Origin of the sequence: Oxalicibacterium flavum (genome assembly GCF_014635065.1) — a bacterium.
GTDB lineage: Bacteria > Pseudomonadota > Gammaproteobacteria > Burkholderiales > Burkholderiaceae_D > Oxalicibacterium > Oxalicibacterium flavum.
Map to the genome: position 1 here is coordinate 54,953 of NZ_BMCG01000001.1, position 57,671 is coordinate 112,623.

General features: G+C 62.4%; 47 protein-coding genes and 2 tRNA genes (2 of these 49 running past the window's edge). 14 read left to right on the plus strand and 35 right to left on the minus strand.

Annotated elements, in window-relative coordinates; all coding sequences use genetic code 11:
* The 3 genes in view from IEV38_RS00295 to IEV38_RS00305 are tightly spaced (at most 53 nt apart) and all read right to left on the minus strand, a layout consistent with a single transcriptional unit that may run on beyond the window.
* On the minus strand, positions 1–717 hold the 5' portion of the coding sequence (locus IEV38_RS00295; protein WP_188394760.1) for an ABC transporter ATP-binding protein. 150 nt of this gene lie to the left of the window's left edge; only the first 717 of its 867 coding nucleotides appear in the window; it begins with the start codon at positions 715–717; the stop codon falls past the left edge of the window.
* A 34-nt stretch (positions 718–751) separates the two neighbouring features.
* Positions 752–1,756: an ABC transporter substrate-binding protein gene (locus tag IEV38_RS00300; protein ID WP_188394184.1), complete on the minus strand. Its 1,005-nt coding sequence runs from the start codon at positions 1,754–1,756 to the stop codon at positions 752–754.
* A gap of 53 nt (positions 1,757–1,809) precedes the next feature.
* A complete protein-coding gene (locus tag IEV38_RS00305) occupies positions 1,810–2,727 on the minus strand; it encodes a TauD/TfdA dioxygenase family protein (protein ID WP_188394185.1) in 918 nt (305 codons plus the stop codon).
* Between the two features lie 266 nt (positions 2,728–2,993).
* Here IEV38_RS00305 and IEV38_RS00310 point away from each other — a divergent pair, with 266 nt between their 5' ends.
* Together IEV38_RS00310 and IEV38_RS00315 are read left to right on the plus strand one after the other, a co-directional pair.
* Positions 2,994–3,320, plus strand: coding sequence for an ElaB/YgaM/YqjD family protein (locus IEV38_RS00310; protein WP_188394186.1), 327 nt, complete (start codon positions 2,994–2,996; stop codon positions 3,318–3,320).
* A gap of 165 nt (positions 3,321–3,485) precedes the next feature.
* Complete coding sequence (locus IEV38_RS00315) at positions 3,486–3,629, plus strand: entericidin A/B family lipoprotein (protein WP_188394187.1); 144 nt, start codon at positions 3,486–3,488, stop codon at positions 3,627–3,629.
* Between the two features lie 81 nt (positions 3,630–3,710).
* On the opposite strand, the gene IEV38_RS00320 is transcribed toward IEV38_RS00315, so the two are convergent.
* The 3 genes from IEV38_RS00320 to dusA all read right to left on the minus strand — a co-directional run bounded on the left by IEV38_RS00320 (position 3,711) and on the right by dusA (position 6,070).
* Positions 3,711–4,283, minus strand: a complete 573-nt coding sequence (locus IEV38_RS00320) for a DUF421 domain-containing protein (RefSeq protein ID WP_229728478.1) — start codon at positions 4,281–4,283, stop codon at positions 3,711–3,713.
* A gap of 37 nt (positions 4,284–4,320) precedes the next feature.
* Positions 4,321–4,791: a BON domain-containing protein gene (locus IEV38_RS00325; RefSeq protein WP_188394188.1), complete on the minus strand. Its 471-nt coding sequence runs from the start codon at positions 4,789–4,791 to the stop codon at positions 4,321–4,323.
* A 238-nt stretch (positions 4,792–5,029) separates the two neighbouring features.
* Entirely contained in the window at positions 5,030–6,070 is a 1,041-nt protein-coding gene (gene dusA / locus IEV38_RS00330; protein ID WP_188394189.1) for a tRNA dihydrouridine(20/20a) synthase DusA, read from the minus strand.
* 152 nt (positions 6,071–6,222) lie between these two features.
* On the opposite strand from dusA, the gene aptA reads away from it, so the two are divergent.
* Positions 6,223–7,545: an omega-aminotransferase AptA gene (gene aptA / locus IEV38_RS00335; protein ID WP_188394190.1), complete on the plus strand. Its 1,323-nt coding sequence runs from the start codon at positions 6,223–6,225 to the stop codon at positions 7,543–7,545.
* Between the two features lie 85 nt (positions 7,546–7,630).
* Here aptA and typA read toward each other — a convergent pair whose 3' ends face one another.
* The 9 genes from typA to IEV38_RS00380 all read right to left on the minus strand — a co-directional run bounded on the left by typA (position 7,631) and on the right by IEV38_RS00380 (position 18,969).
* The gene (gene typA / locus IEV38_RS00340) at positions 7,631–9,469 is read right to left on the minus strand and encodes a translational GTPase TypA (RefSeq protein ID WP_188394191.1); all 1,839 of its coding nucleotides are present in this window, start codon (positions 9,467–9,469) and stop codon (positions 7,631–7,633) included.
* A 195-nt stretch (positions 9,470–9,664) separates the two neighbouring features.
* Positions 9,665–10,606, minus strand: coding sequence for a tRNA pseudouridine(55) synthase TruB (gene truB / locus IEV38_RS00345; protein WP_188394192.1), 942 nt, complete (start codon positions 10,604–10,606; stop codon positions 9,665–9,667).
* A 58-nt stretch (positions 10,607–10,664) separates the two neighbouring features.
* The gene (rbfA, locus tag IEV38_RS00350) at positions 10,665–11,051 is read right to left on the minus strand and encodes a 30S ribosome-binding factor RbfA (RefSeq protein WP_188394193.1); all 387 of its coding nucleotides are present in this window, start codon (positions 11,049–11,051) and stop codon (positions 10,665–10,667) included.
* Positions 11,052–11,171: 120 nt separating this feature from the next.
* A complete protein-coding gene (gene infB, locus IEV38_RS00355; RefSeq protein ID WP_188394194.1) occupies positions 11,172–13,964 on the minus strand; it encodes a translation initiation factor IF-2 in 2,793 nt (930 codons plus the stop codon).
* Between the two features lie 43 nt (positions 13,965–14,007).
* Positions 14,008–15,567, minus strand: coding sequence for a transcription termination factor NusA (gene nusA / locus IEV38_RS00360; protein ID WP_188394195.1), 1,560 nt, complete (start codon positions 15,565–15,567; stop codon positions 14,008–14,010).
* On the minus strand, positions 15,564–16,049 hold the full coding sequence (gene rimP / locus IEV38_RS00365) for a ribosome maturation factor RimP (protein WP_188394196.1): 486 nt from the start codon (positions 16,047–16,049) through the stop codon (positions 15,564–15,566). Before rimP ends, nusA begins: the two co-directional genes overlap by 4 nt.
* Before the next feature lie 270 nt (positions 16,050–16,319).
* Positions 16,320–17,897, minus strand: a complete 1,578-nt coding sequence (gene rluB / locus IEV38_RS00370) for a 23S rRNA pseudouridine(2605) synthase RluB (protein ID WP_188394762.1) — start codon at positions 17,895–17,897, stop codon at positions 16,320–16,322.
* A complete protein-coding gene (gene scpB, locus IEV38_RS00375) occupies positions 17,878–18,729 on the minus strand; it encodes an SMC-Scp complex subunit ScpB (protein WP_188394197.1) in 852 nt (283 codons plus the stop codon). Before scpB ends, rluB begins: the two co-directional genes overlap by 20 nt.
* Positions 18,730–18,892: 163 nt before the next feature.
* A tRNA-Met gene (locus IEV38_RS00380) sits at positions 18,893–18,969 on the minus strand.
* A gap of 181 nt (positions 18,970–19,150) precedes the next feature.
* Between IEV38_RS00380 and IEV38_RS00385 the strand changes: the two genes are divergently transcribed.
* The 4 genes from IEV38_RS00385 (at position 19,151) to IEV38_RS00400 (ending at position 22,515) form a co-directional block, all read left to right on the plus strand.
* Complete coding sequence (locus IEV38_RS00385) at positions 19,151–19,741, plus strand: NUDIX hydrolase (RefSeq protein ID WP_188394198.1); 591 nt, start codon at positions 19,151–19,153, stop codon at positions 19,739–19,741.
* Positions 19,742–19,867: 126 nt separating this feature from the next.
* Complete coding sequence (gene aat / locus IEV38_RS00390; protein WP_188394199.1) at positions 19,868–20,590, plus strand: leucyl/phenylalanyl-tRNA--protein transferase; 723 nt, start codon at positions 19,868–19,870, stop codon at positions 20,588–20,590.
* Between the two features lie 55 nt (positions 20,591–20,645).
* Positions 20,646–21,377, plus strand: a complete 732-nt coding sequence (locus IEV38_RS00395) for an arginyltransferase (protein ID WP_188394200.1) — start codon at positions 20,646–20,648, stop codon at positions 21,375–21,377.
* 97 nt (positions 21,378–21,474) lie between these two features.
* Positions 21,475–22,515, plus strand: coding sequence for a quinone-dependent dihydroorotate dehydrogenase (locus IEV38_RS00400; RefSeq protein WP_188394201.1), 1,041 nt, complete (start codon positions 21,475–21,477; stop codon positions 22,513–22,515).
* 87 nt (positions 22,516–22,602) lie between these two features.
* Here the strand turns inward: IEV38_RS00400 and clpA are convergent, their stop codons facing one another.
* Both clpA and clpS read right to left on the minus strand, forming a co-directional pair.
* Positions 22,603–24,906 carry an ATP-dependent Clp protease ATP-binding subunit ClpA gene (gene clpA / locus IEV38_RS00405; protein WP_188394202.1) on the minus strand — a complete coding sequence of 768 codons (2,304 nt, stop codon included), beginning with the start codon at positions 24,904–24,906 and terminating at the stop codon, positions 22,603–22,605.
* On the minus strand, positions 24,903–25,211 hold the full coding sequence (gene clpS, locus IEV38_RS00410) for an ATP-dependent Clp protease adapter ClpS (protein ID WP_188394203.1): 309 nt from the start codon (positions 25,209–25,211) through the stop codon (positions 24,903–24,905). Before clpS ends, clpA begins: the two co-directional genes overlap by 4 nt.
* Positions 25,212–25,552: 341 nt before the next feature.
* On the opposite strand from clpS, the gene cspE reads away from it, so the two are divergent.
* The 3 genes from cspE (at position 25,553) to IEV38_RS00425 (ending at position 26,990) form a co-directional block, all read left to right on the plus strand.
* Positions 25,553–25,756 carry a transcription antiterminator/RNA stability regulator CspE gene (cspE, locus tag IEV38_RS00415; protein ID WP_057292838.1) on the plus strand — a complete coding sequence of 68 codons (204 nt, stop codon included), beginning with the start codon at positions 25,553–25,555 and terminating at the stop codon, positions 25,754–25,756.
* Positions 25,757–25,897: 141 nt separating this feature from the next.
* Positions 25,898–26,464 carry a pseudouridine synthase gene (locus tag IEV38_RS00420; protein ID WP_188394204.1) on the plus strand — a complete coding sequence of 189 codons (567 nt, stop codon included), beginning with the start codon at positions 25,898–25,900 and terminating at the stop codon, positions 26,462–26,464.
* 79 nt (positions 26,465–26,543) lie between these two features.
* Positions 26,544–26,990 carry a DUF192 domain-containing protein gene (locus tag IEV38_RS00425; protein ID WP_188394205.1) on the plus strand — a complete coding sequence of 149 codons (447 nt, stop codon included), beginning with the start codon at positions 26,544–26,546 and terminating at the stop codon, positions 26,988–26,990.
* Between the two features lie 102 nt (positions 26,991–27,092).
* Here IEV38_RS00425 and rpsT read toward each other — a convergent pair whose 3' ends face one another.
* Positions 27,093–27,356, minus strand: coding sequence for a 30S ribosomal protein S20 (rpsT, locus tag IEV38_RS00430; protein ID WP_188394206.1), 264 nt, complete (start codon positions 27,354–27,356; stop codon positions 27,093–27,095).
* Between the two features lie 248 nt (positions 27,357–27,604).
* On the opposite strand from rpsT, the gene murJ reads away from it, so the two are divergent.
* Positions 27,605–29,155 (plus strand): murein biosynthesis integral membrane protein MurJ, encoded by a 1,551-nt coding sequence (gene murJ / locus IEV38_RS00435; RefSeq protein ID WP_188394207.1) that lies wholly within the window; start codon positions 27,605–27,607, stop codon positions 29,153–29,155.
* Positions 29,156–29,208: 53 nt separating this feature from the next.
* The gene (locus IEV38_RS00440; protein WP_188394208.1) at positions 29,209–30,048 is read left to right on the plus strand and encodes a SirB1 family protein; all 840 of its coding nucleotides are present in this window, start codon (positions 29,209–29,211) and stop codon (positions 30,046–30,048) included.
* A gap of 36 nt (positions 30,049–30,084) precedes the next feature.
* Here the strand turns inward: IEV38_RS00440 and IEV38_RS00445 are convergent, their stop codons facing one another.
* Positions 30,085–32,004 (minus strand): ATP-binding cassette domain-containing protein, encoded by a 1,920-nt coding sequence (locus IEV38_RS00445; RefSeq protein WP_188394209.1) that lies wholly within the window; start codon positions 32,002–32,004, stop codon positions 30,085–30,087.
* A 191-nt stretch (positions 32,005–32,195) separates the two neighbouring features.
* Here IEV38_RS00445 and IEV38_RS00450 point away from each other — a divergent pair.
* Together IEV38_RS00450 and IEV38_RS00455 are read left to right on the plus strand one after the other, a co-directional pair.
* A tRNA-Arg gene (locus tag IEV38_RS00450) sits at positions 32,196–32,270 on the plus strand.
* 624 nt (positions 32,271–32,894) lie between these two features.
* Complete coding sequence (locus IEV38_RS00455; protein ID WP_188394210.1) at positions 32,895–33,560, plus strand: hypothetical protein; 666 nt, start codon at positions 32,895–32,897, stop codon at positions 33,558–33,560.
* 20 nt (positions 33,561–33,580) lie between these two features.
* Here the strand turns inward: IEV38_RS00455 and IEV38_RS00460 are convergent, their stop codons facing one another.
* The 16 genes from IEV38_RS00460 to IEV38_RS00535 form a co-directional block, all read right to left on the minus strand.
* Entirely contained in the window at positions 33,581–34,906 is a 1,326-nt protein-coding gene (locus IEV38_RS00460; protein WP_188394211.1) for a trypsin-like peptidase domain-containing protein, read from the minus strand.
* Positions 34,907–35,021: 115 nt separating this feature from the next.
* Positions 35,022–35,513: a YbaB/EbfC family DNA-binding protein gene (locus IEV38_RS00465; protein WP_188394212.1), complete on the minus strand. Its 492-nt coding sequence runs from the start codon at positions 35,511–35,513 to the stop codon at positions 35,022–35,024.
* 56 nt (positions 35,514–35,569) lie between these two features.
* Entirely contained in the window at positions 35,570–36,310 is a 741-nt protein-coding gene (locus IEV38_RS00470; protein WP_188394213.1) for a S1 family peptidase, read from the minus strand.
* A gap of 181 nt (positions 36,311–36,491) precedes the next feature.
* Positions 36,492–47,681 carry a filamentous hemagglutinin family protein gene (locus IEV38_RS00475; protein WP_188394214.1) on the minus strand — a complete coding sequence of 3,730 codons (11,190 nt, stop codon included), beginning with the start codon at positions 47,679–47,681 and terminating at the stop codon, positions 36,492–36,494.
* 163 nt (positions 47,682–47,844) lie between these two features.
* Positions 47,845–48,816: a FecR family protein gene (locus tag IEV38_RS00480; protein WP_188394215.1), complete on the minus strand. Its 972-nt coding sequence runs from the start codon at positions 48,814–48,816 to the stop codon at positions 47,845–47,847.
* 139 nt (positions 48,817–48,955) lie between these two features.
* On the minus strand, positions 48,956–49,462 hold the full coding sequence (locus IEV38_RS00485; RefSeq protein ID WP_188394216.1) for an RNA polymerase sigma factor: 507 nt from the start codon (positions 49,460–49,462) through the stop codon (positions 48,956–48,958).
* 6 nt (positions 49,463–49,468) lie between these two features.
* On the minus strand, positions 49,469–50,062 hold the full coding sequence (locus tag IEV38_RS00490) for an STN domain-containing protein (protein ID WP_188394217.1): 594 nt from the start codon (positions 50,060–50,062) through the stop codon (positions 49,469–49,471).
* Positions 50,063–50,293: 231 nt separating this feature from the next.
* The gene (locus IEV38_RS00495; protein WP_188394218.1) at positions 50,294–50,593 is read right to left on the minus strand and encodes a PDDEXK family nuclease; all 300 of its coding nucleotides are present in this window, start codon (positions 50,591–50,593) and stop codon (positions 50,294–50,296) included.
* Positions 50,593–51,102, minus strand: a complete 510-nt coding sequence (locus tag IEV38_RS00500; RefSeq protein WP_188394219.1) for a YbjN domain-containing protein — start codon at positions 51,100–51,102, stop codon at positions 50,593–50,595. Before IEV38_RS00500 ends, IEV38_RS00495 begins: the two co-directional genes overlap by 1 nt.
* Before the next feature lie 48 nt (positions 51,103–51,150).
* Positions 51,151–52,068, minus strand: coding sequence for a peptidylprolyl isomerase (locus IEV38_RS00505; RefSeq protein ID WP_229728479.1), 918 nt, complete (start codon positions 52,066–52,068; stop codon positions 51,151–51,153).
* An 83-nt stretch (positions 52,069–52,151) separates the two neighbouring features.
* Entirely contained in the window at positions 52,152–52,853 is a 702-nt protein-coding gene (locus IEV38_RS00510) for a hypothetical protein (protein WP_188394220.1), read from the minus strand.
* A gap of 12 nt (positions 52,854–52,865) precedes the next feature.
* On the minus strand, positions 52,866–54,647 hold the full coding sequence (locus tag IEV38_RS00515) for a putative porin (protein ID WP_188394221.1): 1,782 nt from the start codon (positions 54,645–54,647) through the stop codon (positions 52,866–52,868).
* 41 nt (positions 54,648–54,688) lie between these two features.
* Positions 54,689–55,378, minus strand: a complete 690-nt coding sequence (locus IEV38_RS00520; protein ID WP_188394222.1) for an energy transducer TonB family protein — start codon at positions 55,376–55,378, stop codon at positions 54,689–54,691.
* Between the two features lie 10 nt (positions 55,379–55,388).
* On the minus strand, positions 55,389–55,799 hold the full coding sequence (locus IEV38_RS00525) for an ExbD/TolR family protein (protein ID WP_188394223.1): 411 nt from the start codon (positions 55,797–55,799) through the stop codon (positions 55,389–55,391).
* 13 nt (positions 55,800–55,812) lie between these two features.
* On the minus strand, positions 55,813–57,555 hold the full coding sequence (locus IEV38_RS00530; protein WP_308633493.1) for a DUF2341 domain-containing protein: 1,743 nt from the start codon (positions 57,553–57,555) through the stop codon (positions 55,813–55,815).
* A gap of 77 nt (positions 57,556–57,632) precedes the next feature.
* Positions 57,633–57,671: the end of a ShlB/FhaC/HecB family hemolysin secretion/activation protein gene (locus IEV38_RS00535; RefSeq protein ID WP_229728541.1), read on the minus strand. Its footprint extends 1,539 nt past the window's final position; 39 of the gene's 1,578 nt are visible here — the last part of the coding sequence; the start codon falls outside the window, past its right edge; its stop codon occupies positions 57,633–57,635.

Genomic DNA, 57,671 nt, shown 5'->3' on the forward strand with positions numbered 1-57,671 from the left:
GGCGATCCGGTTGCCGACCAGCAGCGCTTCCTCGATCGAATGCGTGACGAACAGCAGCGTGAAGCGCACCTCGTCCCACAGCTGCAGCAGTTCCTCCTGCATCTTGCGGCGCGTCAGCGCATCGAGCGCAGCAAACGGTTCGTCCATCAGCAGCACGCGCGGCTGCATCGCCAGTGCCCTGGCGATCGCGACGCGCTGCTTCATGCCGCCGGAAAGCTGATGCGGATGAACGTCGGCAAATTTCGCCAGGCCGACCTTGTCCAGATAATGCAGCGCGCGTTCGCTCGCCTCCCTGCGGCCCAGCGTGCGCGAGGCCAGCAAGGGAAACATGACGTTCTCGCGCACCGTCTTCCACGGTGGCAGCTGGTCGAATTCCTGGAACACGACGATGCGATCCGGTCCCGGTGCCGTGACGACACGGCCGTCCAGCCTGATCTGTCCTTCCGCCGGCTCGATGAAGCCACCGACCGCCTTCAGCAGTGTCGATTTGCCGCATCCCGACGGTCCCAGCAGAACGAAACGGTCCGCCTCGTGGACATCGAAGCTGACGCGATGCGTGGCACGCACCACGCGCTGATGGGTACGGTATTCGAGGCTGACATTGTCGACCTGAAGCAGCGGCACCGAAGAAACAGCGGGCAACGCGTCATGCCGCTCCCGCGGGCCACTGCGGTCCTGTGCCAGCCCGTTGCGCAACACCGCGCCGGATGCCGCCATCAGACGCGACGATGCAAAGATCGATGCCGCCATCTCAGCTGCCCGGCTGCGCATAGGCTTCCTCGAAGAAGTAATCCTTCCACGATGCCGCCTTGTTCTTCAGCACGCCCAGCTTGTGCAGTTCGTCCGCATAGACGAAGGTGCGATGTGGCGAGACGGTGAAATCGTTTTCCGGGTCCTCGACGATCTTGCGCACGAGTTCGGGCGACAGCTTGGATTTCTGCACGCGGATGAAGGTCTCGGCCGCCTTGTCCTTGTTGGCCTTGATGAACTGCGCGGCTTCCACCAGTGCCGCATAGAAGGCCTTGTAGGTCTTCGGGTTCTCGTCGTGGAATTTCTGCGTGGTGTAGAGGACGTTGAAGGTCGCCGGGCCGCCGAGGATGTCGTAGGAGCTGATCACCTTGTGCACGTCCTTGTTGCCGGCCAGTGCCTGGTAGTAGAACGGCGCGCTCGAAAAATGCGCGTTGATCTCCGAGCCGCCCGCGATCAGCGCAGTCGTCGCATCCGGATGCGGCAGGCTGACCGAGATCTTGTCGAAGCGCTTGAAGTCGTCCTTGCCGAACACGCGCGCGGTTTCGATCTGCAGCGTGCGCGACTGGAAGCCGACGCCGGCCGCCGGTACCGCGATGCGGTCCTTGTCGCTGAAATCCTTCAGCGTCTTGACGGCCGGATTGTTCGACAGCAGGTAGTTGGGCAGCGAACCGAGCGCCGCCACCGCCTTCACATTCTGCCTGCCGCGCGTGCGGTCCCACATGGTCAGCATCGGCGGCACGCCGGCCGACACCACGTCGAGCGCGCCGGCCAGCAGCGCCTCGTTCATCGCGGTAGCGCCCGAAATACTGGCCCAGTCAACCTTGATGTCCAGGCCCTGCTGCCTGCCGTGCTTCTCGATCAGTTCCTGATCGCGCACCACGTCGAGGATGAGATAGCCGATGCCGAACTGCTGGGCGATGCTGATGCGGCCTTCCGCCTGAGCCAGGCCGGTGAAAAGAAGCGAACCGACGGCAAGACCGGCAGCGAACAGTTTATGGATACGCATGATGTAAGGAGTCTCCTGATGTATTGCTGGAAAAATGAAATGAGGTTGGCGTCTCAGAACGGCAGGTCGCCCTCGATCGTGGTGCGATAGAGCTTGCGGCGCAGGTGATCGGGGCAGCCGGCCGCCAGGTGCATCAGCGAGCGGTTGTCCCAGAAGATCATGTCGTGCGGCTGCCAGCGATGGCGATAGACGTGTTCCGGCCGCACGCTGTGCGCGAACAGCTGCGCCAGCAGGTCGCGACTTTCGTCCTCGGGCAGGCCGTCGATACGCGTGGTGAAATGCTCGCTGACGAACAGCGCCTTGCGGCCGGTTTCCGGATGGGTGCGCACCACCGGCTGCAATACCGGTTTGACATGCGCGATCTGCTCGGCGCTCAGATTGGGACGCCACGGATTGCGGCGCTGCAGCTCGGCATACTGCGCGAGATAGCTGTGCTCGGCCTTCAGGTGCGCGACCGTCTTCTGCAGCTCCGGAGCAAGCGTCTCCCACGCCAGGTGCATGTTGGCGAAAAGCGTATCGCCGCCTTCTTCCGGCAGTTCCTGTGCGTGCAGCATGGAACCGAGGCTGGGCTTGTCAACGTAAGACAGATCGGAATGCCAGAAATGGCCGGCATCGCCGAGACCGATCGGCTTCCCGTCTTCGCGGATGTTGGAGATGATCAGGATTTCCGGATGGCCCGGCAGCTGGAACTGGTTCAGCACATGGATCTGCAAGGGACCGAAACGCCGGCTGAAGGCGATCTGCTGTTCCGGCGTGATGCGCTGGTCGCGGAACACCAGCAGATGGTGATCGAGATGGGCACGATGGATGCGTGCAAACTCGTCATCGGCCACCTCGCGCGACAGGTCGAGACCCGTGATCTCGGCGCCGAGCGGGGCGTCGAAGGCGCGAATCCCGATGACTGGCGCATGGCCGTTTGCAGGGCTCGAGCGCGTCGAGGAACGCGTGAATGAAGGCGATATTGCAGACATGGATGCAATCCGAAGGAAAGAAAGGCATCCAGTCTATAGGCGGCAAAAGCCGCTGCGAACGAAGAAAAACGCGTATTGATATGAGGAATTCCATATAGGCGCCACAGCGCCGCGGCATGCGGTGCCAAACGTCTTTTCGCACATTTCCCGCGATGAATTTTCGCGCCGGATCGTTGTCAGACCCTGACATCGCCGGCGCAAGATGGCGGCAATGTCCGACATCGCCCTACGGGCGAACAATCTTTCCAATATGCACAGGGGGCCCCATGTCTTCCAAATCGATAGCAGCGAAATACACTCCCAGCACGGCGACCTTGCGTGCCGATCTGCAGAATCTGAAGACCGATCTCGATTCTCTCGTCACCCATGCGGTCGATCTGACCGATGCCGAACTCAGCGACGCCTACGAGAAGCTGGCAGGCAAGCTGCACAATGCCAAGGACTCCGCGCGCGCACTGGCTGACAAGGCCAGCACGCAGCTTCACCACGGCGTCGAAGTCACGACCGAATATGTCAAGGAAAGGCCGCGCCAGTCGCTTGCCCTGGCAGTAGGCATCGGTGCGCTGATCGGCATTCTGCTGGCCCGCCGTTAAGTGCGGTGGCGCACACAGCGCGTTGCCTCGCGTGAACTTTCAGACAGGCATGTGTCCTAATGGACAGGTTGCCTGAATAATTAAAAAGGCAACAGGAACGTTCCTCCCTCGGGAGGAAAACAAGGAGGCGTTCGCACGCTCCATCAACTGAAAGGAAAATCAATCATGAAAAAAATCATTTCCCTCTTGTGCGTTGTTGCAATGACCGCCGGCCTGAGCGCCTGCAACACTTTCAAGGGCTTCGGCAAGGACGTGGAACGCGGTGGCGAAAAAGTGCAGGATGCAGCCACGGATGCGCAACGCAAGTAATATCGGCACAAGCAAGAAGCGGGACTTTCGAGTCCCGCTTTTTTTTTGCGCTCATGATCCATGGCCTCGCCAATGGGGCCGCTACGTTCTTGCATCCTTCCGCTTCAATACGCTGAAGCCGCCATCCGACTCCATCCGTACGGACTCGACCTGGTCGAGCGAATCAACGCCCTCCCGCCGCAAATGCTCCCAAAGCTCGTCTTCAGTGATGAATTCGCGCCGCATGTTGCGCCGCATCAGCTTGCCCTTGCTGACCAGACAAAGCGATGGCGGCGTGGAAAATCTGCGGAAGGCCGGCCAGAAATAGCTGAGCCTGTCAAAGAACATGTTCCATGCGACCAGCACGCCGACCAGCAGCGCGCCATCGGTAACGGACTTGTAGTCGCCGGACATCGCATTCTGCGCAGCATCGGCAATGATCACCAGGATCAGGATGTCGGCGATGCCGATCCCGCCCACATCGCGTGGAATGAGAAAACGGAAGATCAGGAACAGCAGCCAGTACATGACCGTGCCTCGAATCAGGATTTCGGCGAAAGGCACGGTCATTCCGAACATGCCATTCCAGTCGAGATCGCTCCATCCCGTCATCATGATCATCTCGTCGCAAGAACCGTCAGCGCATGACAAACACCCGCCCGACGTGCCGATCACGCCAGAGCGGGTACTCGACCGTCATACGAACCGACGGTTACTTCTTGATGGTCAGGTTGTTCAGGACGGATTTCACGCCCTCAACCTCACCAGCCAGCTTGGCGGCACGGTCGACCTGAGCCTGATTCTGCACTTCGCCGTTCAGCGAAACGACACCTTCCGAGGTATCGACATTGACTTGCAATCCCTTGATGTCGGAATCTGCCAGCAGTGCGGTCTTGACCTTGGTGGTGATGACGGTGTCGTCAACCATTGCGCCAGCCGAACGATGCTCTTCCGAAGGCGTTGCAGCGTTATCCGAAGGCGCAACCGGTGCTTCGGTCGCACCCGGCACCGGCGTGGTGGCCGGTTCGGACGGCGTCTGCGGCGCAGGCGTCACACCGGTGGTGGACGATTCGCTCGCCGGAGCGGCGGGTTCCTGGGCGCGGCGTTCGCACCCCGCGGCAAACAGAACGGCCAGCAATGCGGCACCGATGGCGACCTTGGAGGTATGTGGCAATGTCTTCATCTATTTTTCCTTTCAATGTACGGGCGCATCTTTTCCGATGGAAACATGTGCACCCTTGTGATTCGTGAAGAATCTCCCCTTGGCCAGGCGCACGATGCGCCAAACCGGACAGGTTATCTTCTTGACCACATTACCTTGACAAGGTTCTCCGGGAAAATATTGATCGGCACCACTATGTGCGGTGCCCAACTTTGAAAACATTGCTTAACGGCAGCGTTGCGCTGCCTTGTGCAGGAGTTTATGCAGCCTGCGGCTGCATGCGCGCCAGCGCGTCCAGCAGCAGCGCAGGATTGCCTTCCGCCAACCTGCTCGAATCCGACAGTGTCTGGCGGAACGCGCGCGCGCCCGGCAGGCCGGTCACCAGCCCGAGCATGTGCCGCGTCATGCTGTTCAACCGCAGGCCGCCGCCCTTGCCACCGCTGTGCAGGCGCAGTTGCTCCTGCATGTAGGGGATCATCGCCTGCAGCACTTCGGCGCGCGTCATGGCCGGCGTATCGTCGCCGTAATAGCGCGCGTCGAAGGCGGCCATCAGGTAGGGATTGTGATAGGCCTCGCGCCCGAGCATGACGCCATCGACGTGCTGCAGATGGCCGTCGATTTCTTCCAGCGTCCTGACGCCGCCGTTGAGGATGATTTCCATGTCCGGGAAATCCTGCTTGAGGCGATAGACGACTTCATAGCGCAGCGGTGGAATCTCGCGGTTCTCCTTCGGACTCAAGCCCTTGAGGATGGCATTGCGCGCATGTACGATGAAGGTCGTGCAGCCGGCATCGGCTACGGTACCGACGAAGTCGCGCACGAAGTCGTAGGAAGTCACGTCGTCGATGCCGATGCGGTGCTTTACCGTCACATCGATCTGCACCGCATCGCGCATGGCCTTGACGCAATCGGCCACCAGTTGCGCCTCGCCCATCAGGCAGGCGCCGAACGCGCCCTTCTGCACACGCTCGGATGGGCAGCCGCAGTTGAGGTTGATCTCGTCGTAGCCCCACTGCTCGCCAAGCCTGGCGCTGTGCGCGAGGTCGGCCGGTTCGCTGCCGCCGAGCTGCAGCGCGACCGGATGCTCGGCCTCGTTGAAATCGAGATGGCGCGGCACGTCGCCATGCAGCAGCGCGCCGGTCGTTACCATCTCGGTATAGAACCAGGTGTGACGCGTGATCTGCCGGTGGAACATGCGGCAGTGACGGTCGGTCCAGTCCATCATGGGCGCAACGCTGATGCGCCTGCCGTTGACGGGCAGCGCCGCGTTCGCCGTATTTTTCGTGGTCGTGATCGTCATTCCTGTTTCACCTCGCTACAAGCCGTCATTCTACACGCGGCACCTTGCCTGTCGCCGCTGCCCCGCCCTCTTCTTCGCCGCCAGCGGACGGCTTCCTCGCCCGCGCCAAAGCGACTACCATGAACGCTTCGCATCGCACAAGGATCGCCTCAATGAGCCAGTCACCCGACACCCGCCATCTCTGGATGCCGTTCACCGCCAACCGGCAGTTCAAGGCCGCACCGCGCATGCTGGTCTCAGCCGCGGGCATGTACTACACCAGCGACGACGACCGCCGCATCCTCGACGGCACTGCGGGACTGTGGTGCGTCAACGCCGGTCACGGCCATCCGCGCATCGTCGCCGCCATACAGCAGCAGGCCGCCGCGATGGGCTACGCGCCGCTGTTCCAGATGGGCCATCCCGTCGCGTTCGAAGCCGCCACCGCGCTCGCAGACATGGCGCCGGCCGGGCTCGATCGCGTGTTCTTCTGCGACGACGGCTCGTCGGCCGTCGATACCGCGCTCAAGATCGCGCTCGGCTATCACCGCGCGCGCGGCGACGCCGGGCGCATCCGCCTGATCGGCCGCGAGCGCGGCTATCACGGCGTCGGCTTCGGCGGCATCTCGGTCGGCGGTATCGCCGGCAATCGCCGCCAGTTCGGAACCGGCCTGCCGGCCACCGACCATCTGCGCCATCCGCTCGACATCGCACGCAACGCGTTTTCGCGCGGCCAGCCCGAACATGGCGCGGAACTGGCAGACGAGCTCGAACAGCGTCTGCTCGCGCTGCACGATCCATCGACCGTCGCCGCCGTCATCGTCGAACCCATGCAGGGTTCGGCCGGCGTCATCCTGCCGCCCAGGGGCTACCTGGAGAAGCTGCGCGCCATCTGCGACCGGCACGGCATCCTGCTGATCTTCGACGAAGTCATCACCGGCTTCGGCCGTCTCGGTGCCGCGTTCGGCGCAGATCATTTCGGTGTGCAGCCCGACATGATCGTCTGCGCCAAGGGCCTGACCAACGGCGCCGTGCCGATGGGCGCGGTGCTACTGCGCGCCGGCATCCACGATGCCTTCATGGATGCCGCGCCTGCCGACAGCATCGAGTTCGCGCACGGCTACACCTACTCGGGCCATCCGCTGGCGGCAGCCGCCGCGCTCGCCACGCTGCAGGTCTATCGCGAGGAAAAGCTGTTCGAACGCGCGCACGACCTGGCGCCTTACTTCGAAACCGCCGCCCACAGCCTGAAAGACCTGCCGCTGGTCAAGGACATCCGCAACCTCGGCCTCGTCTGCGGCATCGAACTCGAAAGCCGGCCGGGCAAGGTCGGCGCGCGTGCCTACGACGTGTTCCAACGCGCCTTCCACGAGAAAGGCCTGCTGCTGCGCGTCACCGGCGACATCATCGCGCTGTCGCCGCCGCTTGTCATCGAACGCGCGCAGATCGACGAGTTGTTCAACGGCATCAGCGAGCTGATCAAGGCACTGGACTAGTCCGCTCGTCGCGGCCTGCAAACAAAAACGCCGCTCGAATCGAGCGGCGTTTTGCATGGCTGGCGACGAATGCATCGCCAACGCCTTACGCGGATTCGCGGCTGGCCTTCTTGCGCTCGTGTTCCTTCAGGAAGCGCTTGCGCAGACGGATGCTCTTCGGCGTGACTTCAACCAGTTCGTCGTCGTCGATGAACTCGACCGCGTATTCGAGCGACAGCTCGATCGGCGGTACCAGGCGCACCGCTTCGTCGGTACCGGAAGCGCGCACGTTGGTCAGCTGCTTGCCCTTGATCGGGTTGACGACCAGATCGTTCTCGCGCGAGTGGATGCCGATGATCATGCCTTCATAGACCGGATCGTTGTGGTTGACGAACATGCGGCCGCGATCCTGCAGCTTCCAGATCGCGTAGGCAACGGCAGCACCATCGTCCTGCGAGATCAGCACGCCGTTGCGACGGCTGCCCAGGTCACCCTTGGAAGCGTCAACCGGTGCATAGTCGTCGAACACGTGACTCATCAGGCCGGTGCCACGCGTCAGCGTCATGAATTCGCCCTGGAAGCCGATCAGGCCGCGTGCCGGGATGTGGTATTCGAGACGCACGCGTCCCTTGCCGTCCGGTTCCATGTTCTGCAGATCGCCGCGACGGCGACCCAGCTCTTCCATGATGCCGCCCTGATGGCTTTCCTCGACATCGACCGTCAGGTTTTCGTAGGGTTCGTGACGTACGCCATCCACCATCTTGAACACCACCTGCGGACGCGAGACGGCCAGCTCGAAACCTTCGCGGCGCATGTTCTCGATCAGGATCGTCAGATGCAGCTCGCCGCGGCCCGACACTTCGTAGGTCGAATCGTCGTCTTCCGACTGCTTGACGCGCAGCGCCATGTTGGATTTCAGTTCGCGCTCGAGACGGTCGCGGATCTGGCGCGTCGTCACGAACTTGCCTTCGCGGCCGGCCAGCGGCGAGGTGTTGACCATGAAGTTCATCGACAGCGTCGGCTCATCGACCTTCAGCATCGGCAGGCCGTTCGGCGCATCGACCGCGCAAACGGTCGAACCGATGTCGAGGTCCTCGATGCCGTTGATCAGCACGATGTCGCCGGCCAGCGCCTCGTCAACCAGCACGCGCTCGAGGCCCTTGAACTTCAGCACCTGGTTGACGCGCGCCTTGGTCGGCTTGTCTTCCGGACCGTTCATCCAGACCACGTCCTGACCGCCCTTGATGCGGCCCGACAGGATGCGGCCGACGCCGATCTTGCCGACGTAGGACGAGTATTCGAGCGAGGTGATCTGCAGCTGCAGCGGTGCATCGGGATCGTCCTCGCGCGCGGGAACGTGCTCCAGGATCGCGTCGAACAGCGGTTCCATCGTGCCGCCGCGCGCTTCCACATCGAGACTTGCATAACCGTTCAGGCCGGATGCATAGATGACCGGGAAATCGAGTTGTTCTTCCGTCGCGCCCAGCTTGTCGAACAGTTCGAAGGTGGCGTTGATCGCCCATTCCGGACGCGCACCCGGACGGTCGATCTTGTTCAGCACCACGATCGGTTTCAGGCCCAGGCCGAGCGCCTTGCGCGTGACGAAACGCGTCTGCGGCATCGGACCTTCCTGCGCATCAACCAGCAGCAGCACGCTGTCGACCATCGACAGCACGCGCTCGACTTCGCCGCCGAAGTCGGCGTGGCCCGGCGTATCGACGATGTTGATGTGGGTGCCCTTGTACTCGACCGCGCAGTTCTTCGAGAGAATCGTGATGCCACGTTCCTTCTCGATGTCGTTCGAATCCATCACGCGCGTATCGACCTGCTGGTTTTCTCGGAAAGTACCGGATTGACGCAATAACTGGTCAACCAGCGTGGTTTTGCCATGATCGACGTGGGCGATGATGGCAATGTTGCGAATGGCGCGTTTTGAATTTGACATGGTGTGTGCGGTCGCTGAGGCGGATTTTGAAAAGCCTGCGATTATAGCACACCATGCCTGGCCGAAATCCGGAAAAGCTTGATGATTCAAGGGCTTGCCGTCCATTTTGGTGCACGGAAAACCACGTTTGCGCTTCCACCAACATGTCGGCCGCCGCGCTATTCCTGCGCGCAAACCCCGATCTGTTTGATTTCCTCAGGACGAGACCGGCGCCGCAGCGATCAGGCGCTCCGGCGCCAGAATGCCGTATTCCTGCAGCAAGCCGGTGCCGAGCAGCGCACCATCCGCGTCGCGATAGACGCGCACGCGACCTTGCTGCGGGGGAAACTCCACCGCTTCCTTGCCCAGCGCCAGACGCTGCCCGTGCAGGAAACGCGCCGCCAGTTCGGCCGTCAGCCGTACCTGCGGGAACGATTGCAGCAGTGCATCGACCGGTGCCAGCAAGGCGGGTCGCTGGCGGTCGTCGGTGGCCGCCAGTTGCTCGAGCGTCAAGGCGTCCTCCAGGCGCAGATCGCCGACGGCCGTGCGTCGCAGCAGCTTCAGATGCGCGCCGCAGCCGAGTGCCGCACCGATATCCTCGCCGAGCACGCGGATGTAGGTGCCCTTGCTGCAACACACGCGCAGCCGCAGGAAAGGCGCTTCGTAATCCAGCACTTCGAGCAGGTGGATGACGACCTGTCGCGCCTCGCGTTCCAGCGTGATGCCGGCGCGCGCATATTCGTACAGCGGCTTGCCGTCGCGCTTGAGTGCCGAATGCATGGGCGGCACCTGTTCGATCGCGCCGCGAAACCGCTGCAGCACTGCCTCGATCTGTTCGCGCGTCGCATCGACCGTATGCGTGCCGGTCACCTCTCCCTCGGTGTCGCCTGTACTGGTAGTCACGCCCAGATGCACGACGGTTTCATAGGTCTTGTCGGCGTCGAGCAGGTCCTGCGCGAACTTCGTCGCCTCGCCGAAGCACAGCGGCAACAGGCCGGTGGCGAAAGGATCGAGCGTGCCGGTATGCCCTGCCTTGGCCGCATTCAGCAGCCACTTGGCCTTGCCGAGCGCATCGTTGCTGGAAAGGCCTGCGGGCTTGTCGAGCAGCAGGACGCCGTGCACGGGCACGCGTTTTTTCTTGGGCGTATGGTTGGCCATGAAGGATGATGCAATCGATGCGGCGTGCGCATCGGGATGATGAAGATCGGCGTGAGGATCAGTCCTCGGCGTCGGCGGCGCGCGTGGCGTTCGCCTCGTCGATCAGCTTGGACATTTCCATGCCGCGCGCGGTCGAGTTGTCATGCACGAAGTGCAGTTCAGGCAGCGTATGGATGGTCACGCGGCGGCCGAGCTCGCGCCGGATGTAGCCGGCGGCGGCACGCAAACCTTCGGTCGTGTTGCGGATGTCGTCCGGCTTGTCGCTCAGCATGGTGAAGAACACCTTGGCGTGCGCGTAGTCGGGCGTCACCTGCACCTCGGTGATGGTGACCATGCCGACGCGCGGGTCCTTGAGTTCGAAGGCGATGATTTCCGCCAGATCGCGCTGGATCTGGTCGGCCACCCGGACGCCGCGGCCCGGGATGGATTTGCTGTGTCTTGCCATGATGTGCTCCCGCTCCGTGCATGGAGCAAAAGTGAATTCGCACCGGCGGGCGGACTGCCGGCCAGTGCGAACATGAATGCTGACCTGCCCGAAAAACAGGTCACCGGCACAAAGGCCTTGTTACAGGGTACGGGCGACTTCCTGAACTTCGAAGACTTCCAGCTGATCGCCTTCCTTGATGTCGTTGTAGTTCTTCAGCGTCAGACCGCATTCGAAGCCGGACTTGACTTCCTTGACGTCATCCTTGAAGCGCTTCAGCGAATCGAGCTCGCCGGTCCATACCACCACGTTGTTGCGCAGCAGGCGAACCGAAGCACCGCGACGCACCAGGCCTTCGAGCACGTAGCAGCCGGCGATCGCGCCGACCTTGCTGACCATGATGACCTGACGAATCTCGACCAGACCCAGTTCCTGCTCGCGCTTCTCCGGCGCCAGCATGCCCGACATTGCCGCCTTGATCTCATCGACCGCATCGTAAATGATGTTGTAGTAGCGGATATCGACACCGTTGGCTTCGGCCAGCTTGCGTGCCGACGCATCGGCGCGCGTGTTGAAGCCGATGATGACGGCCTTGGAAGCAACCGCAAGGTTGACGTCCGATTCGGAAATGCCGCCGACCGCCGCATGCACGACCTGCACGCGCACTTCGCTGGTCGAGAGCTTCTGCAGCGAACCGACCAGCGCTTCCTGCGAACCCTGCACGTCGGTCTTGATGATCATCGGCAGGTTTTTGACCTCGCCTTCGCCCATGTTCTCGAACATGTTTTCCAGCTTGGCCGCCTGCTGCTTGGCCAGCTTGACGTCGCGGAACTTGCCCTGACGGAACAGGCCGATCTCGCGCGCCTTGCGCTCGTCGGTCATGACGACCGCTTCTTCGCCGGCATTCGGCACTTCGGTCAGGCCCTGGATCTCGACCGGAATCGATGGACCCGCTTCGCTGATCGGCTTGCCGTTCTCGTCGAACATGGCACGCACGCGGCCATACGACGAACCTGCCAGCACGACGTCGCCGCGCTTCAGGGTACCGGCCTGCACCAGGATCGTCGCGACCGGACCGCGGCCCTTGTCGAGCTTGGCTTCGACCACCAGACCGCGCGCCTGCGCATCAACCGGCGCTTTCAGTTCCAGCACTTCGGCCTGCAGCAGCACCTGCTCGAGCAGGTTGTCGATGCCCTGGCCGGTCTTGGCCGATACCGGCACGAACGGCGAATCGCCGCCGTATTCTTCCGGCACCACCTGTTCGGCGATCAGTTCCTGCGACACGCGATCCGGGTTGGCACCCTGCTTGTCGATCTTGTTGATCGCCACGACCAGCGGCACACCGGCGGCTTTCGCGTGAGCGATCGCTTCCTTGGTCTGCGGCATGACGCCGTCGTCGGCTGCCACCACCAGGATGACGATATCGGTCGCCTTGGCGCCGCGTGCACGCATCGCGGTAAACGCTTCGTGGCCCGGCGTATCGAGGAAGGTGATCATGCCGCGCGGCGTCTCGACGTGATAGGCGCCGATGTGCTGCGTGATGCCACCGGCCTCGCCCGACGCAACCTTGGCGCGACGGATGTAGTCGAGCAGCGAGGTCTTGCCGTGGTCAACGTGACCCATGACGGTGACCACCGGTGCACGCGGCAGTTGTTCCGCGTCGGCGTGGTCCGAACCCTCTTCGATGAAGGCTTCCGGATCGTCGAGCTTGGCTGCATGCGCGACGTGGCCCATTTCCTCCACCAGGATCATCGCGGTTTCCTGATCCAGCACCTGGTTGATGGTGACCATCTGGCCCAGCTTCATCAACTGCTTGATGACCTCGGATGCCTTGACCGCCATCTTGTGCGCCAGTTCGGCCACGGTGATGGTCTCGGGCACGTGGATGTCCTTGACGATGGCTTCGGTCGGCGCCTGGAAGTTGCTTTCGCGCTCTTCGTGATGCGACTGGCGGCGTCCTTTCGGACCCGCGCGCCAGCCGTCGCGACCACCGCCGGTGTTGCCGCGTGTCTTGATGCCTGCGCCGCGTTTCTTGGCGTCGTCCTGCCAGGTCGAGGAGACATTGGCCGACTTGATCGACTTCTTGTCGGCCGCGCCTTTCTTGTCGTCCTTCTTCTCGGCAGGTTTCTTGTCGGCCGGACGATGCAGCGTGCCTTCGGCTGCCTTGGCAGCGGGCGCCGGCGTCGGCTCGGGGGCCTTCATCACGCGGCGCGGTGCATTCATCATGGCCTTGATCTGTGCCACTTCATCGGCCACGGCACGGCGTGCGGCCTCGGCGGCAGCAGCACGCTCATTGGCTTCGCGCGCGGCGTCCTGCGCCAGCTGCGCGGCTTTCTTCTTGGCCTCGTCGGCGACGGCGCGTTGCTGCTCGTCTGCTTCGGACTCGTTCTTTTCCTCGGCTGCACTCTTCTCGGCTGCACGAGCAGCCTCGATCTCGGCCTGCTTCTGCGCTTCCGCCTGGGCTTCCTTCTCGGCTTCCAGTGCAGCCAGACGCTCCTGCTTCTCGCGCAATTCGGCTTCCTGGCGCGCAATCAGTTCGGCCTGACGGCGCGATTCTTCGGCACGGCGTTCCTGCTCCGCTTCGTCGATGACCGGCGCTGCGGACTTGGCCGGCGCTTCTTCAACCGGATCGTCACGCTTGACGAAGGTGCGCTTCTTGCGCACTTCGACCTGGATCGTGCGGGACTTGCCCGACGAATCGGCCTGTTTGATCTCGGTGGTTTCCTTGCGGGTCAGCGTGATCTTGCGCTTCTCGCCTTCGGGGGCGACACCATGCGCGCGGCGCAGATGTTCAAGGAGCTTGTCCTTGTCGGCCTTGGATAATTCATCGGACGCCGAGCTTTTCTGGACGCCTGCATCCCGCAGTTGTGTGAGCAGCACATCCGCTGGCATTTTGAGCTCGGTGGCAAATTGGGCTACGTTGTTACTCGCCATTCAGTCCTCTTTTCTATGTGACTCGTTGATGAAATCGCCGGGATTACTTCGCTTCCGCGAGGCTCCACACGCGCGCCTGCAGCGCCTTGGCGTGCTCATCGTATTTGGCATCGATGAGCTTCATTTCTTCATCGGTCACATCTTCAAATTCATTTTCAATCAGTTGCCGCGCGCGATCGGCAGACAGCGCCAGGATCGCGCCGAACTCGTCGTACGCCAGTCCGCCGAAGGCCGCCAGCGTCTTGATGCCGGCCAGGCCGAGCTTGCCGGCGATCGTGCGATCCATGCCTTCCAGGTTGGCCAGCGCGTCTTCCATGCCTTCCATGCCTTCTTCCGAAGCGATTGCTTCGGTCAGCAGGGCATCGCGGGCGCGGCTGCGCAGTTCGTTGACGGTGTCCTCGTCGAACGCCTCGATCTCCAGCATCTCGCTGATCGGCACGTAGGCGATCTCTTCCAGCGTGGCGAAACCTTCTTCCACCAGGATGTCGGCCACTTCCTGATCGACGTCGAGCTTTTCCATGAACAGCGAACGGATCGCCGCTGTCTCGGCCTGCGACTTGTCGGCCGATTCCTCGGCCGTCATGATGTTGATCTGCCAGCCGGTCAGTTCCGACGCCAGGCGCACGTTCTGGCCGCCACGGCCGATCGCGATCGCGAGGTTTTCCTCGTCGACCACCACGTCCATCGCATGCTTTTCTTCGTCGACCACGATCGACGACACGTTGGCCGGCGCCAGCGCGCCGATCACGAACTGCGCCGGATCCTCCGACCACAGCACGATATCGACACGTTCGCCGCCGAGTTCGCCGGTCACGGCCTGCACGCGCGAACCGCGCATGCCGACACAGGTACCGATCGGATCGATGCGCTTGTCGCTGGTGAAGACGGCGATCTTGGCGCGCACGCCGGGATCGCGGGCAGCGGATTTGATCTCCAGCAGGCCCTGCTCGATCTCCGGCACTTCCAGCTCGAACAGTTTCATGATGAATTCGGGCGCGGTGCGCGACAGGATCACCTGCGGGCCGCGCGCATTGCGGTCGACACGCAGGATGTAGGCGCGGACGCGGTCGCCGATGCGCAGGTTTTCCTTCGGAATCGTCTGGTCGCGCGGCAGGCGTGCCTCAATGCGGCCGGATTCGACGATCGCATCGCCGCGCTCCATGCGCTTGATGGTGCCGGTCACGAGCGAGTCGCCGCGCTCCAGGAAGTCGGCCAGAATCTGTTCGCGCTCGGCGTCGCGGATGCGCTGCAGCACGACCTGCTTGGTGTCCTGCGCAAAGCGGCGGCCGAATTCGACGGACTCGATCGGTTCTTCGATGTAGTCGTCGACTTCAATGTCCGGAATCTGTTCGGTTGCCTCGAAATGCAGGATTTCCTGATCGGGCAGTTGCAGACCGGCCTCGTCGGGCACGACATGCCAGCGGCGGAAGGACTCGAACTCGCCGCTTTCGCGATCGATGGACACGCGGATATCGACGTCGCCCTCGTAGCGTTTCTTGGTCGCCTGCGCGAGTGCATGCTCGAGCGCCCCGAAAACGATATCCTTGTCGACGTTCTTCTCGCGCGCCAGCGCGTCCACCAGTAACAAAATTTCGCGACTCATGCTTTGCGACTCCTAAAATCCACTTGCGGCACCAGGTGTGCCTTGTCCACATCGGCGAGCGTGAAATCCAGCTTCGCCGGCCCCTCTTTTCCTTCAAATACCAATGCCAGATTCTCTCCGTCCGGCTCCTGCAGAATCCCCTGGAACGATTTGCGATTGGCTGCGTTCGGCATCGGCATGCGCAGCTTGACGATCGCCTCGGCACCGGCAAAACGCACATAGTCCGACAGCTTCTTCAAGGGACGATCGAGACCCGGCGACGACACCTCGAGTCGCTCGTAATTGACGTTTTCCACCGTCAGCACGTGCAGCAGTTGATGCGTGACCTTTTCGCAATCTTCCACCGTGATCGCGCCGCGCTCCGCCTGTTCCGGCACAAAGTCGATATAGACGCGCAACAGCCCGCGTGCAGCCTGTTCGAACTGGACCACTTCATAGCCCATGCCCACCACGGTTTTTTCAATCAGCGCAGACAACTGCAAGACATGTTCTCCGAGAGATTCCCGACGAAAACAACGGGAAAGGCCTGTATAAATTGCTTAACAAAAAAAAAAATGGGCATGTGCCCATCTTTTTTATCATTCCGACCATCGAATTCAATGCCAAAGATGCAATATCCCGGCACGATGATCCTAGTTAACTGGCGGTATTATAAAGGAAAGCCGCAGCTGCCGCAAGGTTGACGCGCCCGCCAAGCGAGCGCACCGAAACACCACAGAACTGCCTTGCTGCCCAGAGCGGCGCAGCAGTCATCAAATCTTGGAGCGACGACGCGGCCCGTTGCCACGCGGCTGTCCGGGATTGACGCGATTACCGCCACCACCGGCGCGGCGCGGCTGCCCCATGCCAGGAAAACCCAAGGCGGTCTGCAGTGGATCCGGCTGCCGGCTGCGCGCCTGTCCTTGCCCGCCGCGTCCCGCACCCGCCTTGTTGCCGCCAGCACCCGGCGACCTGCCCTGGCCGATATGCTGCCATTGGCTGGGACTCGGGCCGCGCCCGGAATTACCTTCTTCGAAGCGCGGCTGGCGATTGCCATTGCTGCCCCGGCCCGCATTTCCACCTTTGCCCTTGCCTTGAGGAGCTTCACCATTGCCGGTTTTGAGACCGCTCAGCGCCAACAGGCTGCGCACCGCATGCTCGTCCATTTCTTCCCAGCGACCTCGCTTGAGCCCGTGCGGCAGCGTCAGGGAACCATAGCGCGTGCGAATCAGGCGAGAAACGGTCAGTCCCACCGCCTCGAACATGCGGCGCACCTCACGGTTACGGCCTTCGCCGATGGTCACGCGATACCATTTGTTGACACCCTCACCGCCGCCATCGGCAATTTTCGAAAATTGCGCCGGGCCGTCGTCGAGTTCGACTCCGGCCAGCAGTTTCTGGCGCATGCCTTCCTCGAGCTCACCCAGGGTACGCACCGCGTACTCGCGGTCGATGCCATAACGCGGATGCATGAGACGGTTGGCCAGGTCGCCGGAGGTCGTAAACAGCAACAGACCCTCGGTATTGAAATCCAGACGGCCCACGGCCAGCCATTTGGCTGCCTTCATGGTCGGCAACCGGTCGAAAACCGAGGGGCGACCTTCCGGGTCATTCGTGCTGACGATCTCGCCGGCCGGTTTATGGTAAATCAACACGCGTGGCGGCTTCTTGCTGACCTTGCGCTGGATGAGCTTGCCGTTGATGCGAACCTGATCGGTCGGCAGAATGCGCTGGCCGATATGGGCCGGCTCGCCGTTGACGGATACGCGACCGGCGATGATGAGTTCTTCCATGTCGCGGCGCGAACCCAGCCCGGCTTCCGCCAGCACCTTGTGCAATTTGGGCGCATCGTCCTCGGCGGTCAGATCGCGCCGCACGCTTTTCTGCGGCTGACGACGCTTGCCATCGGCCTGCTCATCCGCACCGGCCCAGGCATCGAACGCATCGGAAGTGACAAAGGAAAACACATCGTCCGCGTCGTTGCCCCGGCCTTGCGGCTTCGGCTTGGCTCCCTTGGCGGAACGTGGCCTGGCCGCGCCTTTTTCGCCCGGCTTCTGCTGCTGACGACCGTCGCGCACGGGACGCTTCGCCGCGCCTTCGCTATCCTTTGCAGGACGGGCCGACTCACCGCTCACATCACCCTGCGCCGCATCATCGCTGCGCGCCTGACCGGCACGCAAGGCACGTGCACGACGCATGTTGCGTGGACCGCGCAAGCCGCGCTTTGCCGGCTTGCCCGCGCCCTCCCCGTCGTCAGACGGCGATGACGCATCGCCTGCACGCGTACCATCTGCCGAAGACACGGCGTCTATCGGCGCAAGGGCCGGATCATCATTCTTTGGGTGATTCATCATTCACTTCTGTGTTGGGCTGCGCGGAGATGTCCGCGGTCGTATCGTTTGACTGCCGGGCGGCGATCTCCGCCACGGCATCTTCTTCCTGCGGCGCACCATCTGCAGACTGCACATCCTGCGACGGCATGTCCTGCTCATCGGAAAGCGCAGCGACGATTTCCTCGTCCACCTGCGTTTCTGTCGTTATGCTCGTCGCCTCCGATGCGTCGGCTTGCGCGTCATCAATGTCGAGGCGATCCTGCAATTGGGCTTCGAGGCCCTGGATTTCAAGAAGAGCATCGCCCTGCATGTCGCCGCGCTCCACATCCTGCAACGGCGGCAACTGGTCGAGCGAGGTCAGGCCAAGGTCGTCGAGAAACTGCTTGGTCGTCGCAAACAGCGAAGGACGGCCCGGCACGTCGCGATGACCGATGCTTTCGATCCAGCCACGGTCTTCCAGCATCTTGATCGTCTGCGAATTGACCGTCACGCCGCGAATCTCCTCGATGTCGCCGCGGGTGACCGGCTGGCGATAGGCAATGATGGCCAGCGTTTCCAGCGTGGCGCGCGAGTATTTGGGCGGCTTCTCCGGGTTCAGACGCTCCAAATAGATTTTCATCTCGGGACGACTCTGGAACCGCCAGCCGGTCGACAGGCTGACGACTTCGATCCCCTTGTCCGCCCAGTCTTCCTTGAGTTCATCGAGCATCTGCCGGATTGCCTCGGCACCGATCACTTCTTCCTCTTCGCCGGTTTCGACGTAGAGCTTCTTGATGTCATTGATGGATAGCGGTTCGTGTGCGCACAACAGCGCCGTCTCGAGGACTTTCTTGGCCTCAGCAGTATTCATTGACTGTTTGTTTAAGACTGTATGGTTGCAATCTACGCAGAGCTTTATTCAACGACATCCATCTCGGGATGGTGTCTGGCTAAAGAACCTGTTGATACTGCTTTTCCGGCGCCCGCTGGAGGAAGAAGATTTGCGGGCGGGGATGACAAAGACTTGTGAGACTTGGTTGCGGGGGCAGGATTTGAACCTACGACCTTCGGGTTATGAGCCCGACGAGCTGCCAGACTGCTCCACCCCGCGTCTGAAGATATGAAGTATATCCGAGTTCGTGGATCAGTGCAATGCCAATCTCGATTTCTTTGCCCGGTGATACACTCCACTCGCATGCAATGAAATGCTACGCGCATCGCGACCCGCTCTTTTCGCGATCCGCGCCGTCCCGTTCAACCGACCGATCAACGACTTACCGATTCTGCACTTCATGAATTTCTGTTCCGAATGCGCGCACCCCGTCTCGCTGGCGATCCCGACCGGCGACAACCGCCCTCGCTACGTCTGCAATCATTGCGGCACGATTCACTATCAGAATCCGAAGATGGTGCTGGGCACGATCCCGGTATGGGACGAGGACGGCGACATGCGCATCATGCTGTGCAAGCGTGCCATCGAACCGCGCCACGGACTGTGGACGTTGCCGGCCGGGTTCATGGAGAACAACGAGACGACCGCAGAAGCGGCGATGCGCGAGACCGTGGAAGAAGCCGGCGCCAACATCGAGGTGCATGAACTGTTCTCGCTGCTGAACGTGCCGCACGTGCACCAAGTCCACATGTTCTACCGTGCCACGCTGCTCGACCTCGACTATGCGGCCGGCATCGAGACGCTGGAAGTGGAGATGTTCGCCGCCGACGAGATCCCCTGGGAACAGATCGCCTTCCAGACCGTAAGTCACACGCTGCGGTTCTTTCTCGAGGATCACGCCGCGCGCAGCAATGGCAATGGTGGCTACGGCTTTCATACGATGGATATTCTCAAACCCCGGCCGGCACTCGTTGCCGCCGATGCGGGTTGAGCAAAGAGCCCATTTCGTATCCGGCATTCATCCGACGCTCTTCCGTCCCATGGTCATCGACAGCATCGCATTCGACAAACCTGCAGCCGCGTCGCCCCACCATTCCGCATCGCACGGAGCCTGCGCATGATCCCCTGGCTCGAAGCAGGCGATCCGTTTCCCGATGTCTCGACCGCGCTGACCGAAGCGGATGGCGCGGGCGGGCTGCTGGCAGCCGGCGCCGACCTGTCGCCGGCGCGCCTGCTGATGGCGTACCGGCAAGGCATCTTTCCGTGGTTTTCGGACGGCCAGCCCATCCTGTGGTGGAGCACCGATCCGCGCATGGTGCTGTTCCCCGAGCATTTCCACATGTCGGCCAGCCTGCGCAAGACACTGAAAAAGGTCGAACGCAGCCGGATCGAAGGCGGCGCCTGGAATATCCGCTTCGACAGCGCCTTCGAGGACGTCATGCGTGCCTGCGCCGCACCGCGCAAGGGGGAAGCCGGCACCTGGATTTCGGATGAGATCATTGCCGGCTACACCGGCCTGCATCGCGACGGACACGCGCACTCGGCCGAAGTCTGGCATGACGGCCGGCTCGTCGGCGGCGCCTACGGCGTCTGCATCGGCCGCATGTTCTACGGCGAATCGATGTTCTCGCGCGTCAGCGACGCGTCCAAGATCGCACTGGCCTATCTGGTGGCGTTTCTCAAGACGCGGGGTGTTTCGATGATAGACTGCCAGCAGCAGACCGGACATCTGGCCTCGCTGGGCGCCATTCCGATGCCGCGGCAGGAATTCATCTCGCGGTTGCGGTTGGCGATCGATGCACCGCAGATTGCGGACTGGCAACCGGTTCCGCCCGTCTGAACATCGGCCACCTCGCTGGCCGTCCTCGTCGTCACATTTGTCCCGCAGAGCAACCATGACGCATCCAAAGGAATTACCGTTCTCGACGCTGCAGTTCTATGCCACGGCACCCTATCCATGCAGCTATCTGGAAGACCGCCAGGCGCGTTCGCAAGTTGCCACGCCCTCGCACCTGATTAATGCGGCCGTCTATGCGGAACTGGTCAAGAATGGCTTCCGCCGCAGCGGCATCTTCACCTATCGACCATACTGCGACGGCTGCCATGCCTGCACGCCGGTCAGGGTCAAGGTCAATGAATTCCATCCCAATCGCAGTCAGCGCCGGGCTGCCGCACGGCATGCCGAATTGCGGACCTCGGTCACCAAACTCAGCTACCTGTCCGAACATTACGACCTGTATCTGCGTTATCAGGCCCGACGTCATGCAGGTGGCGGCATGGACCAGGACAGCCGCGACCAGTACGCGCAATTCCTGCTGCAGAGCAAGGTCAACACGCGCCTGGTCGAGTTTCGCGATCCCGACCAGACGCTGCGCATGGTCAGCATCATCGACGTGCTGGAAGACGGCCTGTCCTCCGTCTATACCTTCTACGATCCCGATCAGCCGAATGCCTCCTACGGCACCTACAACGTGCTGTGGCAGATCGAACAGGCGCGCCAGCTCGACATGCCGTTCGTCTATCTCGGCTACTGGATCAGGGAGAGCCCCAAGATGTCGTACAAGACCAATTTCCAGCCGCTGGAAGGACTGCTCAACGGCGAGTGGGCACTTCTCTCCGTGCCCTGACGAGCGGCTGTCACTGGTCATTCCAGCGCGTTAAAATAGCGCTTCTCTCCTGTCGCGGCGGCAGTCCGTGCCGACCGTCGCTCAACCAGATTTCATCGTGTCCGAAAAACTTCTCTACAGCCTTGCGCGCCCCTTCCTGTTCGCCATCGATCCCGAGGCGGCACACAACCTCACGCTGCCGGCCCTGCGTTGCGCCAGCAAATGGGGCCTGACCTCATCCTTCGTCAAGCCGGACGACGATCCGCGCAGCGTGATGGGCATCACCTTTCCCAATCCGGTCGGACTCGCGGCCGGGCTCGACAAGGATGGCGCCTACATCGATGGTTTGGCAACGCTCGGCTTCGGCTTCATCGAGGTCGGTACCGTCACGCCGCGCGCCCAGCCCGGCAATCCGATGCCGCGCATGTTCCGCCTGCCGCAGGCGCAAGCCATCATCAACCGCATGGGATTCAACAACCGCGGCGTCGATGCCTTCGTCGCCAATGTGCAGGCGTCGCGCTTCTACCAGAACAAGGAAGGCGTACTGGGTCTGAACATCGGCAAGAATGCCGACACGCCGATCGAACGTGCCGTTGATGATTATCTGATCTGCCTGAAGAAGGTCTATCCGTACGCCAGCTACGTCACCGTCAACATCTCGTCGCCCAACACCAAGAACCTGCGCCAGTTACAGGGCGCATCCGAACTCGACGCCCTGCTCTCGCAGTTGAAGGATGCGCAGCAACGGCTGGCGGACGAACACCAGCGCTACGTGCCGATCGCGCTCAAGATCGCGCCCGACATGGATAGCGAGCAGATCAGCGCGGTCGCCCAGGCGCTGCTGCGCCACCGCATCGACGGCGTGATCGCCACCAACACCACCATCAGCCGCGAGGCCGTGAAGAACCTCAAGCATGCCGAGGAAGCCGGCGGCCTGTCCGGTGCGCCGGTATTCGAGGCATCGAACGCGGTCATCCGCGCACTGAAGAACGAACTGGGCGATGCCATTCCCATCATCGGCGTCGGCGGCATCCTGTCGGCTGCCGATGCGCAGGCCAAGATCGATGCCGGCGCCTCGCTGGTGCAGCTCTACACCGGCCTGATCTACCAGGGGCCGGCGCTGGTGCGCGAGTGCGCCGCGGCGCTGCACCGGAAATAGCCACCTAGCCCCCAGCTCTTTTTCAAACGTCCAAACAAAAAGCCCAAACCGAAGTTTGGGCTTTTTTCATTGTGCCGACGGCACCGATCATTCGACCTCGATGGTCTCCGGCGTGGCAGCCGGCGGTGCGGTGTCGCCTTCCGAGAAGTCCAGCTTGATCTGGTCGTTGTCGTCCAGATCGACCGTGACCTTGCCGCCTGCGACCAGCCTGCCGAACAGCAGTTCGTCGGCCAGCGCCTTGCGGATCATGTCCTGGATCAGGCGCGACATCGGACGTGCTCCCATCAATGGATCGAAGCCCTTGCGGCCCAGGAACTTGCGCAGCTTGTCGCTGAACACGGCCTCGACCTTCTTCTCGTGCAGTTGCTCTTCGAGCTGCATCAAGAACTTGTCGACCACGCGCAGGATGATTTCCTCGTCAAGCGCGCGGAAACTGATGATCGCGTCCAGACGGTTGCGGAATTCCGGCGTGAAGGTGCGCTTGATGTCTTCCATCTCGTCGCCAGTTTCCTTCTTCTCGGTGAAACCGATGGTGCGCTTCTGCAGGCTTTCGGCACCCGCATTGGTGGTCATGATGATGATCACATTGCGGAAGTCCGCCTTACGGCCGTTGTTGTCGGTCAGCGTGCCATGGTCCATCACCTGCAACAGGATGTTGAAGATGTCCGGATGCGCCTTCTCGATCTCATCGAGCAGCAGCACGGCGTGCGGCTTCTTCGTGATCGCCTCGGTCAGCAGGCCGCCCTGGTCGAAGCCGACATAGCCCGGCGGCGCACCGATCAGGCGGCTCACCGCATGGCGCTCCATGTATTCCGACATGTCGAAACGGATCAGGTCGATACCGAGCAGGAAAGCGAGCTGCTTGGCCGCCTCGGTCTTGCCAACGCCGGTCGGACCGGAGAACAGGAAGGAACCGATCGGCTTGTCGCCCTTGCCGAGACCGGCACGCGCGACCTTGATTGCCGAGCCAAGCGCTTCCAGCGCCGGGTCCTGGCCGAACACGACAGCCTTCAGATCGCGGTCGATAGTCTGCAGCTTGCTGCGGTCGTCCTGGTTGACGGTCTGCGGCGGGATGCGCGCGATCTTGGAGATGATGTCCTCGATCTCGGTCTTGCCGATGGTCTTTTTCTGCTTGGACTTCGGCAGGATGCGCTGCGCAGCACCGGCTTCGTCGATCACATCGATCGCCTTGTCAGGCAGATGACGGTCGTTGATGAAGCGCGCGGACAGCTCGGCGGCCGAGGTCAGCGCCGATGCCGAATACTTGACGCCGTGGTGCTCCTCGAAGCGCGACTTCAGGCCGCGCAGGATCTGCACGGTCTGCTCGACGCTGGGTTCATTGACGTCGATCTTCTGGAAACGACGCGACAGCGCGTGGTCCTTCTCGAACACGCCGCGGAATTCCGTGAACGTGGTGGCGCCGATGCACTTGAGCTGACCGTTCGACAGCGCGGGCTTGAGCAGATTGGACGCATCCAGCGTGCCGCCCGATGCCGAGCCGGCACCGATGATCGTATGGATCTCGTCGATGAACAGGATGCCGTTCGGATTGTCCTTGAGCTGCTTGAGCACCGCCTTCAGACGCTGCTCGAAATCACCGCGGTACTTGGTACCAGCCAGCAGCGCACCCATGTCGAGCGAATAGACGACCGAATTCTGCAGCACGTCGGGCACGTCGCCCTGCGTGATGCGCCATGCAAGTCCTTCGGCGATCGCGGTCTTGCCGACACCGGCCTCGCCGACCAGCAGCGGGTTGTTCTTGCGGCGACGCACCAGCGTCTGGATCACGCGTTCGACTTCACCTTCGCGACCGATCAGCGGATCGATCTTGCCTTCGGCCGCCATCTTGTTCAGGTTCTGCGTGTATTGGTCAAGCGCGCTTTCCTTGGTCTGCGCGTCGTTTGCCGGCGCATCTTCCACACCCTCGGCGGATTTCTGCGCGTCGGCCTGCTGGTCCTTGCGCACGCCGTGCGAAATGAAGTTGACCACGTCCAGGCGCGTCACGCCCTGCTGGTGCAGGTAATAGACGGCATGCGAGTCCTTCTCGCCGAAGATCGCCACCAGCACGTTGGCGCCGGTCACTTCCTTCTTGCCGTTGGAAGCCGACTGCACGTGCATGATCGCGCGCTGGATCACGCGCTGGAAACCGAGCGTGGGCTGGGTGTCAACCTCGGCCGCGCCGGGCACGGTCGGCGTGTTGTCGGCGATGAAGTTGGACAGCGTCTTGCGCAGATCCTCGATGTTGACGGCGCAAGCACGCAGTACCTCGGCCGCGGACGGATTGTCCAGCAGCGCGAGCAGCAGATGCTCCACCGTGATGAACTCATGGCGCGCCTGTCTTGCCTCGACAAACGCCATGTGCAAACTGACTTCCAATTCCTGCGCAATCATACTTCCTCCATCACGCACTGCAGGGGATGCCCTGCTTTTCTGGCGTGGTTCAATACCAGTTCAACCTTCGTGGACGCTATATCCTTGGGATACACGCCACACACACCCTTGCCGTCGCGGTGAACCATGAGCATGATTTGCGTCGCATTCTCACGATCTTTACTGAAGTATTCCTGAAGAATCATCACGACGAATTCCATCGGCGTGTAGTCATCGTTCAGCAATAACACCTGATACATCGACGGCGGCTTGAGCTTCTGCTCTTGCCGCATAAGGACCGTACCATCGTCATGCTTAATTGCCATAGTTCTATTCTAAACCGTTCGTGGAGCGCACAACATGCCCGGTCGAACGGCTGAATCAAATGATCCCATCTTACGCGTTTTCTTACAGGGATGCAGATGACGCTGATCACCCCAAAATCAAGGGAGCGGACCCCGATTTTCGAAGGTCGCCAAACCTTGCAAAAAACGCCATCAAATTCCTTGACTTTTATTTTTTTTACGTAAAGAATGAATCTTATTGACATACGTAACTAAATCAATTTGTCAATATGGAGTGAGCAGTTTTTAGGAGGGGCAGCGTTAGGCGAGGCTTCTTTCTTTTGCGGCTCGTGTGATTAAGTCTAAATTAGAAAGACGCTTTTATGGCAACAGGTACCGTCAAGTGGTTCAACGACTCCAAGGGCTTCGGTTTCATCACCCCGGATGACGGCGGCGAGGATTTGTTCGCACACTTCTCCGCGATCCAGATGAACGGCTTCAAGACTCTCAAAGAAGGTCAAAAAGTCTCGTTCGAAGTCACGCAAGGTCCGAAAGGCAAGCAAGCTTCCAACATTCAGGCACCTTGATTCGTTGAAGGCTTTTCGAAAAACCCGCCCAGGCGGGTTTTTTTACGTCTGCCGCAATCTCTCGAGCGGCTTTTTATTCCATCTGCCGGCTCCCATCCCTTATCATCCACGCTGACTCATTCGCAGCATAACGCTCTCCCCATGCCGCTCATCCTGTTCAACAAACCGTTCCAGGTCATGTGCCAGTTTTCGGCCCATGCGACCCGACCGACCCTGGCCGATCATCTGGACATTCCCGGCATCTATCCTGCCGGACGGCTCGACGCCGACAGCGAAGGCCTGTTGCTGCTGACCGATGACGGTGCATTGCAGCATGCGATCAGCCATCCGGATCACAAGCAGCCCAAGACCTACCTGGTACAAGTGGAAGGCGTACCCGACACTGCCGCGCTGGAACGACTGCGCGCGCCGCTCGATCTTGGCGACTTCATCACGTCTCCTTGCGATGCCAAACGGGTACAGGAACCGGACTGGCTCTGGCCGCGCAATCCGCCGATCCGCGAACGTCAGCATGTGCCGACCAGTTGGCTGACGATTACCCTGACCGAAGGCAAGAATCGGCAGGTCAGGCGCATGACGGGCAAGGTTGGCTTTCCTACCCTGCGCCTGGTCCGCATCGCGATCGGTCCCGTTTCGCTGCAGACACATCCGCTGTGGCCAGGCGAATGGCGCGAACTGTCCATCGCCGATCTTGGCCTGGCAAAATAGCTGCGCCTTCCCGCAGGCAACCGTCCCTGCCCTTTTCCTTTACACTCGCTGCTTGTCTGTTTTCTTGCAAATCGAATCCATGAACAAGTTTCTGGCCACCTGCGCCGGCGCCATTGCCGCACTGTCTTCCTGCCTCGCATGGGCCGCCGAACCGGCGCGTCTGCCCGTCATTTCGCTGACGGCGGGGATGCATGTCATCAAGGCGGAAGTGGCCGCCACCGACGCGCAGCGCAATCAGGGCCTGATGTTCCGGGAAAGCCTGGGACCGAACGAAGGGATGGTGTTCCTGTTCCATGCGCCGGCCGGCGTCTGCATGTGGATGAAGAATACGCTGCTGCCGCTGTCGGTCGCCTTCATCGGCCGCGATGGGCGCATCGTCAATATCGAGGACATGAAGCCGCAAAGCCTGGATTCGCATTGCGCCAAGGAACCCGTGTATTACGCGCTGGAAATGGAAAAAGGCTGGTTCAAGCAGCGCAACATCAAACCGGGCACGCGCATCGGCGGCCTGCCTGAGTCGAAATAATGGCGGAATAACGGAAGCTTCCGCCGAAAACAAAAAAACCCGCATGAGAACATGCGGGTTTTTATTGTTCTGCGACCATGCCGGCCGCAGGAAATCCGAAGATCAGGCCAGCGCCTTAAGGGCGGCTGCCAGACGGCTCTTGTGACGAGCTGCCTTGTTCTTGTGGATGATTTTCTTGTCAGCGATGCTGTCGATCGTCGAAACCGAAGCCAGGAAGGTCTTGGCAGCAACATCCTTGTCGCCAGCTGCGATTGCCTTGCGAACAGCCTTGACTGCGGTACGGAAAGCCGAACGCTGTGCGGAGTTGTGAGCGTTTTGCTTGACTGCTTGACGAGCGCGCTTGCGTGCTTGTGCGGTATTTGCCATGAAAGTAATTTCCTAAGACTTGGTCAACGCGCATTCGCAAACGCGCAGTGGTGAGACAGAATTCTGTGAAGCATCGGATTATAGCCACATTTTGCCGTTCGGGCAAATCGATCCGTTCTTTTTCATCCCGGTTTGTTGCGGCCATGCAGAAAAAAGGATTTCCGCCCAAGAAAAAATGATCAATTGAATAATATTTTTTGGCACTCTCGCCTCCCGACCAACTGCTGCCACCGTTATAATGCCGCTCCATGAATCTGCATAAAACGCTGGCGGCGGTCTCCGGCATGACAATGGTTTCGCGTGTCACGGGACTGGTCCGCGAGATTCTGTTTGCACGCGCGTTCGGTGCGTCGGCCTATACCGATGCCTTCAACATCGCCTTTCGCATTCCCAATCTGCTGCGTCGCCTGTTTGCCGAGGGCGCCTTTTCCCAGGCCTTCGTGCCGATCCTGGCCGAATACAAGAGCCAGAAAGGCGAGGAAGCGACCAAGAGCCTGATCGACCATGCCGCCACGGTCCTGATGTGGACCATGCTGCTGACCTGCGTGCTCGGCATCATTGGCGCGCCGCTGATCATCTTCGGCATCGCCACCGGTCTCAAGGCCGATCCGACCGCCTTCGACGCCTCGGTCTGGATGACGCGACTGATGTTTCCGTACATCGGCTTCATGGCCTTCGTCGCGCTCAGCGGCGGCATTCTCAATACCTGGCGCGAGTTCAAGATTCCGGCCTTCACGCCTGTCCTGCTGAACCTGTCGTTCATCTTCGCCGCGCTGCTGGTCGCGCCGCAGCTCAAGCAACCCATCTATGCAATGGCGTTCGCCGTGCTGTTCGGCGGCCTGCTGCAGGCCGCGATCCAGATCCCGGCGCTGATGAAGATCGGCATGCTGCCACGGCTCGCGATGAATCCCTTTCGCGCCCTCGGTGACGCCGGCGTACGCAAGATATTGAGCAAGATGGGGCCGGCCGTATTCGCCGTGTCGGCCGCGCAGATCAGCCTGATGATCAATACCAACATCGCCTCGCGCCTGCAAAGCGGCAGCGTGTCGTGGCTGTCCTACGCCGACCGCCTGATGGAGTTTCCGACCGCCCTGCTGGGCGTGGCGCTCGGGACGATTCTTTTGCCAAGCCTGTCGAAGGCGAACTTCGACGGCGATACGGCCGAATATTCGGCGCTGCTCGACTGGGGCCTGCGCCTGACCTTCCTGCTGGCGCTGCCCTGCGCGGTCGGACTCGCCACGCTGTCGGAACCGCTGACGGCAACCCTTTTCCATTACGGCAAGTTCGACGCCGCCTCCGTTTCCATGACCGCCAAGGCGCTGGTGGCCTATGGCGTCGGCCTGATCGGACTGATCCTGGTCAAGATTCTGGCGCCCGGATTCTATGCACAGCAGAACATCAAGACGCCGGTCCGGATCGCGGTCGGCGTACTGATCGCCACACAGTTGATGAACCTGCTGTTCGTGCCGAAGTTCGCACATGCCGGGCTGGCACTGTCGATCGGACTCGGCGCCTGCATCAATGCCGCGCTGCTCTACTGGGGGCTGCGCCATCGCGGCATCTACACGGCGCTGCCGGGCTGGAGCATGTTCTTCGTCCGTCTGGCCGGCGCGCTGTGCCTGATGGGCGGGGTGGCGCTGTGGGTGGCAAGCCACTTCGACTGGGTGGCGCTCGGTGCCGCTCCGTTCCAGCGTGTGGTGGCACTGCTAGCGGTATTGGCTGCGTGCGGCGTTGCCTACTTCGGCGCGCTGCTGGCGATGGGATTCCGCTTCCGCGACTTCAAGCGCATTGCACGCTGATCCGCCGCACAATTCCACCTGCACGATGAAGCCATCCTCGTTATGATGGAGGCATGGCGAATCCCTCTCTCGATTATTTCGCGGCACTGGTACAGGAAGACGACATCATTCCCCTGTTCGAGGCCGCAGCAGCGATTGCCCAGGATGTGGAGCCGGAACTCGATCTGGTGGCAGTTCAACTGGAACTCGATGCCTTCGCCGCCCGCCTGAAGCAACGCCTGCCGGACGATGCCTCGCATCTGCAGAAGCTGCGGATGCTGAATCATTATTTCTACAACGATCTGGGATTCAGCGGCAACGTCAACGACTACTACAATCCGGACAACAGCTATCTGCATCGCGTCATGAGTTCGCGGCGCGGCATTCCGATCTCGCTGGCGGTGATCTACATGGAGCTGGCACAGCAGGTCGGACTGCACGTGCAGGGCATTTCCTTCCCCGGTCATTTCCTGATGAAGCTCACCATTCCCGCCGGCCAGGTCGTGCTCGACCCGTTCAACGGCACCAGCCTGTCGCGCGAGGAGCTCGAAGAGCGCGTGCAGCCCTACATCATGCAGCAGGATTTTCCGGACGACTTTCAGTTGAACGCCTATCTGGCAGCAGCCAGCTCGCGCGACATCCTGGTACGCATGCTGCGCAACCTCAAGGCACTGTTCATGCAAAAGGAAAGCTGGCAGCGACTGCTGCAGGTGCAGGAACGGCTGGTGGTCCTGCTGCCGCGCGACATCACCGAACGACGCGATCGCGGGCTGGCATTCGCGCATCTCGATTGTCCGCAGGCAGCGCTGCAGGACCTCGAGGCCTACATCGAACAACGGCCGTATGCGATGGACACCGCCGCACTGCGCGCCCGCCTGCCCGAACTGCGCGAAGCCGGCCGACGGCTGAACTGATTCACCGCAGCAGCGACCGATACGGCGGCGCCGGCATCAAGCGTTGGCACGCGCCTCGATCGCCTCCCACTTCTCGAGCGCTTCCAGCAGCAGGCCGTCGATTTCCTCGAAACGCCGGTTGAGTTTTTTTACTTCGTCCGGCTGCTGCGCATACAGAGTCGGATCGGCAAGCCTGTCGGTGATCGTCTTCTGTTCTTCTTCCAGTTGCGCAATCAATGCGGGCAGCGTTTCCAATTCGCGCTGCTCCTTGTAGCTGAGCTTTTTCTTCGGCACCGCCGGGGGCGCTGCCGGAGCCGGCACCTCTTTCGTCTCAGCCCTGGTATCTGCCTTGGCTGCGGGCTTCTGCGCCGTTGCCGTCGCGCTCGGACGGGTGCGCTCCCAGTCGCTGTAGCCGCCCACATACTCGCGCCACAGGCCGTCACCTTCGGCCGCGATGACCTGCGTCACGACATTGTCGAGGAAGGTGCGGTCGTGACTGACCAGGAAGACCGTGCCCGTGTAATCCTCGAGCAGTTCTTCCAACAGCTCCAGCGTATCGATGTCGAGATCGTTGGTCGGCTCGTCGAGCACCAGCACGTTGGCGGGCTTGGCGAACAGCCGCGCCAGCAACAAGCGGTTGCGTTCGCCACCCGACAGCGACTTGACCGGCGAACGCGCGCGTTCCGGCGCGAACAGGAAATCGCCGAGGTAGGACATCACATGCTTGCGCTGGCCGTTGACCTCGACCCAGTCGCTGCCGGGCGCGATGGTATCGGCCAAGCTCGCCTCCTCGTTCAGTTGCGCGCGCATCTGGTCAAAGTAGGCGATCTGCAGCTTGGTACCCTGCTTGACGGTGCCGCTGTCCGGCGTCTCCTCGCCGAGGATCATTTTCAGCAAGGTGGTCTTGCCGGCACCGTTGGGCCCGATCAGGCCGATCTTGTCGCCGCGCAGAATGGTCGCAGTGAATCTGTCCACGATGCGCTTGTCGCCATACGACTTGCTGACGTTTTCCAGATCGGCGACGATCTTGCCCGAACGTTCGCCCGCGCCGACCTCCAGCTTGACCTGGCCTTGCTGCTCGCGACGCGCGCTGCGCTCGAGCCGCAATGCCTCCAGACGGCGCACCCGGCCTTCGTCGCGCGTGCGGCGCGCCTGCACGCCCTTGCGGATCCATACTTCTTCCTGCGCGAGAAACTTGTCGAACTTGGCGTTCTCGACTTCCTCGTTTTCCAGCAGTTCGGCCTTGCGCGTCTGGTAGGTGCTGAAATTGCCGGGAAAGGACAGCAGGCGGCCGCGGTCGAGTTCGATGATGCGCGTGGCCACGTTGTCGAGAAAGCGGCGGTCGTGGGTGATGAACAGCACGCTGCCCTTGAAGTCGCGCAGCAGACCTTCCAGCCAGAGAATCGAGGAAAAATCCAGATGGTTGGTCGGTTCGTCGAGCAGCAGCACATCCGGCGCGCTGACCAGCCCGCATGCCAGCGCCACGCGCTTCTGCATGCCGCCCGACAGTTGCTTCATTAGGGCGTCACCCGTCAGGTTCAGCCGGTCGAGCGTGGCTTCCACCTTGTTCTTGAGATTCCACGCATCGGCCGCATCGAGCCGCGTCTGGATTTCGTGCATGCGCTCCATGAGCGCTTCGTCATCGTCGCCGCCGAACTGGCCGGTCAATGCATCGTATTCGTTCAGCAGCGACTGCATGTCGCCCATGCCGGACGCCACGGCATCGAACACCGACATCTCTGGCGAAAACTGCGGCTCCTGCTCCACATACGCGATCTTGATGCCTTGCTGCATCACCAGCAGACCGTCGTCCAGACGCGAGCGTCCCGCGATGATCTTCAGCAGCGACGACTTGCCGGTACCGTTGCGGCCGATCAGGCCGACGCGCTCTCCGGATTCGAGCGAGAACTCCGCATGATCGAGCAAGGGAACGTGACCGAACGCGAGCTGCGCGTCCGAAAGGGAAATGACTGCCATAAAACCGAACCTGTCAGGCCCGCGTGCCGAAATGCAGGGGCCACATAAGAATGTGATCAATGAAAAACGCGGCCGGTCGCCGCGCCAGAACCCGCATTGTACCGACTGCCCGCATCTTCCTGTCATGCGGCAATGCGGCGTCGGCTATAATCTCGTTCGGAAACAGGCCCACACGGCTGTTCTTCGCGCGTCTCGCCGTAGTTCAATGGATAGAACGAGCGCCTCCTAAGCGCTAGATACAGGTTCGATTCCTGTCGGCGGGACCATCAAGCGATCCACGCACTTCCAAAATCATCTAAAAACCCGCGTTATTCCTAGAGAATTCGCGGTTTTTTTATTTTTTAGTCCCCTGCAGCGCACGGCGAAAGCCACTTGCCCCGCGCATACCTTCTGGCATGAGTCTCCGCCGCATTGCATTGCCGCGCTCGCCGGCCTGCCGGCAGCAAGGCTGGCAGCGACATGACAAGGGGAAGAAACAAGTCTGCAAGGTGGGCACACCATTCCGAAAGCTCGCATGGTGGCACCGCAATATGACCACCCTGTTACATCGGCATGCCCGTGCCTAGCAACTATCCGGATTGACCGCGCCTCTGTGTCGGGGCCATGAAAATCACGCTCGGATACTCAGGCTGCGCTTTCGCACTTGTCCAGGCACCCGATTACAGAATCGAATCAAGCCATGCTCCTGGACATCAATGTCATCCGCCACGACCTGCCGGGCATGCCTGTGGATGTGCCGTCGGGACGCTGCATGGCAGCCATTCCTGCCGAGGGTCCGCATGAAGCGCGGCACGACCTGCCGACTTTTGCGACGGTATGCCTAAAACATTGCGGTCCGGGGCGTCGTCAAACGTCTTATTCATGGAACCCGTTTTCAAGGAGCAAAGGCCATGCAAAAACGCAATCGGAGAGATGTCAGCCTACCGGCTGATGTGCCGCTCCTGAAAATCTTTTTCGGCCTGGCCGCCATCCTCCTGCGCCAGGCCAGCACCCGCACCGTGGACTTCGTACTCGACAATTCCTGCCTATCACGCCCCCCTGTATCGGGGCGCGCGGCGCAGTGGCGCTCGCCGTGGCATCTTCGCCAACTGCTGTCGTGGTTCATCGGCACCGCCAGCGCACCGACCTTCCTGCTGGTCGGCGCGCTGCTGGCGATCGATCCGCACAGCGACCATCCGCTGTTCTGGTGGTCGCTTCCAGCCATCGTCGCTATCGGCCATGCGGTCGCGATCCTGCGGATCAACCAATTGCACCACCGCAAGCCGTTCACCGAGCGCCGCGTCTTGGCGCGCCACCATGTCGCTATTGATGCCGGTGTAATCAGTGCGCTGTTTCTGCTAGCCGGCATGGTTTCCGGTTTTCTGCCGGATGTCGCGATTCCGATGGCAAAGACGGTCGACGGCACGCTGTCGCCGCTGGCCTTGACAGGATGGAGCGCGCTCATGGCACTGACGTTCGCCATGCTATCGTGCGCGCACGCCGGCGCATTGCATGCGCAGCTCTGTTTCGAAGAGGGAATGGACTCGGCGCGTGACGGACAGCGCATGGGTTCCTAAGGCAGGCGATGCGCCGGCTTCTACTCGGCGACGTCGCCGTCGGACTGCGGCAGCTCGATCGGAATGAACAGGCGCGCGGAACCGCGCTGCACCAGTAGCGCCACCGCGCCCTCTGCGTTCCCGACCTCTTCCAGCAGTGCTGGAATACCGGCCACCGGATGCCCGTTAACCGCCAGCACGATATCGCCGACCTTGACGCCAGCCCGGGACACGGCCGCACTGACCCGCTGCACCAGCAGGCCGCCGTCGATGCGTAGCACCTGCTGTTCCTGCACCAGCAGCGGCCGCACCACCAGCCCCAGCGGCCCGGGCATTTCCGACCGCGCCTGACGGGCCGGCAATGAAGGCAGATCGAAGCGGTCCGGCACTACCTGAAGCACCTGCTGCGTGCGGTCGCGCCAAATCAGGAACGGCGCCGGCTGGCCCGGCGTCAGGCCCGCGATATGGATCAGCGCATCGGCCGACTGCACCACGTCGCGGGTGCCGATTCTCATGATGACATCGCCCGAACGGATGCCGGCCCGGTCGGCGGCGCCTCCCTTCTCGACATAGCCGATCAACGCCCCCTGCGGTCGTGGCAACTGGAACGACTGCGCCAGCGCCTGTCCCACTTCCTGCACGGAGATGCCGATCCTTCCACGCGTCACCATGCCCTTCGTCTGAAGTTGCCGCTTGATGTCCATCGCGACGTCGATCGGAATCGCGAATGACAATCCCTGATAGCCACCGCTGTTGCTGTAGATGCGTGCATTGATGCCGATCACCTCGCCGTTCAGGTTGAACAGCGGTCCGCCCGAGTTGCCGGGATTGACAGGCACGTCCGTCTGCAAGAACGGCATGTATTCCGCGCCAGGCAGAATCCGACGCTTGGCGCTGACGATGCCCGCCGTCGCCGAATTGCTGAAGCCGTAGGGCGAGCCGATCGCCAGTGCCCAGTCACCCACTTCTGTGCGTTCCGGATCGCCGATGCGCACCGTCGGCAGGCCGCGGGCCTCGATCTTGAGCAACGCCACATCGGCCACGCTGTCCGTGCCGATCAATTGTGCCCTGAACTCACGCCGGTCCGTCAGCTTGACGATGATCTGGCTGCCGCGCGCGACCACGTGCGCATTGGTCAGGATGAACCCGTCCTCGCTGACGATGAATCCCGAACCGAGGCTGCCGTCGTCGGTGCCGCCCTGCGGCGGGAAGCCGTGCGGTCGCGTTGCCGATGCCTCGCGCGCAACGCCGATATTGACAACCGCCGGACCGTAGGTACGCGCCATCGCAGAAAAATCCGGTACGCTCCACAGCACGCCGCGCTGGGTCGCAGCGCATCCCGTCACACCCACTGCCATACTCGCCATGGTCAGTGCCAACAGGCCGCAAACCAGAACCCGGCGACCTGCGCCGTTCCGCGCAGCCGCATGCCGTGCCGGTACAGACAGCGGACGTTTCATCGTCATCGGCGAAGTGCGTGCATCACGACGATGTCACCATCTTCAGCGACAGTTGCAGCACCATCGGCAGGCGCATGTCGGGCGGCGGAGGTTCGGATAGTGGCTGCGCAGTCATGATGCTGCGCAGATCGGCATCGGCCTGGTTCTGTCCCAAGGACGCGAACTCCATTCGCCCCACGCGGCCGTTCGGCTCGACCCAGACTCGCACCACCAGCGAGGTCGGCACCGGCGGCCCATCCTGAAGCAGACGTTCCTGCATCCACGCATGCAGGCGCTGAACCGACTCGTCATCCGGGTTGCCGAGCCACGCTTCGAACTGATTGCTCGCCATCTGCGCGTAACTGATCCAGTGCTGCGGCACCGGTTGCGCGGCAGGCGCCTGTGCCTGTGCCGGCGAAGAGGAAACACTCAGGCCGAGGCCGACGATCCCCAGCATCCGGAGGGCGCGATTGCCCAGGCGCCTGGTCCAGGAGAGCGGTGCGGCAGTGGAAGGGTTTTCATTGTTTTTGCGCATGGAATGTCCGTCACGATAGGGATTAAGTCTGTTGATCGAGTCGCCAGGAAACAAGGTCAGCCGCACACGATGCCAGCCGATAGCGTGGCTGCGCGGCTTGCCGGGGATTGATGCGGTCCGAGCTGGGGCTGGTCGCTGACCGCAAAGGGAATCGCATACGCATCGAGAAACTGCCGGATCTGCGCCACGCCGACCGCACGCACCGCGGTCGAGCCTGCGGCACCGAGCTTCGTGGTGCTCTTGCTCAAGGTCGTGATCGGCGCGTTGTAGCCCGTAAGCCCGACCGGCACGCGCTCCACCACCATGCCCAGCAACAGTCCTGCGCTGCCCAGCACGCCGCTGCCGCTTGCGCCCTGCCTGGCGCCGGACAGCAATTGCAAGCCATCCCGCCCCGCAATGGTGACGGCATTGCTCAGCAGCGCGTGCCGTTCCGACAAACGCTGCAGCACGGCATGGGCCTCGGCAAAGACCGTCTGGCCGCCATGCGTGGCCGGGTCCGTCAGGGGCAGCGTGGCGCTCAGATACGGTTTTAGCGTGGTGGACAAGACCGCCAGGTCCAGGCTGGCGTCGATGGCACGCACGCTTGCCTGCACCACCTGGCCATCCTTGAGGACGTACACCGTCCCGCATCGCTCGACCGCATGCGCGGCCGTCAGCACGTCGCCCTGCCGATTGAGAAACACGCCGCTGGCATGGGCATCGATCGCCAATGCCCTTGCAGAAGATACATTCGCCTGCGCGCTCGCCGGCGACACATCAGCCATCAACATGCAGGCCATCAGCATGCCTGTCGTCATGCATGCCTTGTCCGCATACCGGCCGTACCGACCGATTCTTTCCACTTTTCCGCTCCCTTGTTCCTTCGTGTCATGGTCGTTCCGACGCCCGCGCAGAAACGGCCATGACTACTAGACGGAATAGAAGCGGCAAAACCGCAATTTGTCATCAAACCGTCATTAAATATCCTGCTGCCTCACCTCACTTCTTCATGTTCTCGCGCTCGGTCGCGGTCAGCCTTGCCATCCGGGACGGCGGCAGGTCGCCCTGCCCCAGCACCTGGAACGCGCTGCCGCTGTCATAGCCGGCGCCACGTTCCGGCGTCGGCCGCGCCGCGCCTTCCTCCGGCTCGCTGCCGAAGCCGAGCACGCGCACCGTGAAGATCGACGGCAGGTTCTGGCGCGCCGTGTTACGGTCGCGCTGCAACATGTCCTGCGCCGCCGTGGCAGCGGAGCTGGCCGCCGCGCTGGCATCGGTCAGTGCGCCAACGTTGACCGACGCCACCACCGGCAGGCCGGTGGCCTCGCCCTGCACTTCGATGTTGGCCGCATTGAGCACCTGCAGCGCGGCGACGTTGAAGTTGCCTGCCACCCGCACGCCGGCGTCGCCGAAGTTGACGGTGCCTTCCGGCGCCACCAGATCGACGTCGCCCTCGCCCACCGTGCCGATGCCGCTGCCGCTCATGTCCGAACGTTCCAGGATCAGCGTGTTGCCGTCCTCGTCGGTGACGACGTCCGGCGACGACGGTACCCGCACCGTCTTGGCGCCACGGCCAGCGTCGATGTCGCCCTGGCTCGACCAGACGATCTGGTCGCTGCCCTGGCGCGCGGCCTCGGGCACGAAGGACAGCACGCGCGAGCGGTTGACCGTCACGTCGTCATGGGCGAAGAGATTGATGTGGCCGGAAGCCAGCGTCACCAGACCCGCGCCTTCCAGAACGGTGGCGCCCAGCGCGGCCACCTGCAGTCCGCCGCCCGGCGTCAGCACCTGGATATCGCCGCCGGCCTGGGTACGCAGCCACAGGCTGGTGGCCATCACGTCGCCCTTCCAGCCGTCGCCCGGGAACAGGGTGTCGATGGCCGCATAGCCGCGGTTGTAGCCGCCGTTGCGCGGCAGACCATCCTGGCCCGGATAGTTCTGGTCGCGGCCGGCATCGCGCAGCTCCTGCAGGAACACGCGGCGCACGAACTGCTGCCGCGTCAGTTCCGGCAAGCGGTTGAAGCGTTCCCAGGCCGCCAGCGGCGCCAGCGTCTCGCCGGTGATCTCCGCCACGTAGGAGACCAGGCCTCGGCGCACGGTCTTCTCGAAGTCGTCGCGGCGGGTTTCGGTGGCATCGGTCAGATAGGCAGGCAGCAGCGCGCCATCCACCGTCGATTGCAGATAGTCCGGCATCGCTGCCACATTGGCCGGGTCGAGATAGGCCCTGGCGAAGGCATCGTAGGCCACGTCCCGATTGAGGCCGGCCATGATCGTGATGGCGGCGCCCTGCGTGGACAGCCCCGAAATCTGCGAGTCCGGCACCGGCCGGTTGTTGCTGTCGTATTCCTGATGACCGAGCGTCTGCACCATCATTTCGTTGGCGTAAACGTCGCGGCCGGCCGTCATCAGCATCAGGCCCGGACCTTCGACCCGCACCAGCGACGGCGAGCTGCGGAACTGCTGCAGTGGCATCAGCATGGTGACGATGTCGCTGCCGGCATCCATCCAGGTCGTGTCGCCAGACCGCAGGTTGCGCGCCTCGACACTGAAGTTGCGGATATCGCGTCCGGCCCGCATCCAGGTCTGCTTGGCGGCGTATAGCTTCAGCTCCGTGATCGAACCTTGCGCCGCGTACAGGCGCGCCGGCTCGAAATCGTCCACCAGCGGCAGCGTGGCCGGATCATCCGTGTAGGAGTAGTACGGCGGCAGGTGACGCAACAGGCTGTTCAGGGTGCCGTAATCGGTATACCGCGGCCGGTAAGGCGTGGGAACGGCATCGGGCCTGACGCGCGCCATCACGATCTCGGGTACATAAGTGGAGTAATTCGACAGGATATTCTGCAACACGACGCTGTCCCGATCCACGAAACGCAGATCCTGCTGTGCCAGTACGGCAAGTTCTTGGCGTTCACCCGGCATGACAAACATCGGGCCTTGGATTCCCACCGAACCGCTCAGTGCAACGACGCGCGAGCGAGCAGGATAAAGATTGCCGCCAGCCCCGGCAAGATTGTCGACCTCGGTAGTCCAGCTTTGCAAGGCGACGTCGCGGAATACGAATTCGCCCTGGTTAACCAGCGTCACGTCACCGCTGACGGAGGACAATGCCAGCGCCGTACGGGCGGTGTAACCGCTCATGTGCGCACCCAGATTCTGCAGCGGGTCGGTCCACGTGCCGCGACCGTCCCAACCGTTGCGCACCAGAAGCGGGTCGATCAGGGTCTGTACCTTCAAGTCGCCTGCAGTGCGCACGCGCAGTTGGGCGTCGCCGACGGCAAGTACAGGAGCAATGTCGAATTCCTTTCTGATCACATCCTTCGTCACCAGCACGCGATGGCCGATGTCGGTGCGGTCGGCGCTGATGCGGCCCTCGCCGCGCGCCACGTAGTACTGGCCGCCGAGAATCGCGCCGCCCGCATCCACCGTCATGACGCCGCCGTTGCGCACTTCCATGCGCATGGCTTCGGTGGCGCTGCGTCCGCCGCGCATGCGCATGTTCGTCGGCTGCACCACCACCAGATTGTCGAGGTCGCCGCCGGCGCTGATCGTCACGTTGCCGCCACCCAGCGCGCCCACGCCCTGCTCGAAGCCGCCGTGGTTCACCCACCAGCTCGACTGCTCGGGATCTTCATAGACGATCTCGTAGAACGGCGGTTCGGGGATATTGCGGATACGGCCGCCGTCGTAGGGACCGAAGTAGCCGTCCGCACCGACATTGCCCTGCCGCTTGAGCCATTCCACGAAACGCTGACCGGCAGGCCGCGCACGGATGCTGCCTTGCGCGGCGATATCCAGATGACCGCCGTTCACGGCATAGACCGCATCGGGCGCAGCCGTGCTGAAGTCACTCCAGGTCGTGGTATCGTGTCGCCCGGCCGTGTAGATGACCGACTCCTTGTGCGCCAGATCGAGGTCGCGTCCGGCACGCACGACGAGGTCGCCGGTGCCGGTGCGCACCAGATAACCGGCACCATCGCCGGCGCCTTCGCTGCTGTCGGCCGTACCCACGGTAATCGTGCCCTGATCCGCCGCCAGCAACGCCTGCGGCCGCAGCGCCAGCGCGTCGGCCGCCCCCAGGTCGGCGCCGGCGACCAGCCGCAGTCCCCACGAATCTCCGGTCTGCAGCAGGCCGCTGCGGTCCGCCGCGTCGAAGCCGTCGCTCAGATGGCCGAGCAGCTTCAGATTGCCGGCCGCGCGCAGCGTCAGGCTGCCGGCCCGCGCGCCACTGAAATCGGTCCACAGGTTCCAGTCCGATGCCATGTCCAGGTCGCCGCTGCTGCGAATCTCGATGCCCGGCGCCACCGTCCAGCCGCTCCCCACGCGGGCGGCAATGGCCACAGCACGGTTCGCGAAATCCTGGCCTTCGGACACGACCTGCGCCTTGATCGCATCGACCGAGGCGCTGTCGTAGGTGCGCGTGCCTTCCAGCACCGCCAGACGCGCACCGCGCACCTGCACGCCGAGCGGGTCGGCGGCCACGTCGCTGTTGGCGGCATTGCGCTGCGCACGCAGGCGCACCACGCCCTGCTCGCCGCCGCCGACATCGATCAGTCCGGCGGCAGCTTCCAGCCTGCCGCCCACGGCGTCCAGCGTGACCCGGCCGCTGCCCAGTTCGCCGGTGCTGCCGGCCAGCAGTTGGGCCTGCGCGCCGACGGCGATACCGTTGCCGCCGCTGATGCGTATCGAACCGCCATACGGCGCGCGCGCATCCACCACGCCCTGCACGGTAACCTTGCCGTGATCGGCCATCAGGACGAAGTCCTGCGCCGCGGTCGCGCCGTCGAGTACCACGTTCCCCTGGCGCACGCGGAAGTGACGCGCGCGCGTAAAGCCGGCCTCGTCCAGACGGGCCGCCAGGACACCGAAGTCGGATAAGGCATCGATGTCCAGATTGAAGGCGCCTGCCAGTCCGCCCTTGCCGGCCTGCGCGTGGATGACGCCGTCCAGCGTCACCGCGCCGCCGTCTTCGGCGGTAACCGACAATTGCCCGGCATCGCCGCCGCCGGCCTGCGCCGCCAGATCGATCACACTGCCGTTCTGCAGGCGCACGTCGCCGCCGAGGGAGGAAAGATCGACGCGCCCCGCATCAGCGTATTCAATCTGGTCGAACATCGCGCGCGCGAGACCACCGACGTCGATGCGGGCCGCATCCGTCAGCACCAGATCGCCGGCCGTGGCCGTCAGCGACACGGTACCGCCCTGCATCGCCGCATGACCGCCGAAGACGACGCTGCCGCCGCTCAGTGCCAGGCTGGAACCCAGGCTGTCGGCCGATACCGGTGTCTGGACACCGGCGTCCGACAACACCTGCAACGCGCCTTGCGTGCCCAGCGACTGGCTGGCGCCGCCGCGGCCAGTCAGCAACGGCGTGTTCAGCGTCACAGCACTGCTGCCGGCATCGAGTGCGCCGCGTCCTTCGCCAACGATCTGCCGCGCGCCTTGCAGCATCACGGCGGCAAAACCGGCGATCGCCTTGTCGCCCTCGCCGAGTACCAGTTCGTCGGCGTTCAGCGCCAGCGTGCCGCTGCCTGCGGCCACGATTGCGCCGGTGGCCGTGGCCGCAGTATTGCGCAATACCACGGTGCTGCCGTCGATCCGTACGTCATGCCCGCCATGTCCGACCAGACGCGCGCCGTCCAGCACCACCGTGTGCAGCCCCGCGCCGGTCAGGTCCACCGAGCGATGGAAGTCGAAGTCGGAATAGCTGCGCAGCGTCAACTGGCGCGAACGCGACAGTTGCGTCAGCGTTGCCTGATCCAGCACCATGCCGTCGCTGCCGCCGCCAAAACCGATGCGTCCCGATGACACCGACAGGTCCGTGCCCGACAGCACGGCCGAAGCCGCCAGATCGGTGGTGCGCGTGGCATCGATCAGCAGCGCCGCACCGCCCTCGATCCGGGCATTCGCCCCCACGCTGACGCGCCCGCCCAGCGTCGTGTCCACGCCCTGGCGCACCACGCGCGAAGCCGCCGCGTTGGACACGCGCAGCAAGGCGCCCCAGTCGGCGGCCGGCGCCGTCAGCACGTCGTCGGCAGCGTCCTTCTCGTCGATCACGCCGTCCCAGTTGTCATCGAGGTTCCCGTCGGGGTCGGTATAGACCGCCTGCCGCTGCGGCGCGACCACCAGATCGCCCTGGCTGGCGCCGCTGCCTTCGCGCACGGCAATGCGACTGTCGGCATCAACGATCAATTCATCGGCCGCGGCCAGGATGATTTCGGCTCCGCTCAACACCGAATCCGCATCGTTGCGCACCACGATATGCGTGGCCGTCACGTCCACCCGCATGCCCAGCGGATCGCCCGAACGCGTGCCGCCCACCAGCAGGCTGCCGGCGCCGAAGCCCGTCAGGCTGCCCGCGTCCACCACCAGGTAGCCGTCGGCACGGAGGGCGTCGGCCTCGAGGCCCGCGCCCACGATGGCGATCTTCTCGCCGGCGATGTCCACCAGCCCGCCCAGACCGCCCGACGCGGCCTGCGAATGCAGACTGCCGTCCAGCACCAGCCGCTCGCCGGCCTTGAACACCACGGCGCCGCCGTCGCGCGGCAGGCGCGGCGTGACCGGCATCTGGCCGATGTAGCGGGACTGCGTCAGCTTGAAGACCTCGGACGAGAAGAAGGCGTTTGCGCCTGCCTCGTTGTATTCGGTGTAGCCGCGCACCACGCTGCCCGGCATCACGCGCCATGACGAACCGAACGCCTGCTGCGAACCGTCGACCGCATTGCGCTCCCGGCCATGCATGGACAGCGAACCGTCGGTGTAGCGTACGCTGTCGGTACCGCCGGGGGCGGAAACGTGCAATTGTCCCCGTCCCGTATCCTGCACCGCATACGCGCCCGGCAACAGCGCGTACTGTGCCGGCAGCAGCGTGTACCAGCCCGATGCCAGACCGTCGCCGCCGGACAGCCAGACCTGGCGCCCCGCATCCACGCCCGCCACCGGCGATACGCCCGCGTAACCCGGCAGGACGGCGTGCATGCCCGGCAATGCCAGCACATCGTGCGAGCCGCCGGGGCCCGGCACGAATTCGCTCGCATACAGATCGCCGCCACCGGAAATATCCACCTGCGCACCTTCGGCCAGCACCACTTCCGGCGACTCCATGACGATGCGCTTCTCCGGCGGTGCGGCCAGCCGGTAGTCGGCCGGATTGATGCCCTGCATCTGGTATTGCGTCGGGTCCAGCCAGTATTCGCCGTTGCTCAACGCGCCATAAGGCACGGTATGGGAACCGCCCGCCACCGACGTCACCGAGCCGGCTTCCAGGATCAGACTGTGCGAAGCGGCCAGCGTGATCTGGCCGAAAGGCGCGCGCAGCACGCCGGCCTGCACGATCTCCGGCGCGGCCAGCACCAGCGTGCCGCCTGCGGACAACGGCGCGACCGCGTCGCCGAGACGCTCGGTGCGCAGCGTCGTCGCGGCGCGTACCGTCGCCTGCACCGCCGTTCCCGGATAGATCTGCCCGGCACGCAATGTCAGGGCACCGTCCACATCCACGCTGACACGCTCGCCCGGCAGGGTACCCAGACGAATGTCGCGCGCCTGCATCAGCGTCTCGGCGTAACCGCTGATACGCGCGCCGTGCGCCTTGCCGAACGCCAGTCCTTCGATGTCGATCAGTTCGGCTTCCAGCGACAGGCTGCCTGCCAGCCCGTCGGCCACCGGCTGTTCGGCCATGCTGCCGGACAGCCTGATGACGGGCGCGCGCAATGTGACCGCGCCCTCGCCGGTGGAGGCAATGCGCCCGTCCAGTGAAATCGAGCGGCCCATGACGAGGGAGGCCGGATCGATCCGTATCGGCATGTCCTCCGTCGAACGCAGCGTCAGGTCGGCGAAGCCGCCGCGCGCGAATGCCGAGGCGCGCACGATCAGGCTGGCATCGTGCGGCGGAACGAACACGTCGCGCATGATGTCCGAACCAAAATAGTTGTCACGGAACAGGTCCAGCACGGCATCGCTCAAGCCGTAGTTGCCGGGATTCAGCGGTCCCGTCCCTGCAGCAGGCAGCGGATGGCTGTCGGAAAGCACGAACTGCGACGTGCTGCCGCCCGCCGCTGCGGCAACCACCAGATCGACAAACTCCCGCGACAGGACGATCGGCGTTCCCCAGTAGAACACCGCGTCGATATCCCAGCCGACCGCCTTGTAGGGATCGGTCATGGTGCAGTTGGCCCAGTCGCCCAGGCCATTGCAGTCCGGGTCCAGGAATTTGAGGAAATCCAGAATCTGGGATGCCGAATTCCCGCCGCCGACAGGCGCAGACGAGGTATAACCGAACAGAAGGCTGCCGCCCATGGCCCCCGGCCCGCCCGCGGCAGCCAGCAGGGTGCTCTCGACGATGCCATTGCCCTTGATCTCGATACGGCCGCCATTGCTGTCGACCCGTACCGCCTGCAGATCGCCGCGGGCAAACAGGCCGCCGGACGGCACGTCGATCCAGCCGCTGCTGCCCGACACATCCACCAGCGCACCGCGCGCCAGATTCAGGCTCTCGGCCTGCAGCACGATCTGTCCGCCGGCCAGCACGCGCCCCTGACGGCCGCGCGCGCCGGTGTCGTCGATCATGGACTCGCCGCGCGCCAGCAGGCTGGCCCCCGAGTGCAGCGACAACGACTGGCTTTCGATGTCGATACGGCCGGCAGGTGCCTCCAGCGTGCCGCGCACGTTGACCTCTCCATGCATTCCACCGGCAGGCGATCCCGCCATCTTCAGCGTACCGCCCAGATCCGTGGCCAGCGTCGCGCCGGCCGCCACGTCGATCTGCTGCCCGTACAGCCACAACCCGCCCGTTGCACGCGCCAGCCGTTCGTCGGAAGGCGCGTGACCGATGCTGCCCAGTTCCGCCAGCGACGTGCCGGTGGATGCCTGCACATAGTCTTCCGGCGTCAGATTGACGACGTGCGCCTGCTGTCTCGCCGTCACGCCTTCCGGCACGATGATGTCGTGTCCCTGCGCCTCCACCGTCAACGAACGGAAACCGCGTTCGCCGTACAGGCCGGCCGGCAGCAACAGGGTATCCGTGCCATCCTGCGCCAGTGCGCCGCCGATCTGCACATTGCTGTTTACCGTCAGTTCCAGTGCGCCGCCCGATCCTGCCGCATATGCGTGCAGGCTCACATTCTCCAGACCGCTCTCGTCGCTCACGCCCCACAACATCACGCGGCCTGCATCGCCGACGCTCAGCACGGGCCGCCCGTTCTTGCCGTAGACCTGCCCGCCACCCGACACATCGATGGCGCTGCCGGCTTCGGCCCGCAGTTCGCCGGCAAGTATCTGTGCCTGACCGCCGTCCGCTGCCAGGGCACGTGCCGGCAAACCGTCCTGGAGACCGTTGCGCCATTCGCCGGCAACGTCGACACGGCCGGTGGCGGCCAGCGTCACGCGGCCATCGGTACCCACGCCGATCACGCCGCCCGGGGCGCGCAGCACGCCGGCCACCAGAATGTCCGGCCCTGCGCCTTCCACCTGTCCCAGCGTAAACGACGCGCCGGGCGACAGCTCCAGCCGGGTGCCGGCCTCGATCGCGGAAGCGTCGGTCACGTAGAAATTGAATTCGCCCAGCCCCGATGCACCGAGCATCGCGTCCGACAGCCAGGTCTGCTTGATGCGTCCGTCGCGGTCGCCCGTCTCCGTCCCGGACAAATAGCGGAACCAGTCCGCCAGTTCCGGCGAGTCGAATGCAAAGTCTTTCGGCAGCAGCCGGGGCGCCGCGCTGATGAACAGCCGGCCCAGCGACCATGTGAAATCCTGCGACATGCTGCCGCCTATGGTCAGGCTGCCGCCCGTATGTGGCACCTCCTGCGCAGCCTGCCGGTCGCCCGTCGTCACGCCGCCCCACAGATCGCCTTCCAGTATCAGGTTGCGGCCGGCCTTGATCACGATGTCGCCGGCATCGCGCCCCTCGGTATAGCCAGACTCGTAGCGCTTGCCCGCCATCAGCGGAGAAGCGTAACGCTCGGTCACGCCCCAGCGCGCGTTTTCCAGCACGTACTGCCCGGCCAGGCCGACATAGATTTCATTCTCGGGCGCCGAACCGATGTTGTAGATGCGTCCGCTCGCCGTGCGCAGCATGGTGCTGGTATCGTAGCCGCCCGTATAACGCACCGACCCGCCCGACACATCCAGCAGGGCGCCGGAACGCGTGATGACGTCGCCGTTCCTGGTGACCAGCGAGATGCTGCCACCCTGCGTGGACAGCTCCTGCAGGTCGGTCTTGCCCACGCCGAGCCAGCCGGTCATGTCGCCCAGACGCGTGCCCACCCAGGCGCCCTCTTCCCCGTCCACCCATTTCACGCCGGCCATCGGACCGTCGGTGAACATGCCTGCCTTGCGCCGATCCACCACCACCTTCTGACCGCGCAGCCAGCCCTCTCGATTCAGCAGCGAGTCGCGCAGTTCGTTGATGCGAAACTCGGCCTGGATGAAGTTGCGTTCGGTCGGCACCGGCACATCCCGCAAACCGCCCACGCTCAGGAAGGCGCCGCTGTCCAGGTAGATGCGGTTGCCGTCGGATTTGGGCGTCACGTCGGCAGAACGGTTTTGCTGCATCACGATGGGAATACTGGCCGTATGCACGTCGATGTCTCCGGCCGGCGCCCACACGCCGGCATCGCGCTGCACGTTCACGACCTTGCCGTACAACGACACGCGGCTGCGATCGTAGCGTGCGTTCAGCGCCGCCAGTTCGATCTCGCCGGTGTCGCCCGCGTCCGGCAGAATGCGCACCACGCTGCCCGATTCCAGCGTCACCGTTCCCGCATCCCAGCCCAGCAGATGACGTATGTCGCTGCCTTCCGAATAGGCGTAGAAGCCCTGTCCCCAGCCGCGCAAGGTGATCGAACCGTTGCGATTGTTCAGCGCCGTCGTCGCTTCCAGCAGACCGCCCTGACGCACGCTGTGCGACTGCAGCGTGATGTTGCCGCGCTCGGCACTGATCACGCCGCGATTGCTGGCCTCGTAACCGACCGTCTCGGCACGCTGGCGCATCATGTCCATCGTTTCCTGAATCACCAGCTGGCCGGCGATCCGGTTGAACAACTGCGCGTCGACTTGGTAATAACCGAAGGTGCGCGAAGCCGGTGCCGACACCGCCACGTCCAATCCGCGCACGGCATTCTCCTCGTTGTCGTTCGGCGCCTTCAGATAGACGTTCTCGCCCGCGCCCAGGATCACCTGCCCGTCAGGCGCCGAGATCGTGCCCGCATTGCCGACCTTGGGGGCGAACAGCATGATCTTGCCCGCACCATGCGCTTCCAGTTCCGCGCCGGCCTCTACCGCGACATTGCCCGGCACCGGTCCCGGATCGTGCGCATTGCCGGTATTGGTGTTTCTTTCGTCCGGAAATTCGCCGAACTGCGGAATGATGATGTCGTTACCGCCGGCCACCTCAAACCGTTGCGGATTGGCGATGCCGCGCATGAACTGCTCGTCGGTCAGCTTGAGCGAGGCCGCCACCAGATTGCGCACGTTGACCTGGCTGGAACCGGTGAAGACGATGCCGTTGCGATTGATGAGGTAGACCGAACCGTCTGCCTTGATCCGGCCCTGGATCTCCGATGGTCGCGCCTTGGGATCGTTTACACGGTTCAGCGCGATCCATTGGTTGCGACCACTGCTCACATCGGTACCGGCGCGCTGATCGAAGTTCACCGTCGTGTTCTTGCCAACGTTGAACGTCTCCCAATTCAGGATTGCTTTCTCGGCGGTCTGTTCGATATTGATGGTGGTCCTGCCATCCTTGGCAGTCTGCATCGGCGCCTCGGCGTTGAGCCAGCCCGCCGTGAGCGAGTTGGTGTCGATCTTGAGACCACCTTCGGTCAGACCGTCAGGAACTGACGATGCTTTTGCCAACGCAGCAGCGCGTGCGGCCGCCTGCTGAGCGGCAATGGCGCGCGCGGCGATGCCAAGGTTGCCCAGCGATTGCGTGAGCCGGGCATCGGCCGCCTGCTTCTGCGCCGACGAACCGGCAAGGTTTGAGACCGGCATACCGTTTGGTAGCTTACCCGTGGCAGTTGCATTACCCTGTACCGCCCCCTTCGCAGCGAACCATGCAGGACTGAATGCCTGCTGCGCATGCACATTGCCGGCCAATGCGCCGGTGGCAATCAGCAGGCCGATCGCATGCGAAAGCGGCCTGCGTCTGCCGATACGATTGAAGTTAAGGGAAGACTTGCTGGCGGCACAGATGGATGGCATGACGGTTCTCTTCGATGACGATATGTGGGAGATGAATGCGGCCGGCGTGCCGGCTTTCTTTCTCTTAGACGAATATCGATGAAGGAAGCTGTACAGCGATTGTGCAAATCAGTGTCGCCTTTCTCTGTGCCGAGTCTGCAGCACTGGCGTCACCTGAAGAAAATCAGCGCAGCAGCACGATGCCGCCCGGCAGGTTTTTGACATCGAGATGAAACAATCGCTGGATCTGTGCAATCGCGCCGTCCAGATCGCGTATCTGGAAACGGCCGCTGACCGGCTTGTCACGCACCGCGCCTGCCAACAGCACGACGCGTCCCGGGCGGTAACGGTTGATCTCGGCGATGACTTCCTCCAGCGCCGTCTTGCTGAAGGTGAGAATGCCGCTACCCCATGTCGAAACCTGCTCCGCCTGAAGGGTTCGGATCGGCTGCATGCCATTGCTGTCATAGACGACCTGCTGATTTGCATGCAGCACTAGTTGCATGCCCGCGACGGTCACGCGCAGACTACCTGCAGTGCAGGTGACGCACTCGCCAGATTCGCGGACGCGGACTTCAAAACTGGCTTGGTCGGCCTGCAGCCGACCCAGCCCGGTGGCGACGACAAACGGCCTGCCCGGCCTTTCCATTTGTACTGCGACCTCGCCTTCGAGCAGCCGGATGCCGTCGACCTCACCCATCCCTGCGCGTTGTACCGCGATGCTGCTGCGCGTGTTCATGTTGACGATCACGTCGGACGTCAGGCTGATGCTGCGCTGCTCGCCGGTTGCCGTACGGTAATCGGCCTGCCAGGCACTCGTTATTGACGGCAGCAGGTCCATGGGCGAATAGAGCAGGACCACGCCGGTCGCCGCGGAGGCAGCCAGCACACCGCCCAGGAACAGACGACGACCTGCGTCCATCTGATTCCTGCGGTTGCGACCGGCGCGCAGCATGGCCAGTTCGGAATCATCGATGCCAGCCAGCGCGGCTGCCGGCAGCAGATCGTTCCATTTTTGCTGTGCTGCGCGAAACGCCTCCTCATGCGCCGTGCTGATGGCGCACCAGCGTGCCAGCGCCCGCGCGTCGCGGGGACGAAGCGCGCCTGAACGCATACGGCGTACCCATGCGTGCGCCTGTTTCTCCAACTCATTCATGGTCTGTTCTAAGGCGTCGAGAAAGCGTCATATCGGATGATTGGTGCGGCTGTCAGCAAGCAAGGCCGTCATCCACTGCAGGTATGCCATATCCATAAGACGATTCTCGTACGCTGAAACTGTATGTTTTTTTTACTTTTCATCGCATCTGCTCGACCAGATACTCATGCGCCCGCTTGAGTTCGCGGTCGACCAGGCTGAGGGAAATGCCAAGCCGCTCGGCGACGTCCTGTCGCGACCATTCGTCGACCCGGACGAGGATCAGAATGTGGCGTCGGCGTGCCGGCATTTTCTCAATCAGGGCCGCCAGCCGGTCGGCTTCGTATCTCGCCTCGACCGTGGCGGCCGGACCGGGAATCGGATCCACCAAGCCGAGCAGTACCTGATCGACCTCCTCGCCACTCATATACCGACGCTCGGCACGAATGCGATCAAGTGCGGTATTGATCGCCATGCGCATCAAGTAACTGAGCGGGTATTTGACGGGCTCCGTGGGCTCCTTTCCGCTTTCCAGCCGCAGCCATGTTTCCTGCAGAGCTTCGTTCGCCAAATCGGCACTTCCCAAATGAAGGGTGAGTCGATGCCGCAACTCGTCGTAACGTCCGACCAGGAACTCGCGCAACGTGGTGACAATCGAATCGCTCATGCATGTTCACTCTGACTGGCAACCATCCAAGCTCCCCGACTGCGGCAGCAGCAATATGAAGAAGGGTCGCTGCGTATCGGCCGGCACCTCGGCTAGGTGCGTGCCACGCAGGGCAGCGACGATAGCCTGATCTCGCCTGGCATCCCCTGTGGTATCGAGCAGATCGACGCGATGGATGCGTCCCTGCGTATTGACATAAAGACGTATTGCCGCGCGAAAGTCCCTGACAGCCAAAAAGGGATCGCCACAGAACGCATCGCGAATCCCGCGTTGCAGGACAGCGTCGTACCCCAGCACCCTGGTATCCGTAGCAGCCCCATCGAAATCCGATTGTTCGAGAACGAAAGCGTTGGCTGCGGTAAAGTGCGCGCGCAGACCGGTTCCCAGCAACAAGATTCGCAATGCCTGGCTTGGCGTGTACCAACCCGACAGCGGTGTCGACCACAGATTGTTCGTGGTGCTGGACAGATAAAGCCCCGACCACCCGGTGCGCGCGCCAAACATATCAAGTGCCTGTTGCAATGGCAGCGCGGGAATGACGAGGTGAACGCTTCCGGTGGCAGATAACTCATCCTCCACGCCGCTGGACACGGGTGCCATAGCGGTTGCGGTGCAGGGAAACGAGTGGGAAGCGAGCAATAGCATGCCAATCACTGAAACGAATGCACGGATGAGCGGCCCAGCTCGTGCCATGAGATGAATCGGAGTCAAACAGAAAGGAAGGCGCGGGCAGGAATGCATCCGGCCAAGTCTTGCGTCATCGTAAGTACCCAATGTGACGACGCTGTGACAGTCGACCTGCCCGTTGCATTGCGGCTTCTGCAGGCGGATTCAGGAAGTGGCGGGATCGTCGTTTCCTTCATCCTCGTTTTCATGAGCAACGGCACATGCCCGGTAGATACTGCGTATGTCCTCGTCCGAGATATCGAATTCCAGCATCGTCTCGACGATCACCTGCAACAGCAGGATACGTTGCCGATCGCGCACGGCTTGGGCCCGTCTACTGCGCTTTATCTGCCTCGTCAGCCCGTGGGAAAACGACGAGATGGGAGAAGACGTTCTCTGCTCGCCTCCAGTCATGGCGAGCGAAAAACGACCGCCCATGAGGGGGCCGTTTCTGCCGTCGCTCATTAGTTCGCGGCCTCGGCCGTCTTCGTTTCGGCTTCAGACGGAACGGCGTCCTTGGCGTTCTGATCTTCGGCCTTGTAGTTACGCAGATAGAGGAAGAACTGTCCCATCATCTGGGTCCACAACTGCATGGAAAGCTGCAGGTGCGCGACACTGACTCCACCAACTGCTACCACGTCCATTTCCAGAACAATGAAATCGCCATGCTTCACCACACGCGCAAAACGCTTGGTGCGGTGCCAGTCGTTGAGAATGCCGTCCGGCAGACTGCCGCCCTGCACGCGCAACGGGCAGCTCAGCGTCAGGTCTGCGAACCGGCCTTCGCCGACCAGGTTGCCCCACAGTACCTGGAAGCCGATACCGTGACTGGCACTGTGCAGCCAGGTCACGCCATCCTTTTCCGTTGTGTGGACCGCGCAGCCTGCGTTCCGAATGGCATCGGCCACCTGTTGCGGAGTGACTGCCTGCAGCAATTCATCTGCCTTGTCTGCGGAGTTTTCGTTCTTGCTCATAACGTTTCCTATGGTTTGGTGCAAAAAAAGATGGATCGCCGGAGGCGTTTATTTCTGTAGCGCGGCGTCGAGTGCGGTACTGTCGATCTTCAGCCCTTCGGCCGGGATCAGTTTGGCCAGATATTCCTGAGCCAGCTGTTGGCGGCGCTGCTCGCGCAGCGCCGCCTGCAGGCGAGGCCTGACCTCTTCAAAGGTGGCAGTCCGTTCAGGCTGCGTTTCCAGCAACTTGACGATGTGATAGCCGCTTTCCGAACGTACCGGCTCGCCTACGTCTCCCACCTTCATCTTGGCGACGACATCGCGCACCTCCGGCAGCAACTGTGCCAGCGGCAACAGGCCGACATCACCGCCACGTTCCGCCGTACGCTTATCCTGCGAATGGGACTTCGCCAGTGCGGCGAAATCTCCGCGACGCGCCTGTGTCGACAGCTTCTTCGCTTCGTCGCGCTGCCTGTCGGCGGAAGACGAGCCGTCATGCGCCAGGTAAATTTGCGCAACGCGATACATAACGGGCAGCTTGAAGTTGCCCTTGGCCTTCTCGTACGCGTCCTTCAGTTCCGCCTCGGAAGGATAATCGGCAGGAACCTGGGAAACGGATTCGATATAGGTGGTCGTGATCACCCGCTCAGTCACGTCCTTGACGGCCAGGTCGATACGTTCCCTGATTTCGGGACGGTTTGACCAGCCGTTCTTCTTCGCCTCGTTCAGCAGGACTTCCGCTGCGAGACGCTGGCGCAACCAGTTCTCGACTCCCGCGCGATTGCCGCGGATCGCCGCACGTTCTGCGTCCGGCATGCCTTGCAGCATACGCGCGATCTCGTTTTGTCCGATCGATGCGCTGCCCAGCGTGGCTACGGGCTTGTCACCGGCAACGGTCTGTGCGGTGCTGATGCCAATGGCCGATAACATGACGACGCCTGCCAGGGAACGGATCAGCGGCATCAACGTTCTGTTCTTGTATTTCAATTTCGACTCCTACGGGATTCAATGCGTTTCGATATACGCAGACATGGCTCGGGAATATCGCAGCAGCGCCTGCCGCCGGGAAATCATTGTCCCGCCGGGGCAGATACTGGAACCGCTACAGCACGAACGTCGAATTTTCCTTCGTACAGCTTGTCACCGTACTCCTGAGCGATCTGTTCAAGCTTGACGCGGCTTTCGTCCGCAAACGGCTGTCGTCCGCGCAACAGAGTGCTGGCATCCATTGTTTCGTATGCCCGCAGTATGTCCTGGCTGACCGAATAAAGACGCGCATTCTTTTCCTCGCACTGCGCAACGGCAGCGATTCTTGCGGCTTCTTCACGCGACAGCCTTTGACGTTCTGCCTCGGAGGAACGCGCCAGCTTCACCAACTCGTCATGGGCATGCTTGTACTGGGCCAACTGCTCGTTGGCCTTGGTCAGCTCGGTGCGTTGGCGTTCGCCGCTTGCCTTCGCATGACGCTCGGCAGCCTGGCTGCGCGCAAGTTCCTTCTTGAGCTTTTCCGTGTCACCGGCCGGCGCAGTCGGTGCTGCGCCCACGCCGGCAACAGCCGAACCTCCGCCCTTCAGAACTGCCAGTTCGTTCTGCGCCTGCTGCAACTGGCTTGTCGTGATGCGCAACTGCGCGCGCAGACGGTCTTCCATGGTCTGTCCCTGCTGCGCATGCGCGGAGAAAGCCGTCATCGCGACCAGCCCACCCGCCAGCAACACAGTCTTGCCACCCGTCCGGGCGGCAATCTTTTTCATCTGTGGAAAAAACGTATTCATCGTGTTCCCCGATCAGAAGCGTGTGTTGAGTTCGAGTTGCAGCAGATCGATCGCATAAGGCTGGCCGTGTACTTCCTTGCTGGACATCCAGCGACCGCTCAGCGTTGTATTCTTGTCGAACGCATAGGTGGTTCCCAGCGTATAGCCGCGTGCATTTGTGCCGCCGAGATGGAACGAAGAATCGTTGTAACCATCCGGCATGGAATCGGCCTCGATGTACTTGTAACTGGCCATCATGTTCCATTCCCCCTTTTCGCTGGGCGCAGGTTTGCCGAACGTCGCCTGCAGCATGTACGCATTGCCGCCGCTGCGGAACGCAGATCGATCGGTGCCGCCGGAACCGTCGAAGTTGTTGACGATACCGCCGTTTGCGCGCGCAAACATCTCGTCCGCATCGTAGTCTAGGTTACGAATATAATTCGCATCCAGTCGCAATGGATAACCATTCATGATCCTGGTCTCCCAGCGCGCATTGAGATCCAGCAGGCGGAATTTGGAAGCGAGTCCGAGATACTGCGGCTGCGCCGTGCTGGCAGGGTCTAGCGGATTCAATGCGATATTGCGCAACAGCATCAGGGTATTGCCGCGTTGCATGAAAGCCGGACGCGTCCAATCCGTGCTGCACGCAGTGTCCTGTCCCGAATACAGATAGCAAGGGTCGGATAACTTGCCCGCTACATTCTTGAACTCGTAGTAGGCGGCAGCGCCTCTGAACGAATTGGTCTGGTCCAGTTTCCAGTTGGCTCCAACCTGCGCGCCAAGAAGCCACTTGGTTTCACTGGACATCTTGTCACCCTTGTTTCCAGGGAACTTGTCGGACGAGTACTCAAGAGGGATCACGCCGATCGTTCCGAACAGCGAAACACGCTCGTTACTCAGCTTGCGGTTGAACTGAGCCGCCAAGCCGTCAAAGTTGAGATCGTTCGAGAACAGGATGTCGGTCGAATAGAACGGATTGCCGAACCGGCCGCCGGTGATCTTCAGCCAGTCGGCAGGCTGGTGCGAAAACCATGCCTGGTCGAGCCAGACGCTCTTCTTCTCGAGACCGCCGCCCAGCGTCTGCGTGGTGGATACGGGGCTGTCGTCGTTGCCGGTCGCCAGACGCACGCCGGCCGAAGTCTGTTCCGTGATGTCGGCGATGACACCTAACCTTGCGCGCGCCTTCCATTGGTTTTTGCGATCCTGACGCGTGTTGAGCTGCGGTGGCAGCACTGTGTTGCTGTTTGGATTGATGTCGTAGGCGTTGCCATTGTTGATCGCGGCCCAGTCGACCATGCCAAGATTGTCGTTACTGTCAGAATAGAAACGCGATTCATTGCGCAGACGAACATCGCCTTCGACCCGGATACGCTTGGTCCACTCCGGCGTTTCATTCGGCGCAGCCCATCCTTCACTGCGCGCCTGCGCCATGATTTGCCCCTTCACCTCGTCGCGAATCTTGTCGCGTACCGCCTGCGAGACGTAGGGCACACGCACATCTCCCGGCTCGACCTTCGGCTGAGCCGACGCCACAGGTGCGGCTGCCTGGCGTAAAGCCTGCTGGGCAGCAATGTGTTCCGTCTGAGCCTGAGCCAGCAGCGCCTCGCCAACATCCTTCTTCAGCGCGCCGCTGTCGATCAGACCACGAATGAGCTTGACCATGGCGCTTTCGGTTGCGACATCTGCCTGCGCATGAGCCGAGCCGCCAGCCGCCATGAATGCAATCGCCGAAGCGACAGCGATCGCCTGCACATTGCGGAGCAGAGGCTTCCGTTCACACGTGGCAGACTGTTGAGATGAGATTGAGCGTTTCATACTTTCTTTCACAAATGGGATTGAACTTGCCGGTGAACCGATTAGCCGGGACGACGTCCCTTGCTGGAAATGCGGACCGGGAATTTCTGCGTGGTCGATGGCGGAGCGCCGCTGTCGAACTCACCAATGACAGCCAGTACCGCTTCGTCGATGGCGGGATTGCCACTGCTTTTGACGAGTTCAACGCGCACTGTCCTGCCTTGCGCATCGAGCCAGACGTTGTAGCGAATGTCCTCAAAAGCCAGTTTCCTGGTACGAGCGTCACGTTGAAGGGCATTCTGGAATCCATGCGCCAGGAAACTGGAGTAAGAACCCATGCCGCCGCCACTGCCGGTCATGCCACCACCGCGGCCGGCTGCGATGCCAAACGAGTCCGTACCAGCCTGCGCCTCACCGTCGATGGTCACTGCCTCGCCCGGTTCAGGCGCTGGCGGTGCATCATCCGGCGTATCGACAGGACTCGGCTCTGGTTCCGGCACCACTTCCGGCTCCGGTTCCGGCTCGGGTTCCGGCACCTTTTCAGGCTCTGGCGGTGGAGGCGGCGGAGGCGGCAGCATCAGCATTGGCGGCGTAGCGACTTCACGTCGGGTACTGGCGGTATCCGACAGCAAGTACCATGTCAGTGCGGCCAACACGATCAGTACCGCCGCACCGATCGCATATCCTCCCCAGCGGCGCCAGAAGCTTCTGGCCTTCGATGGCGGGAATGAAGTTGAATCACGACGAATCACATCACTCCCCTCAAGTTGCCTTGCCCGTCACCAGACCAACCTGATTCAGGTCGATACGACGCAGCAGATCCAGAACTTCCACCACCTTGGCGTACTGGACCGAGGCATCCCCGCGCACGATGACGGGGAAATCCGGTGTCAGCGCCTTTTCCGTGCGCAGCCGTTCTTCGAGCTCCGGCAGCGTCACCGGGTAAGCGTCGAGAAATACCTGTCCCGCGTTATCCACCGTGATTGCCTTGGTCTTCGGCTTTTCCAGCGCAACCGATGAGCTTGCCTTGGGCAGATCGACCTGTATGCCCGGGATGCTGGCATTACTGGTGAGGATGAAGATAACCAGTACCACCAGCAGCACGTCCACGAACGGAGTGATATTGATCCCGCCAGAGCGCTTCTTGATGCCGAACTTCGCTGCGTTTGCCATGATCGTGTGCTCCTCAGGCGCGTTGCGCCACGGAGCGGAGCTGACGGCCTTCGCCCTGCTCTTCCGCCAGGCGGGTAGCGAACTCGTCCACGAACACGGCCATGTCAGCGCTGATAGCTTCCGCACGCGCCGCCAGCCAGTTGTAGCCGAACAGCGCCGGGATCGCGACACCGAGGCCCGCCGCAGTACACAGCAGTGCCGCGGCCATGCCTGGCGCAACCGAATTGATATCCACGGCGCCCGCCATCGCAGCCACCACGAACACCAGCATGATGCCAATGACGGTACCGAACAGACCGACATACGGCGCGCCCTCAATTGCGGTAGAGAGCCAGTTCATGCGGTTTGCCATGCGTTCGTTCTCACGCACCATCACGCCATCCATCGCCGCGCGAATGGCACCGATGGTCGTTTCCGAGACGGCGTTCATGTCATAGCCACGTTCATGGCGGCGGTTCATCTCGTTGATGGCAACCGCATACAGGCGCCACAGCGACGAATCACGCTTGATGTCTGCGCCAAGCCGTCCGGCTACTGCAAGCTGTTCAAGCGGTGCACCGGCAGTCTGGTGGAAGTGCTCCATGAACTCCGCATTGGCACGAGAGATCGCGCCATACGTACGGCTCTTGTTGATCATGATGGCCCAAGAAGCGGCCATCATCAGCCCCAGCACGATGACCACCAGCCAGGCGTCAAGCGGCATGGCCGAGAGGATGAAGCCGAAGTGGCTCTTGCCGGCCTGCTGCTCGTCCACGCCAAACGTCGTCAGGCGCGATTCCGAGCCTTGCGACACGGCGTCGGCCATCACCAGTCCTTCGGGGCGCGCCACCTTGGACAGGCGCAACTCGTCAATGGCGCCAGTGAACTGACGGAATTCGCCCGAGGCGCTTTCTACATCGTCGCCCACAGCAGCAACGGTATTCATAGCCGGCAGCGCTACAGGGAGCGACACGCTGGGACGTCCACCGACATACATGACGACGTTGGCAGCATCGGCGGTCACGGCAATGTGCGACCACTGCTCTGCACGGACCGGCTGACCAGGCGCAGTACGCTGGCCGTTCACCTGGACGAACGGAATACCCGAGTCGATACCGATCAACAAGGAGTTGGCGCCGTCGCGACGCGCGTAGAGAAGTTGCTGCGGACCGAGCTGGTCCGGACGCACCCATGCCGAGAAAGAGAACGGCGCACCCGCCTCCTGCTTGAGCGATGGCGAAGCCGGAAGCATCAGAGGCGCGGCGCCGAGCTGCACACCCTTGCCGATCACGGTGCCGTCGATGACGGGAACGGTGGTCTGCGCGTTGTTGCCATAGGCAGTGGTATCTCTTGCGGGAACGTTCGCTTCGCCGAAGTGATAGATCAGTGTGTAGTCCGGATCAAAGGTACGCTGGCCATTGCCCGATGCCGGCGCCTTGGCATTGCCGTAGTACATCCACAACGGTTGCGGTGCGGCCGCCGAGACCGCCGGCATATCAACCCAGATCAGTGCGATGCCGAGCAGCGGATCGAATTGTTCGATCTGGTGATTGAGCACGACCTTGTCGTCGCTGGTAACAAAGCGAATGTCCGCACCGGTCTCGCTGGCATCGGCAAACGAGAAGTTGCCCGTATGCAGACGCACCAGTACCGGCGTACGTCCTGCATCCGCACCGAGCGCGGCACCCTGCGGGCCGGCATCGATGGTCACTTGTTTACGATATGCCCAGTCGGGCTGCCACCAGGCATGGGCCAGGTTAGGAACGATTGTGCTCATCAATGTCAGCACAAGAAAAAGAATGCGTCGCATGGGTTGGTTCTCCGAGAACTGATGTGGAATGTCTACAAAAGGGTTCAATAAGTGGCGTTGAGGCTGAAGTTCACGCTCGAGTC

What these genes read in the sequence shown, in the direction of transcription:
- IEV38_RS00300 (WP_188394184.1), bottom strand. Translation starts at nt 1,756, where the DNA reads ATGCGTATCCATAAACTGTTCGCTGCCGGTCTTGCCGTCGGTTCGCTT.
- IEV38_RS00305 (WP_188394185.1), bottom strand. Translation starts at nt 2,727, where the DNA reads ATGTCTGCAATATCGCCTTCATTCACGCGTTCCTCGACGCGCTCGAGC.
- IEV38_RS00310 (WP_188394186.1), top strand. Translation starts at nt 2,994, where the DNA reads ATGTCTTCCAAATCGATAGCAGCGAAATACACTCCCAGCACGGCGACC.
- IEV38_RS00315 (WP_188394187.1), top strand. Translation starts at nt 3,486, where the DNA reads ATGAAAAAAATCATTTCCCTCTTGTGCGTTGTTGCAATGACCGCCGGC.
- IEV38_RS00325 (WP_188394188.1), bottom strand. Translation starts at nt 4,791, where the DNA reads ATGAAGACATTGCCACATACCTCCAAGGTCGCCATCGGTGCCGCATTG.
- dusA (WP_188394189.1), bottom strand. Translation starts at nt 6,070, where the DNA reads ATGACGATCACGACCACGAAAAATACGGCGAACGCGGCGCTGCCCGTC.
- aptA (WP_188394190.1), top strand. Translation starts at nt 6,223, where the DNA reads ATGAGCCAGTCACCCGACACCCGCCATCTCTGGATGCCGTTCACCGCC.
- typA (WP_188394191.1), bottom strand. Translation starts at nt 9,469, where the DNA reads ATGTCAAATTCAAAACGCGCCATTCGCAACATTGCCATCATCGCCCAC.
- truB (WP_188394192.1), bottom strand. Translation starts at nt 10,606, where the DNA reads ATGGCCAACCATACGCCCAAGAAAAAACGCGTGCCCGTGCACGGCGTC.
- rbfA (WP_188394193.1), bottom strand. Translation starts at nt 11,051, where the DNA reads ATGGCAAGACACAGCAAATCCATCCCGGGCCGCGGCGTCCGGGTGGCC.
- infB (WP_188394194.1), bottom strand. Translation starts at nt 13,964, where the DNA reads ATGGCGAGTAACAACGTAGCCCAATTTGCCACCGAGCTCAAAATGCCA.
- nusA (WP_188394195.1), bottom strand. Translation starts at nt 15,567, where the DNA reads ATGAGTCGCGAAATTTTGTTACTGGTGGACGCGCTGGCGCGCGAGAAG.
- rluB (WP_188394762.1), bottom strand. Translation starts at nt 17,897, where the DNA reads ATGAATCACCCAAAGAATGATGATCCGGCCCTTGCGCCGATAGACGCC.
- scpB (WP_188394197.1), bottom strand. Translation starts at nt 18,729, where the DNA reads ATGAATACTGCTGAGGCCAAGAAAGTCCTCGAGACGGCGCTGTTGTGC.
- IEV38_RS00385 (WP_188394198.1), top strand. Translation starts at nt 19,151, where the DNA reads ATGAATTTCTGTTCCGAATGCGCGCACCCCGTCTCGCTGGCGATCCCG.
- aat (WP_188394199.1), top strand. Translation starts at nt 19,868, where the DNA reads ATGATCCCCTGGCTCGAAGCAGGCGATCCGTTTCCCGATGTCTCGACC.
- IEV38_RS00395 (WP_188394200.1), top strand. Translation starts at nt 20,646, where the DNA reads ATGACGCATCCAAAGGAATTACCGTTCTCGACGCTGCAGTTCTATGCC.
- clpA (WP_188394202.1), bottom strand. Translation starts at nt 24,906, where the DNA reads ATGATTGCGCAGGAATTGGAAGTCAGTTTGCACATGGCGTTTGTCGAG.
- clpS (WP_188394203.1), bottom strand. Translation starts at nt 25,211, where the DNA reads ATGGCAATTAAGCATGACGATGGTACGGTCCTTATGCGGCAAGAGCAG.
- cspE (WP_057292838.1), top strand. Translation starts at nt 25,553, where the DNA reads ATGGCAACAGGTACCGTCAAGTGGTTCAACGACTCCAAGGGCTTCGGT.
- IEV38_RS00420 (WP_188394204.1), top strand. Translation starts at nt 25,898, where the DNA reads ATGCCGCTCATCCTGTTCAACAAACCGTTCCAGGTCATGTGCCAGTTT.
- IEV38_RS00425 (WP_188394205.1), top strand. Translation starts at nt 26,544, where the DNA reads ATGAACAAGTTTCTGGCCACCTGCGCCGGCGCCATTGCCGCACTGTCT.
- rpsT (WP_188394206.1), bottom strand. Translation starts at nt 27,356, where the DNA reads ATGGCAAATACCGCACAAGCACGCAAGCGCGCTCGTCAAGCAGTCAAG.
- murJ (WP_188394207.1), top strand. Translation starts at nt 27,605, where the DNA reads ATGAATCTGCATAAAACGCTGGCGGCGGTCTCCGGCATGACAATGGTT.
- IEV38_RS00440 (WP_188394208.1), top strand. Translation starts at nt 29,209, where the DNA reads ATGGCGAATCCCTCTCTCGATTATTTCGCGGCACTGGTACAGGAAGAC.
- IEV38_RS00445 (WP_188394209.1), bottom strand. Translation starts at nt 32,004, where the DNA reads ATGGCAGTCATTTCCCTTTCGGACGCGCAGCTCGCGTTCGGTCACGTT.
- IEV38_RS00455 (WP_188394210.1), top strand. Translation starts at nt 32,895, where the DNA reads ATGCAAAAACGCAATCGGAGAGATGTCAGCCTACCGGCTGATGTGCCG.
- IEV38_RS00460 (WP_188394211.1), bottom strand. Translation starts at nt 34,906, where the DNA reads ATGGCGAGTATGGCAGTGGGTGTGACGGGATGCGCTGCGACCCAGCGC.
- IEV38_RS00465 (WP_188394212.1), bottom strand. Translation starts at nt 35,513, where the DNA reads ATGCGCAAAAACAATGAAAACCCTTCCACTGCCGCACCGCTCTCCTGG.
- IEV38_RS00470 (WP_188394213.1), bottom strand. Translation starts at nt 36,310, where the DNA reads ATGACGACAGGCATGCTGATGGCCTGCATGTTGATGGCTGATGTGTCG.
- IEV38_RS00475 (WP_188394214.1), bottom strand. Translation starts at nt 47,681, where the DNA reads ATGCCATCCATCTGTGCCGCCAGCAAGTCTTCCCTTAACTTCAATCGT.
- IEV38_RS00480 (WP_188394215.1), bottom strand. Translation starts at nt 48,816, where the DNA reads ATGAATGAGTTGGAGAAACAGGCGCACGCATGGGTACGCCGTATGCGT.
- IEV38_RS00485 (WP_188394216.1), bottom strand. Translation starts at nt 49,462, where the DNA reads ATGAGCGATTCGATTGTCACCACGTTGCGCGAGTTCCTGGTCGGACGT.
- IEV38_RS00490 (WP_188394217.1), bottom strand. Translation starts at nt 50,062, where the DNA reads ATGGCACCCGTGTCCAGCGGCGTGGAGGATGAGTTATCTGCCACCGGA.
- IEV38_RS00495 (WP_188394218.1), bottom strand. Translation starts at nt 50,593, where the DNA reads ATGAGCGACGGCAGAAACGGCCCCCTCATGGGCGGTCGTTTTTCGCTC.
- IEV38_RS00500 (WP_188394219.1), bottom strand. Translation starts at nt 51,102, where the DNA reads ATGAGCAAGAACGAAAACTCCGCAGACAAGGCAGATGAATTGCTGCAG.
- IEV38_RS00510 (WP_188394220.1), bottom strand. Translation starts at nt 52,853, where the DNA reads ATGAATACGTTTTTTCCACAGATGAAAAAGATTGCCGCCCGGACGGGT.
- IEV38_RS00515 (WP_188394221.1), bottom strand. Translation starts at nt 54,647, where the DNA reads ATGAAACGCTCAATCTCATCTCAACAGTCTGCCACGTGTGAACGGAAG.
- IEV38_RS00525 (WP_188394223.1), bottom strand. Translation starts at nt 55,799, where the DNA reads ATGGCAAACGCAGCGAAGTTCGGCATCAAGAAGCGCTCTGGCGGGATC.
- IEV38_RS00530 (WP_308633493.1), bottom strand. Translation starts at nt 57,555, where the DNA reads ATGAGCACAATCGTTCCTAACCTGGCCCATGCCTGGTGGCAGCCCGAC.